The organism is Aeribacillus sp. FSL M8-0235 (genome assembly GCF_038000355.1).
Lineage (GTDB): Bacteria > Bacillota > Bacilli > Bacillales > Aeribacillaceae > Aeribacillus > Aeribacillus composti.
In genome coordinates this window covers 3729440-3787110 of sequence record NZ_JBBOBW010000001.1, presented here as the reverse complement: position 1 = coordinate 3787110, position 57671 = coordinate 3729440, and the positions used below count along the sequence as shown (strand labels likewise).

The window sequence follows — 57671 nt, the reverse complement described above, 5'->3', positions numbered from 1 at the left end:
ACATTTTAGGAGTGGTTCTGAAATGATGAATCGTGTCGTTTTGGTCGGTCGGCTTACAAGAGATCCCGAATTACGATACACGCCCAGCGGTGTAGCCGTTGCAACCTTTACATTGGCAGTTAATCGGAATTTTACAAATCAACAAGGGGAACGCGAAGCAGATTTTATCAACTGTGTCGTTTGGCGTCGTCCTGCGGAAAACGTAGCCAATTATTTAAAGAAAGGCAGCCTTGCAGGTGTTGATGGCCGTCTTCAAACACGCAGCTATGAAGATCAAACGGGAAGACGAGTATTCGTAACAGAGGTTGTGGCGGACAGCGTTCAATTTTTAGAACCGAAGAGTGCTGCAGCCGGGAATAATACGGGATTTTTTGCAGGAAATCAAGGAAATGCAAATCCATATGGCAGTGCACCATTTGATCCAAACCGGAATAATCAGAACCACCAAAACTTTGACGACGATCCATTTGCTAATGATGGACAACCAATTGATATTTCAGATGATGATTTACCATTTTAACCGATTGTACGTCTAGAATAAATGCAAAGAAGGGAGGAGTTGTAATGGCTGGACGCAGAGGCCGCGGTAAACGCCGGAAAGTGTGCTATTTCACAGCAAACGGCATTACGCACATTGATTACAAAGATGTTGATTTGCTTAAAAAATTCATTTCTGAACGCGGAAAAATTTTGCCTCGCCGTGTAACAGGAACGAGTGCAAAATATCAACGGAAATTAACAGTTGCCATTAAACGGGCCCGTCAAATGGCATTGCTTCCTTATGTTGCAGATGATAAATAAGAAATTTCAAAGGCAGCAAGGTGAATCCCTTGTTGCTTTTTTCTTGTCCGTTAAATGAAACCATGATTTGATTGTTTAAAAAGTCTAGATTAAAATAATGGTATGAGTCTTGATTGAGGTGAGTCTGTGAAACGTACGAATGTTTTAACAGAAGGTGCTATATTCGTTGCTATTTATACCGTTTTTCTATTAATTACTTTATATGTTCCGATATTAAGCGTTATATCAATATTTTTCCTTTCGACGCCGTTTATTATTTTCGGTATCCGCCACGGAATCAAGCAGTCTTTTGTTTTATTATTAGCATCAATCGTGATGACATTTTTGGTCGGTTCCATCGTTTCGCTGCCGATTGGGCTCATGTTCAGTGTGACAGGTATCATAATGGCATACTTTTATCGTCAAAAACGGCAGCTGTTTGCGTTAATAGGCGGCACCATTTCATTGCTCATCAATTTCGTTCTTGATTATGCGTTATCAATTGTTTTTTTGGGCGTTGATCTTTTTAGTGATGTTATACAACAAACCAAGTCTTCAGTAAGGGAAACATTAGCCGCATTCCCTTCAATGGATGAAGAAATGAAAAAAACAATGATGGAGCAAATGAACGAGCAGTTTGATTTATTAATGAACTTGCTTCCGAGCATGTTTGTCATTGTGTCATTTATGTTAGCCGCGATTATACATATATTGAACATTGGAATTATAAAAAGATTAAAATTGAATGTTGGAACAATCACCCCTTTCCGCGACTGGAAATTTCCAAAAAGTATTATTTGGTATTATTTAATCGCCACTCTCCTTATGCTTATCAATTTGCCTAAAGAATCTTTCTTAAATATCGCGCTTTACAATATTGTGTTTGTTTTACAGGCTGTGCTTTTAATTCAAGGGTTTTCCTTTATTTTTTATTTTTGTCATGTGAAAAAACTTTCGAAAGCAGTGCCGGTATTAATTGTAATTGGAACATTTATTTTGCCAATTCTTCTTTATCCAGTACGAATATTGGGAATCATTGATTTAGGGTTTAATCTCCGCGAAAAAATACGTTAGGCCTTGGTTCGTTCTTTTTGCAAGGAGCTGAATAAAATGCCGAGTTTTTTTGAAAAACCTTTATTCTTTTACCCGTTATACGCACTCATCGGCGTAATAGCGGCAATGATCGGTTTTCTGTTATTTTATAATTGGGTGATTGGCTGTATTAGCGCAATCGTTGCAGGTTGTCTGTTGTTTTTTTTCTTTTATGCTGTTAAACGATTGAAATTAGAATTGGAACATTCTATTTCTGATTTAACGTTTCGTTTGAAAAAAGCTGGCGATGAAGTTTTTATGAAGATGCCGATTGGCATTATGCTTATCAACGATCAATTTGCCGTGGAATGGGTCAATCCATTTTTAGCTTCATATTTTAAGAACGACAAGCTGGTCGGTCGTCCTCTTGACGAAATTTCTGAAACATTAAAAGTGTTATTTCAAAAAGGGATAGATTCCGATATCGTGACTCTTCAAAACCGTAAATTTCGCGTCATTGTCAAAAAAGAAGAAAGGCTTCTTTATTTTTTTGATGAAACGGACCACACGGAACTAAAAAAGCAGTATGAAAGCGAACGGATTGTTTTAGCTTATATATTTTTAGATAATTATGATGAAATCGCACAAGGGCTCGACGATCAAAAGCGGAGCAATTTAAACAGTCTTGTGACATCCATATTAAATAAATGGGCAGTCGATAACGGTTTTTTTTTAAAAAGAGTTTCCTCTGAACGTTTTATTGCGGTTTTTAATGAAAAAATTTTGGCTGAGCTTGAAAAAACGAAATTTTCTATTTTAGATGAAGTCAGAGAAAAAGCGGTTATTCAAAATGTTTCTCTCACCTTAAGCATCGGGATTGGAGCCGGCATTAAAGATCTGTCTGAATTGGGGCATCTGGCGCAGTCGAGTCTAGATCTTGCTTTAGGCCGCGGAGGAGACCAAGTTGCTATTAAACGGGGAAATGGCAAGGTTAAATTTTACGGCGGACAAACAAATCCGATCGAAAAACGCACACGCGTTAGAGCTCGAGTGATTTCCCATGCATTAAAAGAAATCATTCGTGAAAGTGATAAAGTATTTATTATGGGTCATAAAAATCCTGACATGGATTCAATTGGTTCAGCAATAGGAATATTGAAGGTGGCGCAAATCAATCATAAAGAAGGTTTTATTGTTGTAAACCATGAAGAATTCGGCCAAGGACTTCAAAAGCTTGTGGAGGAAGTAAAGAAGGACGCTGAGTTATGGTCCAGATTCATCACTCCGGATGAAGCCCTGAATATTGCAACAGATCATTCTCTTCTCGTGATTCTAGATACGAATAAACCTTCAATGGTGGCTGAACAAAAATTGCTGAGCGAAATTGACCATGTAGTAGTCATTGACCATCATCGCAGGGGAGAAGAATTTATTCAAGATCCACTGCTTGTTTATATAGAACCTTATGCATCATCTACATCTGAACTTGTTACGGAAATTTTAGTATATCAGCCTGCAGAATTTAAAATGAGTACAATAGAGGCAACTGCATTGTTGGCAGGTATTACGGTAGATACAAAATGCTTCACGCTTCGAACAGGCTCTAGAACATTCGATGCGGCGTCTTATTTGCGATCAAAAGGAGCGGATACAATCCTTGTCCAAAAATTGTTGAAAGAGGATATTCAACAATTTGTTCAACGTGCCAAGTTCATTCAAAACACAGAGATTATGAATAATGGGGTTGCAATAGCAAAAGCAGATCGAGAAGATGAATATTACGATCAAGTGATCATTGCTCAGGCAGCTGACACTCTTTTATCAATGAACGGCGTATTGGCGTCGTTTGTCATTGCGAAGCGTGATGAACATACAGTCGGTATTAGTGCTAGATCATTGGGCGATTTTAATGTTCAATTAATAATGGAAGCACTTGGAGGTGGAGGGCATTTAACAAATGCCGCGACCCAGTTGGAGCATGTTACGATAAATGAAGCAGAAAAACGATTAAAAGAAGCTGTTCAACAATATTTAGAAGGGAGAAATGAAGAATGAAAGTAATTTTTTTACAAGATGTAAAGGGGAAAGGGAAAAAAGGTGAAGTAAAAAATGTAGCTGACGGCTATGCCCAAAATTATCTTTTTAAAAAAGGTTTGGCTGTTGAAGCGACGAGTGCCAATTTAAAACAGCTGGAAGCGCAAAAGAAAAAAGAAGAAAAAGAGGCAGCGGAAGAATTAGCGCAGGCAAAAAAATTAAAAGAACAGCTTGAAAAAATCACGGTTGAATTAAAAGCGAAAGCCGGTGAGGGCGGAAGATTATTTGGTTCTGTAACAAGCAAACAAATTGCTGATCAATTAAAAAAAGCACATAATATTCAAATCGATAAACGGAAGATTGATCTTCCAGATGCGATTCGTTCTTTAGGCTATACAAATGTTCCGATTAAGCTTCATTCGGAAGTGACGGCGACGTTAAAGGTACATGTTACAGAAGAATAATGGCAAGGAGCAATGTGGTATTATGGAAAGAAGTTGATCTTGAAGTAATGCCACATTTCTCTTTATACTTTTTGGAGAAAAAATTTATGTGTCCACGGTAAGGCGGTGATCATCTTGAATGATCTTCTGGTCAGTGATCGAATTCCACCACAAAATATAGAAGCAGAGCAGGCAGTGCTTGGGGCAATTTTTTTAGAACCTGAAGCGCTTATGTTAGCTTCCGAAATATTAGTTCCTGAAGATTTTTATCGATCCAGCCATCAAAAGATTTTTCAATCGATGTTGAGGCTTTCGGAAAAAGGAGAGCCCGTCGATTTAGTAACTGTGACAAAAGACTTGGCGGATGCGAAAATTTTGGAAGAGGTTGGCGGGGTTTCTTATTTAAGCGATTTAGCGGGATCCGTTCCTACAGCAGCAAATATCGAATATTATGCGAAAATTGTTGAAGAAAAATCGATATTGAGAAGACTTATACGAACAGCAACGGCTATAGCTCAAGAAGGCTATAATCGGGAAGACGATGTGGAAACACTTTTAACAGAAGCCGAAAAAAGCATCATGGAAGTGGCGCAGCGGAGAAAAGCCGGATTGTTTCAAAACATTAAAGATATTCTTGTTCGAACATACGATAAAATTGAAATGCTCCACAATCGCAAAGGGGAAATTACAGGAATTCCTACAGGCTTTTCCGAATTGGATCGTATGACGGCCGGCTTTCAGCGAAATGATTTAATTATCGTAGCGGCCCGCCCGTCTGTCGGTAAAACTGCATTTGCCTTAAACATCGCTCAAAATGTTGCGACGAAAACGGACGAAAATGTAGCGATTTTTAGCTTGGAAATGGGTGCGGAACAGCTTGTCATGCGTATGCTTTGCGCAGAAGGAAACATAGATGCCCAAAATTTGCGAACGGGAAATTTAACCCCGGATGATTGGGGAAAGTTGACGATGGCAATGGGGAGTTTATCAAATGCCGGCATTTATATTGATGATACACCTGGCATAAGAGTGAGTGATATTCGCGCCAAATGCAGACGGTTAAAACAGGAAAAGGGCCTTGGTTTAATTATCATAGATTATTTGCAATTAATTCAAGGAAGCGGGCGGAATCGGGAAAACCGCCAGCAGGAAGTTTCGGAAATATCAAGATCTCTTAAGGCTTTGGCACGTGAATTGGAAGTGCCGGTCATCGCATTATCCCAGCTATCACGAAGCGTCGAGCAGCGTCAAGATAAACGCCCGATGATGTCAGATATTCGGGAGTCCGGTAGTATTGAGCAGGATGCAGATATCGTCGCCTTTTTATACAGAGATGATTACTACAATACGGAATCAGAAAACAAAAATATTATTGAAATCATTATAGCCAAGCAGCGGAACGGCCCTGTAGGAACTGTTCAGCTTGCATTTGTAAAAGAATATAATAAATTTGTAAATCTTGAAAGAAGATATGAAGACGATCATATTCCTCCTGCTGTCTCTTGATGAGGCAGTTGTTTTTTGTAAGCATCTTATATAACACGAACAAAATATTTAATAATAAATTGAACGTTCGGATTTTATTGACTCTACTTGCTACAATTGGTAGAATAAACTTGTTTCTTTGTATTGGATTTTTGGTGAACACGGAGGTGCACACATGTCATCAGTTGTTGTTGTTGGTACACAATGGGGGGATGAAGGAAAAGGGAAAATAACCGATTTCCTTTCTCAAAATGCGGAAGTGATCGCCCGTTACCAAGGTGGAAACAATGCTGGCCATACAATCAAATTTAACGGTGAAACATATAAACTGCATTTAATCCCATCCGGTATTTTTTATCAAGATAAAATTTGTGTCATCGGAAACGGAATGGTTGTCGATCCTAAAGCGCTGGTAGAAGAGTTGAACGGTTTGCATAAACGGGGAATTCAAACAAATAATCTGCGAATTTCCAACCGCGCTCACGTCATTTTGCCTTATCATTTAAAATTGGATGAAGTGGAAGAAGAACGAAAAGGAGCCAACAAGATCGGGACGACGAAAAAAGGAATAGGTCCAGCCTATATGGATAAAGCAGCCCGTATTGGCATCCGCATCGCCGATTTATTGGATCGTGAAGTCTTTGAAGAAAAATTGAGAAGAAATTTAGAAGAAAAAAATCGCCTGTTTGAAAAAGTATACGAAGTTGAAGGATTTAAACTGGAAGAGATTTTAAATGAATACTACGAGTACGGCCAACAAATCAAACAATATGTATGCGACACATCTGTTGTGCTGAACGACGCGCTTGATGAAGGACGCCGTGTTTTATTTGAAGGCGCTCAAGGTGTTATGCTTGATATCGATCAAGGTACATATCCTTTTGTTACATCTTCCAATCCAGTAGCAGGCGGTGTGACAATTGGAGCAGGTGTAGGTCCTACGAAAATTAAACATGTTGTCGGCGTATCAAAAGCTTATACAACTCGTGTAGGAGACGGTCCGTTTCCGACAGAGCTCCACGATGAAATTGGCGATCAAATTCGTGAAGTTGGACGGGAATATGGCACAACAACAGGACGTCCGCGTCGAGTGGGCTGGTTTGACAGCGTTGTTGTTCGCCATGCGCGCCGGGTAAGCGGAATAACTGATTTATCTTTAAATTCCATCGATGTATTGACAGGAATCGAAACATTGAAAATATGCATCGCCTACAAATACAAAGGTGAAATTTTAGAAGAATTTCCAGCAAGTTTAAAAGTACTTGCACAGTGCGAACCTGTCTATGAGGAATTGCCGGGTTGGAAGGAAGACATTACGGGGGCAAAAAGCTTGGACGATCTTCCTGACAATGCACGCCATTATGTTGAACGGATTTCCCAGTTAACAGGTATCCCACTTTCCATCTTTTCAGTTGGTCCAGATCGTTCACAAACAAATGTTGTCCGCAGTGTATACAGTCCAATATAATAAACTTGGAGGGATCGGCTGTTCCCTCTTTTTTTTTGTGAAATTAAAAAAAATCGTTGTTTTGTCCCTCTAGAAATGATATTATTATACACGTCTTGAGAAAAATGAGCGTATTGGCTCAGAACTGTTCGCACAATGCATCCAACATCCTCGAAAAAGCTAGAAGAGGAAGGGACATCTGACAAATTTTAAAATGGATTAGAAGAAAAAAAATTTTATGAGCCATTAGCTCAGTCGGTAGAGCAACGAGCAAGGCTTCATCGAATAGGCGACGAGTTGTCCCGACGCATCTAACATCCTCGAAAAAGCCGGAAGAGGAAGGGACATCTGACAAATGAAAAATGGATTAGAAGAAAAAAAATTTTATGAGCCATTAGCTCAGTCGGTAGAGCAACGAGCAAAGCTTCATCGAATAAGCGACGAGTTGTCCCGACGCATCCATCATCCTCGAAAAATCAGGAAGAGGAAGGGACATCTGACAAATTTTAAAATGGATTAGAAGAAAAAAATTTTTATGAGCCATTAGCTCAGTAGGTAGAGCAACGAGCAAGGCTTCATCGAATAAGCGACGAGTTGTCCCGACGCATCCAACATCCTCGAAAAAGCTAGAAGAGGAAGGGACATCTGACAAATTTTAAAATGGATTAGAAGGAAAAAATTTTTTATGAGCCATTAGCTCAGTTGGTAGAGCATCTGACTTTTAATCAGAGGGTCGGAGGTTCGAATCCTCCATGGCTCACCATTACAATCGAGAAATATTATACAAGCTGCCTCACATTCGAGAATCCACATATATGAAAGGCTTGAGAGAGGGAAAAAGAGTTCGCATTCTTGAAAACTTTATACGGCTCGGTAGCTCAGTCGGTAGAGCAAAGGACTGAAAATCCTTGTGTCGGCGGTTCGATTCCGTCCCGAGCCACTTCATACGCACGGTTTATCCGTGCTATTTTTGGCTATAAGTAAGTTAAACCAAAATTGGTAACATTTGTGGTTGTAAATAGAAATTTGATTTCTCATCTCAAGCTGTTACAATAAGATAAAAATTGATATAATAGGTTTGATAGGAATTTACAGGGGTTTACTCTAAGTTCCAAAACCTATTGAATTTAAGACCTCTAGCAATAGCTAGGGGTTTTCTGCTTGTTTTTTCCATTTGTATTGAAAGTTGATGATGAGATGAATGTAATCGTGGTAAAGTAAAGTTAATAGATCAAAAGGGGAGAAAATGATGGAAAATAAAAAAATATTAGTTGTTGATGACGAAAAACCAATTGCAGATATATTAGAGTTTAATCTTAAAAAAGAAGGTTTTGATGTATACTGTGCTTATGATGGAACAAGCGCGATTGAAATGGTGGAAGAAATTAAACCTGACTTGATATTGTTAGATATTATGCTTCCCAGCAAGGATGGAATGGAAGTGTGCCGGGAAGTTCGAAAAAAATATGAAATGCCGATTATTATGTTGACTGCGAAAGATTCAGAAATCGATAAAGTGCTTGGTCTGGAGCTTGGTGCTGATGATTATGTGACAAAACCATTCAGCACAAGAGAGCTCTTGGCAAGGGTAAAGGCAAATTTACGAAGACAGCAAACAAATGCTGCAAGGGAAGCGGCTTCTGAACAGTCGGAAATTCAAATCGGCTCTCTCGTTATTCATCCTGATGCATATGTCGTTTCAAAACGGGGAGAAACGATCGAGCTTACTCATCGTGAGTTTGAATTGCTTCACTATTTAGCGAAGCACATTGGACAGGTCATGACCCGAGAGCATTTGCTGCAAACCGTTTGGGGATATGACTATTTCGGAGACGTCAGAACTGTAGATGTCACGGTTAGAAGACTTAGGGAAAAAATTGAAGACAACCCAAGCCATCCAATATGGATTGTGACAAGAAGAGGGGTAGGTTATTATTTGCGCAATCCTGAACAGGAGCAGTGAACATGTATAGCAGTCGAGTGAGTTTTTTACGTTCGATACATTTTAAAATTGTGCTGATCTATGTGCTTCTGATTATTTTGGCTATGCAAATCATCGGTATTTACTTCGTTAAGGAATTGGAATCTTCTCTTATAGAAAATTTTAAATCTTCCCTTTCGCAGCGGATTGATTTGCTGGCTTACCAGATTGAGCAAGCGATGACGAATGAAGAAGTGGACGAATCATTGAATATGGAAGATGAGATATCTGCTATTTTGCAAGATTTTAAACGGGAGGAAATTCATGAAGTTCGCGTAGTGGACCAAGATGCGCGTGTCATCGGGACATCTGATTACAACAAAGATGTGATCGGGAAAAGAACAACTGAAAATATGATTAAACGGACTTTAATCGTCGGTTCGCCTGAAAGCAATATTTTGCTTGATCCGCAAACGAAGCATCGAATGTACGTATCAGCGACTCCGATCGTCACAGATTATAAACGAGAAACAATTGGCGTTGTTTATGTCGTTGCCTCAATGGAGGAAGTTTTTTCACAATTGCGGACGATTAACAAAATTTTTGCAACAGGCACAGGGATGTCCCTTCTTATTACCGCGGCGCTAGGAATTTTTCTTGCCCGCACTATAACCCGTCCGTTGTCAGATATGAGAAGGCAAGCGTTGGAGCTGGCAAAAGGGAATTTTTCCAGAAAAGTAAAAGTGTATGGAGAAGATGAAATTGGACAGCTTGCATTAACATTCAATCATCTCACGGAAAAATTGGAGGAAGCACAGGAAACAACTGAAGAAGAGCGCAGAAAGCTGGCGTCTATTATTACTCATATGACAGAAGGTGTCATAGCCACAGATCGGCATGGAAAAGTAATTGTCATGAACAATCCGGCCCATGAAATGTTGAATGTTTCACGTGAAACAGCCTTAGGAAAATCAATTGTGGAGCTTTTAGATTTAACGGATGAATGTACTTTTGAAGATTTAGTGAACCAGCAAGAACCGATGCTGTTAGATTTCAGCACAGAGGAAAAACCGTATATATTACGAATCAGCTTTTCTACAATACAAATTGATGAAGATCATATTAACGGATTGATTGCAGTAGTTTACGATGTAACAGAGCAGGAACGAATCAACCAAGAGCGGCGTGAATTTGTCGCAAACGTTTCTCATGAGCTGCGGACGCCGCTTACTACAATGCGCAGTTACTTGGAAGCATTGGCGGAAGGAGCTTGGAAAGACGAAACGATCGCGCCAAAATTTTTACAAGTGACGCAAAATGAAACGGAGCGGATGATTAGGCTTGTTAATGACTTGCTCCAGCTATCAAAACTAGATAGTAAAGATTATCAATTAAATAAAGACATGGTGAATTTCACAGACTTTTTCCACAAAATTATTGATCGTTTTGAAATGTCTAAGCAGCAGCATGTCACATTTGTACGAAACATTCCGAAAAAAAGCCTTTATGTAGAAATTGAACCCGATAAAATTACGCAAGTGCTCGATAATATTATTTCCAATGCATTGAAATATTCTCCTGAAGGCGGAAAAATCTCTTTTCAAGTAAAAGAACAAGTTGACCATATTGAAGTCAGTGTAAAAGATGAAGGCATTGGAATTCCGAAAGAAAGTGTGAAAAAAATTTTTGAACGTTTTTATCGTGTTGATAAGGCTAGATCACGCAAAATGGGCGGAACCGGTCTTGGTCTTGCAATTGCAAAAGAGATGGTGGAAGCACACGGAGGAGAAATTTGGGTGGAAAGTGAAGAAGGAAAAGGCACGACTGTATTTTTCACATTGCCATATGAACAGAACCAAGAGGATGATTGGCTATGAACCGGGAAACGATAAAATCCATTATTTTAACATTTTTAGTGCTGACAAGTTTATTCTTCACCTGGAATATTTGGACATATCAGCCAAACTACGGGGAAATTTCGAACTCCAACTATATTGAAAACAACCCGTTAAGTAATGTAACAAAAAAGCCTTATGAAGTCGTGCAGCCGGATCATATTATGATTCATGAAAAAATAAAACATTACGCAACTTATGACGAAATCGTCATCGAAAGACTTTGGAAGGATATCCGTCAGTGGGAGCTAGAAGAATTCAAAAATATTTCTGGAGAGATTGAAAAGCAATATGGTTTTAATCAATGGATAAACAGGGAAATACATAATTCAACCCCTAACTTTGAAGTTATTTTTAACGACTCGATTCCGATGTCAGCCCTCTTATCAATAACCGACTGGACGGATGAAGAAGATTTCAATATAGAATTTGATCGGATTTACATTCCTCTGACAAACGAGAAAGCGAACCGAAAGCTTTATTTAGTCGACTACGAGCATAAATATGTAGTAGAAGCACAGGTGAAAACCGTTTTAAGCAATTTGTGGACGGAAGTGTATAAAGAAAAAGAAAACTTTGAAAGCTACGTGTTTTGGAACGGATTATTTTTGCCTGAAAAGCCGTTTCCGATTCATCGCCTTCAATATTTTACAAAATCAATGAGCGGTGAGCAGTTTAAAAATGCATTGTTTAATGATCCAAGTTATGTAAAACGGGATGTCAATGCTTCCGAATTTGTGTATACAGACAGCTCCCGTCAGCTTGTCATCAACGAAGATAAAGAAAGGGTTGTTTACGTTAATCCGACAATTGACCAGTCTTTAACGACGGAAAAAGGAAAATTGATCTTGCAGAGCATTGATTTTTTGAACAAACATGGCGGTTGGCTGTCAGGATTAAATGATTATCGCTTCGAAAAAACGGATCAAGAACAGAAAATTTATTTTCGTCTAACGGTTCGAAATTTGCCAGTATTTTCGTTCAGCGATTCGCATTATTCGATCACGACGATCATGCAAAGCTGGGGAAAGAATGATATTGCCTTATATCAGCGTCCGTTATTTTATTTGGATGGTTTTATCCGGGAAGATAAAACGACTTTACCTAAAGCAGCAGATATAATTGAAGCTATTAAGGATAATCCAAGCATTGAAGCCGACAAAATAAAACGTATTTTTCCCGCTTATGACATACAACAGTCGTCACGGCAAAATATCGTAAATTTGGAGCCGATATGGTGCATTGAACTCGAAAACGATAAATATCAAAGGCTGAATGTGAAAAAAGCGGGTAAAGGAGGGGAAGGTATTGGATTGGAGTAAAACGAAAACGGTGTTTATTATTGCCTTCCTGATCCTTGATATTTATTTAGCTTTTCAGTATGTTGAAAAAATCAAAAGCTCCAAATATGATATGATCACGAAAACGACGATTGAAGAGCAGTTTGCAGCGGAAAATATACAATTTGGGAAGCTTCCAAAAGAAGTAATAGAAGGTTCTTATATAACGGCAGAAAGCAAAATATTTAAGGAAGAAGAAATCGAACAACTGAAAAATCAAAAGCCGATGCTGCCTGATGAGGAGTTGACTCGTTCGGTAACAAAGCTTCGGATGAGTTTTGACAAACCGATTCCAATTGTAGGAGAAAGTATCGAAAATAAGATCAAGCAAATTTTAACAACACAAATCATTGCGGGCAGTCAATACAAGTTTTGGCGCTACAGCAAAGAAACAAGGGAAATTATTTGTCTGCAGGAATACAAAGGAAAAATTATTTTTCAAGATGTAAGTGATGGAATCGGTATGATTGTCTTTTATTTAAATGATAAAAATGAAATTGTGTCTTATCAGCAAACATTGCTAGAAGATATAAAAGAATTGGAGAAGCAGGAAATATTGCCTGCGATTAAAGCATTGGAAGCTCTTTATGAAAAAAATGATTTGAAATCTAACAGTAAAGTAACCGATGTAGAATACGGATATTACACACAATACCCGCTGTCGGAACAGCAAATTTTGGCTCCGACATGGCATGTAGTTGTCAATAAAACAGAAGATTATTATGTGAATGCATTGGAAGGTCAGGTCATTAAACCGGAGAAAGAGAATAATAATTTGGAGTGAGTGAAGGAAATGAGCCTTAATTTCAGTGTTCTTGCGAGCGGCAGCACAGGGAATGCCATTTATGTAGAAACAGATGAACATTCCCTGTTAATCGATGCAGGATTAAGTGGTAAACAAATGGAAAATTTGTTTCAAGAAATTCAACGGGACATAAAAAATTTAAGCGGTATATTAGTCACCCATGAGCATAGCGATCACATCAAGGGACTTGGAATTTTAGCGAGAAAATACGAAATTCCGATTTTCGCGAATGAAAAAACGTGGAAAGCAATGGAGAGAGAAATCGGCGAAATTCATTTAGAACAAAAGTTTACTTTTGAAATCGGCGAAACGAAATCGTTTGGAAGTTTAGAGGTTGAATCATTTGGCGTTTCCCATGATGCAGCAGAACCAATGTTTTTTGTGTTTCACCACCGTGGAAAAAAACTAGCGTTAATTACTGATACTGGATATGTAAGCGACAGAATGAAAGGGATCATACGCGGTGCAGATGTTTTTATTTTTGAAAGCAACCATGACGTAGAAATGCTGCGAATGTGCCGGTATCCTTGGAATGTAAAACGAAGAATTTTATCTGATGTTGGACATGTTTCAAATGAAGATGCTGCACTTGCTATGGCTGATGTCATTGGCGACAAGACGAAACGAATTTATTTGGCGCATTTAAGTAAAGAAAATAATATGAAAGAGCTCGCACGAATGTCTGTCCAGCAAGTATTAGAGAAAAAAGGATTCGTTGTCGGAGAACAATTTGAATTATATGATACAGATCCAAAGAAACCGACGCCTCTCGTAGCTGTTTAAATGTTTGAATTTCCCCATCGTTGGGTATGTTAATGTTGTCATATATTTTTCCTGCCAGCTCGCGTTATACTATAATAATGTAGATAAAATCATTCGTCATCGGAAAGGAATGATGAGGCGATGGGATATTATGATGATGATTTTGAACGGTATAATAACAGAAAACAAAGGGGAAACTGGGGCGGATCATTATTGGCTGGGTTAATCGGAGCCGTGTTAGGCGCGTTATTAGTTATTTTCTCCCTTCCAGCATTAGCACAATTTAATATTCTTCCATATGATCTGAACATCAGTCCAGAGCAAACTGAGGAAGGGGAAACAGGAAATGTCCAAGGGCCAGTCAAAACAGTAAATGTAAATGTGAATTCAGCAGTTACAGAAGCAGTCAATAAAGTGAGTGATGCGGTTGTCGGAGTCGTCAATATTCAGCAAGTAAGCTTCTGGGATCAAACACAAGAGGGAGAAGCAGGAACAGGATCAGGGGTCATCTACAAAAAGGAAGGCGATAAAGCCTATATTGTAACAAATCACCATGTTGTAGCCGGAGCGCATCAATTGGAAGTTGTATTAAACGACGAAACACGCATTCCCGCTGAACTTGTCGGCAGTGATCAGCTGATGGATTTAGCAGTATTGGTTGTGGATGCAAAGCATGTTAAGAAGGTTGCTGAATTCGGCAATTCGGACACAGTCAAACCGGGTGAGCCGGTGCTGGCAATCGGAAACCCGCTCGGCTTGCAATTTGCTGGGTCTGTTACACAAGGGATTATTTCCGGAACAGAACGGACCATTCCTGTTGATATTGATGAAAACGGAACAGTGGATTGGCAGGCGGAAGTGCTGCAGACGGATGCCGCAATTAATCCCGGAAACAGCGGCGGAGCACTTGTGAATTTAGACGGGAAAGTAATTGGAATTAATTCCATGAAAATTGCTGAATCCGCGGTGGAAGGAATCGGACTGTCTATCCCAATTAACATTGCAATTCCGATTATTAATGATCTTGAAAAATTCGGCGAAGTGAAGCGTCCATATATGGGAATCGGTCTTCAGTCTCTTGAAGACATCCCAAGCTATTATTGGGAAGAGGCATTAAATTTGCCAAAGGACGTTAAAAACGGCGTGATTGTGATGAGTGTTGAGCCGATGTCGCCAGCTCAACGCGCAGGTTTGAGAGAGAAGGACGTAATTATAGAGCTTGCTGGGAAAAAGGTTGAAAATGTTCTCCAGCTTCGAAAGCAGCTATACAGCCAAAAGGTTGGAAGCACAGTGGAAGTAAAATTCTATCGAAATGGCGAGTTGAAAACAGTGAAGCTGAAGCTCGTTGAACAAAAATCTTTTTAAAGAACAGGAAGGCGGAATCAGCTTTCCTGTTTTCATTATGGGGTAGGAGGATTATAAATGTATTGCTGCGAGGATCATATTCAAAAAATTGAATTTAATCACAGCTTATCCACAACCTGTGAATTGTGCAAAAAAACCGCAGTATATATAGTTGGGAACTGATTTTCGGACACGAAATATAGAGGTATTCATCCACAATTGTGGATAAAATCTGTGGAATATTTGTTATTTTGTGTGGGAAATAGTTATCAACATGTTGATAAAATAAAAAAGGGGAAATATGAAAGTTGAACATTCAAATTATAGCGATTGGGAAGCTGAAGGAAAAATATTTAAAGCAGGGAATCGACGAATATTTAAAGCGTCTTTCATCGTACGCAAAAGTTGACATCATTGAACTTCCTGATGAAAAGGCTCCTGAACAAATAAGCCCGCAGGAAATGGAACTAATCAAAAACAAAGAAGGCGAACGAATTTTAGCCAAAATCCCGTCCGATGCATACGTCATCGCCCTTGCCATTGAAGGCAAGATGAAATCCTCGGAAGAGTTCGCACATAGTATAGATAAACTGGCCACATACGGAAAAAGCAAAATCGCCTTTATCATTGGCGGATCGCTCGGACTGAGCAAAGAGGTAATGAAACGGGCAGACGAAGCCCTCTCCTTTTCCAAAATGACCTTCCCCCACCAGCTCATGCGTCTAATTTTGCTCGAACAAATCTATCGGGCATTTCGGATTATGAGGGGGGAACCGTACCATAAGTGAATAGCGGTTTTTGGAGATAGCTTAGTAGATGGATTTTGGAGAAATGCCACTGTGAAGGACAAAAATAATCTAATAAAATTTGTAAATGTCATTCATAGAGGCGATGAAGTCCAAAAAGAAGCAATTGTATATGCTAAATGTCCGTCATAAAACTATTGAAGAACATAATTAAGAAAGAGAGCATAAGAAAAGTCCTTCATAAGACTCCTGAAGGACATAAACAAGATAGGAAACATAGGAAAAGGGGCTGTCTAATAAGTCGATTTTCCGGCTTATAGACGCCCCTTTAATGTTTTAGAAACGTTGATATATCAATGCTTATGATGTTTCGTTTTCAATGGATTTTGACTTTCTGGACAACCCCAAAATAAGAATAATACAGTCTAACTAAAGGATAGATCTTCTACTTATTACTCATAATAAGTCCATTGACGAACTCCTACTTGATTAAAATTATTGTTTAGAATTCTTCTGATTCTTTTTTTAGATGGTACCATTTGACACCATTCATGAATTGCATTCGTAGTAATCCGATGATCTGGAAAAAGAAGCTTAAATTCCTTCACACTCCGCATTACGGAAGCTGTAACTAATTCTTCGTGTCTACATTCCTTACATACACATTTTCTTCCTTCGATGTAGATAGAAAAAGACTTGCATTGAACACAGGTGATTCCTTTTCGTACCTGTTCATAATCATATGATGGTAACTGTTGATAAGGCGATTCAGTTATATGCAAGGAAATAAGCTTATCCGCTAGCTTCTTGTGTTTTCTATTTAACTTTGAAGGTTTGGTATTTAGTTTGTCCAAATATTGGTCTAGCTGAGTAGGAAAAATAAATGGTTTATCGAGAGGTGCTTGATATAGGGTAAAATTAGGATTGATAAAAACAACCGAAGCATCAATTTGAGGATTAAAACCAAGATTAAGGAGTAGCTGGCGTAATAAATAATTACTTCTATTCAATTGATGAAGAGGATTAATAATTTCGGATTTGGTTATTTTAAACAACATATCTGATTCGTGATAATAATCCCCTTCATAATTTTTGACCTCAAATAAATAATTTTTCTCTGAAGTTATAATTAAAGAATCAATTTGGAAGTTGGTATTATTTATATTTAGTAGTAAGTCATTTAAAATAATGCATTCACATTGAAGTTTCTCTGTTAAGGCATCAAATAAAACTTCCCCTTCATAATCCATTCGAGTGTTCAAAAGCTCCATAATCAACAATTCTTTAGACTTAGTTCGAGCTTTATAAAGCATAGTCTACGTCCTTTCATTTAATGGAATTGGTTATATGTTGTTGAGTTGATTATCAATAATGCGAGAAGACTATGTATGGAAAAAAAACAAGTGCAGAGTATTGCAACGAAAAATAAGATTTGATTGTATATGATTCATTTGAATAGTTTAATCGCTCTAATCGCTCAACTATACCAGCATATCGAATTGCGCTTGGCCCCATATCAACACCTCTGCGCATTTAACCTAAATCCATTGGAACCCCTATTATTGATATATTTTTTTTCTTCAATTTTTAAATTCCCCTTTTAAATTCTACTCTAACTATAAGCATAAAAGTTATTTCTAAATGGTTCAACTTAACAATAAAGTGTATAAATATTTATTATGTCTTTTACTCAAAAACGAAAAATATTTAAGTTTTTGAGTAAAGGACATTTACTTTTTTTGGTTAATCAGTATAATCTAGGTATACATCACATTTATGGGTCTTACAGGAGGGATTAGATGGCTAAAAAAGTTAATTGGTATGTTTCTTGTTCACCTAGAAGTCCAGAAAAAATTCAGCCTGAGTTAAAAGTACTAGCAAATTTTGAGGGAAGTTATTGGAAAGGGGTAAAAGGGTATAAAGCACAAGAGGCATTTGCTAAAGAACTTGCTGCTTTACCACAATTCTTAGGTACTACTTATAAAAAAGAAGCTGCATTTTCTACTCGAGACAGAGTGGCACCAATGAAAACTTATGGTTTCGTATTTGTAGATGAAGAAGGTTATCTTCGTATAACTGAAGCAGGGAAAATGCTTGCAAATAACCGAAGACCCAAAGATGTTTTCTTAAAACAGTTAGTAAAGTGGCAATATCCATCGTTTCAACACAAAGGTAAGGAATATCCCGAGGAGGAATGGAGTATAAATCCTCTTGTATTTGTTCTTAGCTTACTAAAAAAGGTAGGCGGCCTCAGTAAATTAGATATTGCTATGTTCTGTTTAACAGCAACAAATAATAATCAGGTGGATGAAATTGCAGAGGAAATAATGCAGTTCCGTAATGAACGTGAAAAAATAAAAGGACAAAATAAGAAACTTGAGTTTACTGAGAATTACTTTTTTAAAAGATTCGAAAAGATTTATGGAAATGTAGGTAAAATTCGTGAAGGGAAATCTGACTCTTCACATAAGTCAAAAATTGAAACTAAAATGAGAAATGCACGAGATGTGGCAGATGCAACCACAAGATATTTTCGATATACAGGTCTATTTGTTGCAAGAGGGAATCAACTCGTCTTAAATCCAGAAAAATCTGATTTAATTGATGAAATTATCAGTTCATCAAAAGTTGTAAAGAACTATACGAGAGTAGAGGAATTTCATGAATATTATGGAAATCCGAGTTTACCACAGTTTTCATTTGAGACAAAAGAACAACTTTTAGATCTAGCCCATAGAATACGAGATGAAAATACCAGACTAGCTGAGCAATTAGTAGAACATTTTCCAAATGTTAAAGTTGAAATACAAGTCCTTGAAGACATTTATAATTCTCTTAATAAAAAAGTTGATGTAGAAACATTAAAAGATGTTATTTACCATGCTAAGGAATTACAGCTAGAACTCAAAAAGAAAAAGTTACAAGCAGATTTTAATGACCCACGTCAACTTGAAGAAGTCATTGACCTTCTTGAGGTATATCATGAGAAAAAGAATGTGATTGAAGAGAAAATTAAAGCTCGCTTCATTGCAAATAAAAATACTGTATTTGAATGGCTTACGTGGAATGGCTTCATTATTCTTGGAAATGCTTTAGAATATAAAAACAACTTCGTTATTGATGAAGAGTTACAACCAGTTACTCATGCCGCAGGTAACCAGCCTGATATGGAAATTATATATGAAGACTTTATTGTTCTTGGTGAAGTAACAACTTCTAAGGGAGCAACCCAGTTTAAGATGGAATCAGAACCAGTAACAAGGCATTATTTAAACAAGAAAAAAGAATTAGAAAAGCAAGGAGTAGAGAAAGAACTATATTGTTTATTCATTGCGCCAGAAATCAATAAGAATACTTTTGAGGAGTTTATGAAATACAATATTGTTCAAAACACAAGAATTATCCCTCTCTCATTAAAACAGTTTAACATGCTCCTAATGGTACAGAAGAAATTAATTGAAAAAGGAAGAAGGTTATCTTCTTATGATATTAAGAATCTGATGGTCTCATTATATCGAACAACTATAGAGTGTGAAAGAAAATATACTCAAATTAAAGCTGGTTTAGAAGAAACTTTAAATAATTGGGTTGTTGACAAGGAGGTAAGGTTTTAAAATGCAAGATATTCTGGACTTTTATGAAGAAGTTGAAAAAACGATAAATCCTCCAAATTACTTCGAGTGGAACACATATAGAGTTTTTAAAAAACTAGGTTCCTATAAGAATCTAGTCCCAAACTTTAAGCTTGATGATTCAGGTCATCCAATTGGTAATGCCATACCAGGTGTTGAAGATATATTAGTTGAATATGAGCATTTTTCAATTTTAATTGAATGTTCCCTCACGATAGGGGAAAAGCAACTAGATTATGAAGGGGATTCAGTCGTCAGGCACCTACAAGAATATAAAAAAAAAGGAATAGAAGCATATACTCTTTTCTTAGGAAAAAGTATTGATCTTTCTTTTGCAAGACATATAGGTTTTAACAAGGAATCAGAACCTGTAATTCCATTAACAGTAGACCAGTTTAAAAAGCTAGTTACACAGCTGAAAGGTGATGGAGAACACTTTAATCCTAATAAACTAAAAGAAATACTGATAAAATTATTACGAAGTGACTTAGGATATGATCAAGCTGAAGAATGGCTAACTTTCATTGAGTACAATTTAAAATGAAATTGAAAAAGGAACAATGCCAGTTCATTGTTCCTTTAACTAATGAATAAGTTCAAGTTGCTCATATTTTTCTTCTTTATTTTTTCGTACATAATCATAGTTCTTGATTATATAATGCTTTGCTTCATTCTTAAATCTATTTCTAATGTTTACAGAATAGCTTTTATGATATTCATCAACGATATAATCTTTATATAGTTCGGTAGTTAATTCCGTTTTACTAATGATCATTAGTGCACGGCACTTTAAGTTTTTAAACTCTTCAGCAAGCCTACGATGTTCCCTCTCGTCGAAATCACCTGTAAACTCCATATTTCCATAATCACTAAAAATACAATCATATGGAGGATCAAGAAACATGAAGTCATTTGGTTTTGCCATCTTAAAAATTTCAGAAAAATCTTTATTATATATTTCTGTTTTTTGAAGCAGGTTATGGTGTTGTTTAGTAATGATTTTTGTATTAAAGTTTTTGTATCTTCCAAAAGGAACGTTATATTCTCCTTTACTGTTATACCTTATCATCCCACTATAAGCAGTTTTATTTATAAAATAATAAATTACTGCGTCTAGCCATTTTCCTGATGGATAGTTAAATTCGTTCCTTAGCTCATAATATAGTTCTTCATTTTTATTTTCCACTCTGACACCAGCAGGAGCAAGAGCTTTTTTTTCCTCATATTCCTTTTGGTTTTTTTCATATATTTCCTGTAGTTCGTTTAATTGTTTAGTTACCTCATCAAAATTGTGCTTTAATTGAAGATAGAACTTATAAAGCTTAGAATTAATATCATTGATAACTGATTTTTCATGTTCTAAATGGAAGAATACAGCACCACCCCCGACAAAGGGTTCAAAGTAGGTTTCGATATCATTGGGTATATGGTCAATAAAGAAAGGAATTTCTGCTTTTTTTCCACCACGATATTTTAAAATAGGTTTCATCTAATAACCTCCAATTTAATAGTAGCTTGTCTACTACATTATACTAATTTAACATAACTATGATCCACAGGAAAGGAACAAATGTTCTGTTGTATAAAGGGAATTATTTGAAATAAATTAAAAGTAAGCGTCAAATAAAGTCTCAACCGTGATTAAAGATGATTTGTTGACCTGCATCCCGAATAGCCCGAGGTTTTACCTAATAACGCCTCTAGGTAATGGTCTAAATTCGTAATCATTTGATTTCGTTCATAAGAACTCGGATGTTCAGCGATTACTTGATTCCTCGTTTGATAAAAAATTCAAACTTGATCCTTATTCGGGAGTCGGGAAAATAGATTATTCAGCTCTAGGTGTAGAAGTTATCTCTACAGATAACAAAGGATCCTACTCAACATTTTCAGGAACGTCTTTCGCTACTGCATATGCCACTAGTGTTATTGCAGCAATCCTGAATAGAAGCGACTCAAAATATAATGCCAGCACCATCAAAGAAGAACTCTCCAATTATGTTGTGAAGTTAGGTGACAAAGTACAATTTGGAGAAGGTTTTCTAACATTACAAAAAGAAAGGGTAGAGGAAATTCTAAATGAAAAAGATGAAAAAGAAATTAATTAAATTATTAGTTGCTACATTTTTGTTTATTAATATTGCTGGAGTTGCTCCGGTTGCATTTGCGGAAGAAATAACCAATTTCCAAATACAGAAGAAATTTTTGAAAGTACAGAACAAATTGATGTAAGTATTGATGAAACAGTTGAAGTAGTTTCAAGTGATGATGATACAACAGTATATAAAGTATCCGCAGAAGAATTAGAAATTAACAATGACACCTTTGAGATGGTAGTATGTTTTCTACAAGAAAAAAATACAGTGCTTTATCAAAATTTTGAATAAATATACATATATGTGATCTATCCATCAAGGGCTTGACATGGATCCTCTGTAGCCATGATTCTTTAGCCAACAGTTTTGGCAAAACCAAAAAAGGTTATCATGGCTCCTCCTCCATGTAAATCCCCATTGCATATCACTGCATAAGGATTTTGCAATTCTCTGCACTTTTTGCTTGCAAAAAAACGTAAACCAATTATACTTTTTTACCCCGGTCATTTTACCGGATTAGACCTACGACTATTTGGGATTTTACATAATGAAGATCAGTATCAATTAACGAGAATATCATAGAGGAGAAGATTATGTGTTAGTTAAAGAAATATTTAAAAAAGAAATTTTTCGTCCGATTAATGAGGGTGTACGAAGTGCAACAATGGGCCAAGCATGGGTCATTGTCACATCTCAAGAAAAAATAAAAGCGTCACTTAATGTCCATAGCGAAAAAAGATTTTTCCAAAATCCAAGGACGTTTTGCGACCCGAATTAATTTATCTAGCGCAAATACAGATGAAGTCATTAAATGAGAGGGGTTTTCTATGACATATTATTATTACCTTGCCTCAGATATTAAACTACCATCAGGTATATACTCTAAAAGTGGTTTTATTAATTTAAATGGGAGTAAAATAGCTCTTGATCAAACTCTTGACTTAACAGAAAGTGATGAAAAAGTAGATGGATTCGATTATCCCGTGCAAATTGAAATCGTTTATGGTTTGTGTGATCCTGAAACTTTAGAAGCATATGATGATTTTGGATTGCCATTGCTTCATAAATATATTCTCGACGTATGCAGTTACTATAAGACATGTACCATTCAAATTGCTCACATTTTAAATACACACCGACACCCTTTAAAAATTGTAGAACGGAGAAAACTCTTATTGAATCAATTATCGAATCCTAAACAACTCGCTCTACATCATGGTGAATTGCTGACGATCAAGAAGATTCCGGAGTTCTAAGTTGATTAGACCGGTGAATTTACGAACAGTTGCATTTTGTTATTATGGGTAAAATGAATTTTAGTTTACTTATTCCTAGTGTGTAGATCTTCCATCAAAAAACTTGGATGCCTCATTCTGAACAGCCCTTTTTTACTATATTCGTCTTGGTATTATGTCAAGAAAATAGACATGTAAAAAAATTTACGTAAAATTTTTTTTTTATAAAATAGTAAGTTTAGTCGTCCTCATCACTTTTCATCTAGTTAATTATTATATTTTTATATTAAATTTTAAAGATTATCTAACCCTCTTATTCCTTCATAAATGATTTTCTCCTTTTTATCATTACTTTACTCGACATGTCTCAAAAGTTCATATTTTTTTCATATATATTGTGAAAAATTTCACAAACAGATGTTATACTAACTTTGTAAGCAAAATAAATAATTTAGGGGGAGGATGTAATACATATTGTGAAATATATCACAAAATCATTTCGTCGATTTTAAAGTATAGGGGCTGAACAAGATGCATGTATGGGAGCAAGTTTATAATCCATTGGAAAATATATGGCTTTCAGCTATTATAGCTGCCGTTCCTATCATCGTTTTTATTGTTTTGCTGACAGTATTTAAATTAAAAGGATATATAGCAGGGCTTTTCAGCATAATTGCTGCAGGCATTTTTGCCGTCTTTATTTATAAAATGCCTGCAATCTTAGTTTTGATGTCTGCGATATATGGAATTTTAGTCGGTTTATGGCCAGTAGCATCAATCGTATTTGCTGCTATTTTCCTTTATAAAATAACAGAAAAAACCGGAAAATTTGCCATTATAGAAAAAAGTATTTCTTTTATTACAGCGGATCAAAGAATTGCAAGTTCTTATTGGGGCATTCTCATTTGGGGCATTTTTAGAAGGAGCTGCAGGATTTGGAGCACCTGTTGCCATAACAGCAGCAATTTTAGTAGGGCTTGGATTTAGTCCAGCTCTGTTGTAAACAACGGTTCCTTATTTGCTCCACTTCAAGCTGTCACTGCTTCACAAATTGGAATAGCACCCGAAACGATGGTTGCTGTCAATGTAATGGGTGGTACAATGGCTAAAATGATTTCACCTCAATCAATTGCAGTTGCAGCTGCGGCAGTTGGATTTGCAGGAAAAGAAAGTGATTTATTTAAAGTGACAATTAAATATAGCTTATGTTTGCTTGCTGTAATTGGATTAGTTAGCTGGTTCCTATTTTAATCATATAACATTTTAAGGGGGATGTATAACCATGAATAAAGAAAAAGTAAATCGTGTTGTAATCGTTGGAACAGGTGCTGTAGGCTGCAGTTATGCCTATTCACTAATTAATCAGGGGGTCGTTGAGGAATTAGTTTTAATTGATATAAATGAAGCAAAAGCTGAAGGCGAGGTGATGGATCTTAATCATGGAGTGCCGTTTGCACCTTCGCCAATAAAGGTATGGAGCGGTTCTTATCAAGATTGCGCCAATGCGGACTTAGTTGTTATCACTGCGGGATTGGCACAAAAACCAGGTGAAACCCGATTGCAGTTAGTTGAGAAAAATACGCGAATATTTAAACAAATTATAAAAGAGATTATGAAAAGTGGATTTAATGGCATATTTTTAGTGGCAACAAATCCAGTAGATATCTTAACTTATATCACTTGGAAGGAGTCAGGACTGCCAAAGGAACGCGTCATTGGCTCAGGAACAGTCTTAGATTCTGCACGTCTAAGATTTGAATTAGGGAAGTATTTCAATGTGGATACAAGAAATATTCATGCAATTATCATAGGGGAACATGGAGATACCGAGCTTCCGGTTTGGAGCCATGCCAAGATCGGAATAGAGAATCTTGATGATGTTTTAGAGCGAAAGAAAGATTTAAAGAAAGAATGTTTAGAGGAGATCTTCGTAAACGTCCGTGACGCTGCTTATCATATCATTGAGCGAAAAGGGGCGACATACTATGGAATAGGAATGTCCCTTGTCCGAATTACAAAAGCAATTCTTAAAAATGAAAATAGTATCCTGACAGTATCTTCCTATCTAGAAGGTGAATATGGACAAAATGATGTATATATTGGAGTACCAGCCAAGCTTAATCGTAACGGCGTTCACGAAATAATCGAAATTGAACTGAACGAAAAGGAACAAGAACAATTTAATTATTCCGTTTCAGTGCTAAAAGATACGATGAAATCTGTCATTTAATCCACTTGATGGCAAAGCGACATGCTCTATAGTGACCATTGTACCGGGAACGTTTAGGAAACAAGGATTGGGAAAACCAATTTACGATTACTAACTGCTGCGAGGCTTGTTAGGATGAAAAGCTCAACTTACGTTTCTTTCCAATGCTTTTGTGCCAGTCAAGACGATGCCCGATTGGCTCCAATGGTTTGCGAAGATCAATCCGATCTCGCATATTATTACTGCCGTCCGTGATCTGATCAATGATGGAACTATTGGCTCAGATTTCGCCGTCTCTCTCATCGGGGCTGCATCCATCGTAGCAATCTTTGCGCCCATCACCGTCCGTGTATATATGCGCCGGGCATAAATTGGATATTGTGTATTGATCTGTTCGCGATATCCTAGTAAAAAAGCTTTTACCGAAAAATTACGGAACCTTGCTGCTTACAGAACTTTTAACACATCATATAGAATTTCACATGTCTGATATAATTTATTTCAGCCACTGCTGACATCCCTTCATTACCTTCCATTAAACAAGTTGCCCAACTCGGGGTATGGTATTGAAGGGATGCTGGCAAGTGGTTTTTTATATCATATATGGCCGTTTAATGACAGTGATACATTTCAGATACCAGACCAGTCCCGTGTTAACCCGGGATCTGAAGGAAACTACCCGGCGCAACGTTCTGTAAAAAGGGGCTAGGTTCGCCTACACTGTAAAGCTGCAAGTAATGCATAGCCCGGGTGCAGGCGGTGTAGAACAATCTGCGCAGGCTCTCAACGCCGTATACGTGCGATGAAGCGTTATAAATGATGACGGCGTCGAATTCGATGCCCTTCGCCAAATACGCCGGTATAACGACAACACCTTGTTCATATTCGGTAGAGCCGCTCTTCACAAGTTTTATATCTTCAACGCTTTTCAGTGCTTCGTATGCGGCGGTGCTTTCCGCAGCAGATTTACATATAATCGCGATCGTATTATATCCCCGTTTCCGCAAGTCCACGACTTTGGAAGCAATGCAGCGGTGCAGTTCAGCTTGATCGGACACTCTCGTCAACACAGGCTTATCGCCGTCGCGTTCAAAAGCAGTGATCCGTTCGCCATCGGGCACGAGTCCGCGCGTAAATTCAATGATCTGTCTTGTGGATCTGTAACTGCGGGTCAAGGTGATCGAATCCGTTTTATCCGGTCCGTATAGGCTGGTAAGCGTGTGGAAATCGACCGTTTCACTGGCATGAGCGAATATCGCTTGGTTAAAGTCGCCGAGCACAGTCATCCTCGCCGAAGGAAACAAACGCTTCAAAAATTCGAATTGAAACGGAGAATAATCTTGCGCTTCGTCTACAAGCACGTGTTTGATCGAGACGTTCGTCTGAAAGCCTTGAATCAGCTCTTTCAAAAATAAATACGGAGTTGCATCTTCGTAAAACAGTTTGCCTTCGTCTAGCGTTTTTACAGTCAATCGGCAAATATCCTCCCACTCCTCGGGTGTTTCCACTTCCATCCACTGTTTGACCCGCGTTGGATCGGCGAAAAGCTGCTTGTATACTCCCTTCATGTCGATGAAACGAAGCGTTCGGATCCGTTTGCGCAACGGTTTCAGCTTCTTGCGAACGATCAATTGGCCCAGCGCTTCGATCTCGTTCTCATAGTTGTTCAACGTTTCTGCTTTAAAGCCGCGTTTTTTCCGTAAGAGAGTATGAGCTTTATGATAATCCTCGTTGCTAAGCAGCTCGATTTCTTCCTGCACCCATGGCTTAGTCCGTTCAAGCTTCTCCGCTTCATCGATTTGCTTGTTTAGCCAATCTGCCAGCTTTTCAAGTCTGCTGTGAAAACGGAGCGAGGTGTCGCTGCTATAAAACCTTTCTGTGATTTGTTTGGCGGTGATGATCGGTTTTCCTCTAAATAGAATATCTTTGAATAGCATGCCGGATAATTCCAGCGACTTACAGTATGTTTTAATCGTCTCGAAGAAACGGGTTGATGCCTTGAATCGGATGCTCGCAGTTCTAGTCCGGTATAAAGAGTCATCCGCTTCAGTCAACACATATTCCAATTGCTCGTATGGACCCTCGATTTGAAATTCTTTGCTCAGCCGATATTCCAAATATTCCTGGAAGGTGGCCTGCTGCATATTCTCTTCGCCTAGTTCGGGCAGCACATTGGATACGTAGCTGTTAAACATCGAATTAGGTGAAAATAAAATGATTTGATCGGCTCTCAGCTTATCCCGATACTTGTAGAGCAAGTAAGCGATCCGCTGCAGGGCGGCCGATGTCTTGCCGCTGCCGGCGGGTCCTTGCACGATGAGCAGCCGCCCGCAATCATGACGGATGATCTGGTTTTGTTCCCGTTGAATGGTGGCCACGATGTTGTGCATATGTTTGTCTGTCACTCTGCCAAGCACCTGCTGTAAAATGTCGTCTCCAATGGTGAGACTCGTATCGAACATCGACTTGATAACGCCGCCGCGGATGATATATTGCCACTTTTTCTCCAGCATGCCGCGGACTGTGCCTCCGGGAGTAGTATATTCGGCCGGGCCGGGCGCGTAATCGTAGTAGACACTCGAGACCGGCGCCCTCCAGTCGTAGATCAGGATGTTCTCTCCGCTTGTATCCGTGAGCGTGGAGATACCGATATAGATTCGTTCAGCAGTTGAAGACCCTTCCTCAATGAAATCGATTCGACCGAAATAAGGCACCTCCTGCATGCGGCGCAGGGTGGACAACCTCTTGAAGGCTTGTCTGTGGGTGCTTTGGCTCACGGACAGGTTCTGCGCCTGTTGTCTCAAGGCGATGATCGTCTCAAGATAATCGTCGAACGTATCAGTATTCACCTTGACGTCATCCCAAAAATGTTTGCGGAAATCAATCACTTCTTTTCGACGCTGGGAGGTTTCGTTTTCCAGCATGCCGATTTGCTCCACAATGATCGCCATTATGCTGTCCAATCGTTCTTGCTCCTGCCGAAGTTCTGTATTCATATTAAGCACTCCTCGTATACTAAGTTTCAGAAAGTTTTTTTATCGAATTTCCAGTCCGATACGCTCCTTGACAATCGCATATCTTGGGTGGTTGCCTTTGTGGGAGGGGCGCGCCCCTCCCACAAAGGGTTCAGCGTACCGGGGTTGGACTTTTCGCAATGTTCCTGGATAATGGTCTTAGGATCATCGGGGATACTCTTCTCACTCCTGTAGCTTCGACTACTTGTAAAGTCTGTCTCCCCGGCTCCTGTTTGGACGTCTAACCCGCAGGCTGTTCCCGTTGGTTTTCCCCATGCTGGAAGGAGCAGCTTCCAGGGCAGCCCATGGTCCAACGTGAGTTCTCATATGCGAGGGTGACTGGTCAACAGGCGCGATCCGGGGGCATCCCGAAGAGTCCTACCCCTCGATCCTACAACAATAGGAGGTGATCTCATGAAACTCTACGTCGGGATCGACGTGAGCTCACGCGACTTAGCCACCTGCATTATGGATCATGAAGGAAATACGTGCGCACGCTTCAAAGTGGATAATCATCTTCTGGGCGCCACCTTCCTTCGGGATCAAATCCTCCTGTGGGCTAACAAGCGAAAGCCAACCGAAATTCTGATCGGGATGGAAGCCACCTCGGTCTACAGTTGGCATCCAGCTATGTTTTTCCACCAGCAGGAGGCCTTGCAGGCTTGGAACGTCAAGGTGTTTACGATCAATCCAAAGCTCATTCGCAAGTTTAAAGAAGCCTATGTCGACTTGGAGAAAACGGATGACATCGATGCTTGGATCATTGCGGATCGGCTTCGCTTCGGCCGTCTGAAGATGACGGCTGTCCTCAAGGAGCAGTTTCTCGCGCTTCAGCGACTGACACGCATGCGATATCATCTCGTCCACCAGTTAACCCGTGAGAAACAGTATTTTCTCCAGCACTTGTTTTACAAATGCAGTTCCTTTACCCAAGAGGTGGACAGTTCGATCTTCGGACATGCCATTCTCGAACTGCTGCTTGAGTCGTGGAGCCTCGATGACATCTGCCAAATGGATGTCAAGCAGTTGGCCGACTTCCTGCGCCAAAAAGGGCGCAATCGCTTTGCCGATCCGGAATGCATCGCCAAGTCGATTCAAAAGGCGGCCCGTTCGTCGTATCGGTTGTCCAAGTGTGTCGAGGATTCCATCGACTTGCTGTTAGGGCTGTCGATTCAATCAATCCGCAGCCTGCAATCGCAGCTCAAAGAGCTCGATAAAGCCATTACCCGCCATCTTGAAGGCATTCCGAACACACTGCAAACCATCCCAGGCATCGGACCGGTTTATACCGCAGGCATCCTGGCCGAAATCGGGCAAATCGAGCGGTTTCACAACCAGGCCGCCTTGGCAAAATATGCCGGCTTGACATGGTCCAAGCACCAATCGGGCCGTTTTCAAGCCGAGGACACCTCCCTCATTCGTTCCGGCAATCGCTATCTCCGTTACTACCTAGTGGAGGCTGCCAACTCGGTGCAACGGCATGATGCGACGTTTCGTGCGTACTACCGGAAGAAGTATGAGGAAGTGCCCAAACACCAACATAAACGAGCCCTCGTCCTCACCGCTAGAAAACTCGTGCGTGTGATCGATGCGCTGCTACGCAACGGTCAAATCTACACGCCAAGAAAGGGGGAAGATCGATAAGAGGATCGATCTGGTATACCAATATCAACCTTTAGACCCAGTTTATTACATGTACCAATACTGGGTTTCTTCAGTATTGCCTTTTTTCGGATCATCGGACAAGGGAATTTCCAATTTCTATGATTTTTCACCTTGACATATTACCGCAGGACTTTAAAAAATAAAAATGGGGATTGACTGAAGAGGATTTATGTTTTATAATTATAATAGGGATACTATTTTTATAATTTAAACAAAGTGTGTTTCTTTACTAATTTATCATAGTTTCTCAATTTTTTCAATGTATTTAACGCTGTCGTCGATATTATAAACAAGTTGAAATTGTATGTGATGAAGATAAAAAGTTACTGTAAGGCCATTAATTAAAGTATTTCTCATGGAAGAGAACCGATGGTTTTCTTTTAGACCGTCTAATAAAGTTTGCAAAATCGTGTTATAAGTGAATAAGTTTGTTTATATAAACAGTCTAACTAGATTAGTTAGGCTGTTTTTTTTGTTTTGTAAAAATTCTTAAATAACTATGAAAGAAGGAAATTGGAATATGTATAAAGTTGATTACAAAGATTATCCTTTAATCAGAAGTTGGAAACAAAATTTAATGAAAAATCAATTATTGTCTATTTCCGTGTAGCATGCGAATTTTATCGGATAAATCATATAAGCGGATAAATCGACTATATAAAAGGATGTGACATCCTTGAATACAGGTGAAACTGATGGGGAGACATGTTCCAAAGTTGATACTGTAACTAAAACGAAAGCTGGATCTTATCGTGAAAGAGTAGAGGGAAAGAAACAATAATTTTTAGACAAGCCCATTGTGCTTGTCCATTTTAAATGCGAGGGGGAGATTTTATAACCGAGCAACATTCCGGAACATTTTCCTCAACACTTCAGCTTCATGTACGTATTCTCATGTATGTATACATATTGACGGACTGCACCTGTAGAAAATTCAACTCCATACTTGCGTTATTGCCGCTTTGCGGCCTGAACTCATCAGTGTCTCAGAAATTAAACTGTACGCAATCAGGTGATGGAAGATTATACACGGACTTTGATGATGCCTCTGCTGTTCTTGTGTTTCCTAAACGCTGCAGGAACCGCTTGAGACTTACCGAGCGTGTGGAACAACTCATTGAAGAGATTCGTATTTTTCCAAACCGTGAGTCCATCCTGGTAATTGGGCTGTCTTTCGAGAAATCGATGAACAACTTCACATGACTGAATACTAAGAGCGGCGCAAAAGCACTGGAACATATCAGAGTTACTCAAGATAATGACAAATAAGCTACGCTTAGAGCTGTAGTGAGTGAACAAGGGAAAGCGTTTAGGAATGCCTGAGCTCTCGCAGCAGGTTCAGCCGATAAAGGGCTTAAATTTTCTTTTAACGAGAAAGCGAAGAAATAACAGTTAAAAAGAAAAGTAGAAGCCATGACCCAAAAAGTCACGGCTTCTGAACTAGTTATTTGTGTTTAGATCTGTTTGTGGCAGCATCTAAAGTTCCTTCAGGGAAACTAGGAGTTACTTGTGTAGCTGTAGTTTGAAATTGTTGAACTTGTAATAATTTCACAGTAAGATCTAAGACGATTTTTTCGCGCAATGTTTTAAACTGGCCTTCAGGTCCTACTTTAACTGGTGAGAAATCAAGTTCATAGAAGTTTGCGGCTATTAATTCACCGTATGGTTGTTCATTATATTTGACGAGATTTTGGAAGAAATATTTATCCAAACGAGGAACAAGGTCATTTTTCTCATTTAAGAAGAGAGCTTTGCTTTGATCAGAAATTCCTATTATTGGGAAAAGAAGGAAATCTCCGGTTGGAGCAGCGTCTGCAAGTTCTGTAAAACCAGAGAACGGAACGTCTGCAATTCTGTCTTGAAGTGCTCCATTGCAGTCTCTGGAAGCATATTCAATATCTTTGCGAATAAATCCTGATACAAATAATTTCGCTCTAGTTACTCTAAAATAGTCCGTTGTACCAATACGTGTAAATCTAACAGGTACTAGTTTCGCTTGTTCCAAAAATACGTTTTTTGTCACTCTCTTAATTTCAGTTGCTGGCGGATCAAGCGGAATATCTGCCTCTACTACCACTTGAATAGTTTTTTCTGCTAATACAACTGGAGTTTTAAGAGTTACAGTAACATCTGGTGTAAGAACTAAATCGGTATTTTCATTTGATAATGGTACTTGTTCTGTCGATTTTACTGGGCAAGCTGGGATTTGATGATCGTCTTTACTCATGAAAAAATCCACTCCTTAATTTTTTTTGAGTTTTCCAAACTCTGCATTAATACAATATGCAGCATTCATTTTTAAGTTTGGGCTTTTCACATAATCATTTTTCTCATTTTTAAATCAAAGAGTGGATTTCGTATACATTCGATGATCTCTAGATTCCATTGCCAGCATAACTGACCCGAACTTGTTGTACTTGTAATAAATGAACGATTAAATCCAATATAATTTTTTGGTGCAATTGACGATAGTAAGGTACTGATTCATTTTGTTTGGAACCTTCATTTCCGTTGTCTGCGGCAGTGTACTCAATATTTTGTGATATATATCCTTTTATAAATAAATTTCCTTTCAGTGCTGTACATGTTCCATTATCTAATGATGGGGAGAATTGAGTAGGTACGAATTTACAATTTGTTAGTACGACCTCTTTAGAGATTTCTTTAACGCCCAAAATCTCTTCTTCAAATACAACATCTTCTTCTAAAATTATTTCCATTTTGTATTCCCCTGCTACAACTGGAACTCTAATTTGTATAAAGTCATGAGATGTACAAGTTTTGTTATCTGTTTCGCTTGTTTTCGCAGCTTTTGAGTCATGCAGGGGAACTGCAATAGATTGATAATGATTATTTGTATTATTCTTACTATAAGTGTGTACAGTGTCAGTTAAAGAGATCATTTCATGAATTTTAGAGCAAACTAAACGACATTCAGGCTGTTCAGGATAATAAGTTGTCGTATTGAGTAATTTTGTGTTTAATTGAGGAGTTTGTTTATTGTTTAAGTCAAGAAATTCAGCTGAATTTTGAACTATATTGCTAAAGATAGGAGAATGAAGAAAGTCATCTATTTCTACAAAAGTCGAAAATGGTCTTTTTATAGTCATTGAACATGTTTTTCCATATTTGATAGATTCATCTGCATTATCAAAATTAATAGCTTTTTGATCATTCGTTCCATCCGATTCGGATGAAGGATGAACAGGCTCAAAAACAGAATCGGTCGGAGATTTTTTATTTATCTCCTGTTCAGCATGAGAAACCTCATCCGTTTTCACAGCATGTTCATCAACAGCTGGAGGAGATTGTTCAGGAACGGCATTGTCCGATGAATGAACTGGCTCGACTGTATAGTCAATAGGATTGGTTTCACTGATATTCTCTTGATCATTTATTTTATCTGAGCTGGATGAGTCATGGGCAAGTTCAAAAACGGAATCGGTTGGAGGATGATCCTTTGTCTCCTGTTCAAGACCAGCATGGAAATACTCATCCGTATTCACAGCATACTCATCAACAGCTGGAGGAGATTGTTCAGGAACGGCATCGTCCGATGAATGAACTGGCTCGACTGTATGGTTAATAAGATTGATTTCACTGACATCCTTATGATTGTTTATTTCATCCGAACTGGATGGGGCGTGAACTAGCTCAAAACCCGAATTGGTTGCAGGTTGATCATTCGTCTCCTGTTCATCAAGATCAGTTAGAGAAATCTGCTTAATATGAGAAGCCTCATCCGTATTCACAGCATGCTCATTAACAGCTGGAAAAACTTGTTTAAGATTGTTTTCATCCAATAAATGAGCAAGCTCGACTGAATAATCAAAAGAATTGGTTTCAAAGTCATCCTCTTGATCATTTATTTCATCCGAATTGGATGAAGGATGAACAGGCTCAAGAACCGAATCGGCTGAGGGGTGCTCCTTTGTCTCATGGCTAGGGCTAGGTAGAGAAATCTGCTTAATATGGGAATCATCCGTTTTTAAAGTGTGGTCATCAGTTGAGGAAACGTGTTCAGGATCAGTCGTTCCATTCGATGGTTGAGTAGGACCACAGATGCTGCCTGTATGATTTCTTTTAGACATATTATACTTTTTGTATAAATTCATCAGTTTAGAAACATTATTTTTATTTTTGTTTAGTTTGGTCACCTTTTTTATCCCGTAATTTTCATGTGAATCATCTGCTTCTGCTGTATCAATGCGATTTGGCACAATATCTGATTTGTGACTATCATCATCTTCTTCTCTATGCTGAAAATTGGGGCATACAGATTTTTTTTGAACTCTTGAAGATTTAAAAATGTTCATTTGTTTAGAACGTATTTGCTGCATCCTCTCATGGTGAATCCATGGAGTTTTCATGACACCTCACTCCCAAATTAACGAATTTTTACTGTATTTATTTATGCTTTATTTCCCGCATTTGTCCCTGTACAATTCAGGAAATTTCAAAAATAAGCTCTATGTAGCATTTTTCTCAAATCAGATGATTTGCCTGTTTCTCTTCAAAAATTCGATAAATGGGGATACTATGCCCGCTAATCTTTTTATAATATTGATATGGAATATAAAAATAAATGATTGCATAGATGAATGAAATGAAAAGTTTTTAGATATAAGAAGGGGGATCTTGAAGGATTAAAAGAGGACAAAATTAGAGCTTTTTATTTCCGAATAAGATACTTCCATTGTTGAAATTAGCGTAATTAAACACAAAAACACAAGGGGCTGTCTAATAATGAACTGCCCTAACAAGAACATTAAGGTTTTATGCTTCGCCTATTTGATCAAACAAATTTAAAGCGCTAAAGTGAAAAGTGTGGTAAACTTTATTATCATTAAAATGTAATAGGGTGTTTGATTCAATTGGAAATTAAACAATTGAAGTGTTTTCTTGAGGTTACACGTACCGGCAATTTTACCACTGCATCTGAGAATCTGTTCATTACGCAGCCTGCTCTCAGCAGAATTATCAAATCATTGGAGGATGAAATTGGAGCACCGCTTTTCATACGTACTAGAAAAAAGCTGATATTGACGGATGCAGGCCGTATTTTAAAAAAACATGCTTTAAAAATTGAAAATCAGCTGCAGCAATTGGATGCAGAACTTGATAAAATGTTTATGCAAAGAAAACGACAAATTCGCATCGGGCTACCTACGATTACGAATTCCATTTTCTTCTCAAAATTGATTGCATCGTTTCATGAAGAATATCCAGAGGTGATTTTCCTACTAGAAGAGGATGGTTCCAAACCAGTTGAAGAGAAGGTTCTCAATAATTTATTGGATTTTGGGGTCGTTGTTCTTTCTGAGGAAAATGAAAATCTTGACAGTATTATATTTGTGAATGAGAAATTAAAACTAGTTGTCTCTTCGTCTCATCGTCTGGCGGGAAAACAAGAAGTGTCTTTGCAGGAGCTAAAAAAAGAGGACTTTATTATGTTCGACCGGGATTTTGTGCTAAGAAATCTTGTCATCAATTCTTGTAAAGAAGCCGGTTTTCAACCGAAAATTATTTCGGAAACATCACAACTGGAGTTTATTCAAGAATTGGTTGCCTACAATATAGGTATTACTTTGCTGCCTGAAAGTACGTGTATAGAACTAACAGATGATTTTAAAACGATCACCGTCACTAATCCGGAAATCGAATGGAATCTGGCAATGATTTGGAGAAAGGATGCAAGCTTATCACAGATTGCGCAGGAATTTATACGATTTGCAAAAGAAAAGCTGTCGACGGCTAATCCCGGCCAGGATTCTAAATCCGATTGAGTCAACTATAAGAAGGGGGCTGTCCGATAAGTCCCTAAAATGAAGCAAGTGGAGAAAAACAATTCGTTTCTCTCCACTTGCTTTTATATTTTTTCGATTTTTATCTGAAAGTAGCTGGCGGATGCCGGCTACTTTCAGGAAGTTGTGGGCTAATGCCACAATCCCAAACTCAACATGTACCTTGTCGAGGCCCCGCAAAGAAAATCTGCGGAACGACCGATTGCCCTTGATGTGACCGAACACACTTTCTGCCTCGACTTTGCGTCGAGCGTAGATGCCGGCTTTCTCTTCACATTCAAGGGCTGTTTTGGCCTTTGCTTTCATTTCTTCGAAGATGGGATTCCAGTGAACTTGACGATTTCCCTTCGCTTTTGTGCATTTCGCTTTCAATGGGCAATCGGTACAATCTTCACATTCGTATATTTTGAAGCTTTGTTCATAGCCAGATGGATTCTTTTTGTTTTGGTATTTTTTAAACGTTACTCTCCTTCCATTCGGGCAAATAAAACAATCATCCTCTTCACAATAGGTCCAGTTTTTGGCATTTTTAATGTCTTTTTTGTATGTACGTGTTTGTTCTTTTACATAGCTCCCATAAGGAATTAGAAACTCAAAACGGGGCTCTTTCTCATCACCAACTGCATATACATAGTTTTCTTCACTACCATAGCCTGCATCCGCAATGACCGTTTTGGGCATCGGTAATGAACTGGAGGCTAGCTTCTCCATATGTGGGATAAAGCAACGTGTATCGGTCGGTCGTTGATGAATGGTATAAAACAAGATAAACTGATTCTCTGTCCCCATTTGCACGTTGTATCCGGGCTTGAGCTGACCGTTTTTCATATGGTCTTCTTTCATGCGCATGAAGGTTGCGTCTTTGTCTGTTTTCGAGTAGCTGTTACGGTCACCGAACATTTCCTTTTGTTCCTTGTATCTTGCCATTCGGGGCAGGAAATCTTCACGAATTTGTTTCACCGATTTCTTTAATTGACTGCGTTTTTTTCGCTTCTCTTTCCGAATGGATGTATCGGTCTCCTTTTCGATTTCTTCCGTTAGCGTTTCAACTTTTTCTTCTATTTCTTTTGCGATTTCCTCCAGGTTTTGTTCGGTGATCTCTGTATGTTGATCGCTTTCCTTTTGCCCTGTTCCGGCTTCTAATTGGGTTAATTCATGAATGTGCTTTAGTGTTTCTTGGATTTTTTCTTTTAATTTCTCTTCGAATTTCAAAGTGGATTTTTTCCACACAAAAGAATACTTATTGGCATTGGCTTCGATCTTAGTGCCATCCAAAAAGTAGTTTTCCATCGTGATGTAATGTTCTTTTATCAATTTGAGAATCATGACTTCAAAGAGCTCATCCATGAAAGCTTTCATCCGTTCCCCTCGGAACTCATTAATGGTGCGAAAATCTGGTTGTTGCATCGCTGAAAGCCACATGGCAGGAATATTTTCTTTAACGAGTTTTTCGATTCCTCGGCAGGAATAAACCTTTTGAGAATAAGCATACAGAATGATTTTCAGCATCATTTTGGGATGATAGGAACTTCTGCCGCCGCCTTTATAATGAGAAAACAATTGTTTATCTGGTATCGCCTCCACCATTTCGTCCACGACACGTGCCACGTGATGTTCGGGTATAAGAGATTCAATATCATAAATCATTTGAACTTGACGGTTGTCATATGGTTTGAAAGTAGGGGCTAAATTTCTTTTGGCAGGAGTTTTTTCTTCTTTTCCATCTAGAGGAAGTGTCATTTGTGTGTTATAATTTTCACGAGTAATCATATGATTGCTCATAAAAAATCGTCCTTTCTGTAATGTTGTGTCGTAACTTCATTTTACTAGAAAGGACGATTTTTTTGTGCATTTTTTTAAAAGTGAAAAAATGAGGGGCTCCAAAAAGTCAGTTACCCTGACTTTTTGGACAGCCCCTTTTTTTACTTGAAGCAGAAACAAGAAAAAAGTGTCTTTTTTGTGTGGAGCCGTCTCTTGTACTTAAGCAGGGGCTAGGAAGGATTCATATGAATATCATGTTTCATATGTTCGTGGAAGCGGCCGCTATCTTTTCATGAAAAATAGATAGAGGTTCTAGATGTCCGTTGATTTCCTGCATCTACAAACGATTTTCATAGATAGCTTGAAGAAAGACGGATGTTTCCAACGGTTAGAAACCGTCTGGGACTTGCTCTCGTTGTGCGAATGCGAGACAGTGGTCCGACCGTCCATAAACAATACGAGCTCTATATGGTGTAAACATTTTTTTCAATAGACAATCACTGTTCGTTGTAAAAGAGGTAAAAACAATGTATATTTAATTGAGAATGATAATCATTTACTGAGTTCTAGGAGAGGTGGAAATAGATGAAATATGACGAATTATACGATGTGACGATTATTGGCGGCGGACCAGCGGGGTTGTATGCGGCATTTTATAGCGGATTGCGGGAAATGAAAACAAAGCTGATTGAGTATCAGCCGCAATTGGGCGGCAAGCTTCATGTTTACCCGGAGAAAATGATTTGGGATGTTGGAGGACATGCACCGATTACAGGAGAACAATTAATTAAGCAGCTTGTCAAGCAAGGATTAACATTTAATCCTACAGTGGTACTAAATGAAAAGATTGAATCGATGAAACGAAAGGAAGATGGCACTTTTATATTGCAGGCCGCTTCTGGACGGCAGCATTTTTCCAAGACGGTCATTGTCGCAGTGGGAAGCGGTATATTGAAGCCGCAAAAACTGGAGATCGAGGGTGCAGAAAAGTTCGAGGTGGCTAATCTGCATTATACAGTGAAATCGTTAAAGCTCTTCAAAAATAAAACGGTCATCATTTCAGGAGGAGGCAATGCGGCTATTGATTGGGCGAATGAATTAGTGCCGATTGCTAAAAAAGTGTATTTGACGTATCGAGGGGAGATGTTAAAAGGTCATGAATCGCAGGTGACGCAGCTTCTAAACAGCTCGGCTACTTGTTATTTTCATACAACGATTACCAAATTGATTGCCAGCGAGGACCATGAACGGATTGAACGAGTTGAGCTAACAAACCGTGAAACAGGAGAGATCACCTATTTACCGATTGATGAAGTAATTGTGAATCATGGCTATGAGCGCGATTCCTCCTTGCTGGAAAAAAGCGAGCTGAATATTCAAATGATTGACAATCACTACATTGCGGGCAACGCCCATAGCGAATCTTCTGTACCGGGACTTTATGCAGCGGGGGATATTCTAAAATACGATGGGAAATTGCATTTGATTGCGGGGGCCTTTCAGGATGCCGCAAATGCGGTAAATAGAGCTAAACAATTTATTGAACCTAAGGCTGATAAATTTGGCATGGTATCATCCCATAACGAAATCTTTAAAGAACTCAACCGAGAATTGATAAAGCAAATGATGAAATAAAAGTTTATTTGGAATAGAATGTAACACACGACCAAGCTCAATGATACGATCCCTTTATAGTAGACAGGAAAAAGAAAGCCTGTTCATCTGTCTATTATGGAGGGATTTTTCTATATGTGCTTTTTTATTCCTGTCTACTTGACTGGGGGCAGCTCATCACACGGGTGGTTTTTTGTTTAGGTTAAAGAGCGCTTCCATACTATTTTGTTATGAATTGTATATAGGATTGGCATTGTATCTTTGCAAACCAGCTATATTATAATTCTCTTTGTAAAAATTCTAAATGCGGATGAAGCGTACGCTTCAAAAGTATTTTTATTTGCAAGGTGATCATAATGGAAGCAAAAAAAATGAAAGAAACACGTGTTGTTCAAACCGATCAAGTGCTCATTAATGATTTGAACAATTATCATACATTATTTGGCGGAGTTTTAATGAAGAAGATGGATGCATGTGCGACGCTTTCTGCCCGCAGACATACAAGGGTAAAGGAATGTGTTACAGCGTCGACCGACTCCGTTAATTTCCTTGAACCGATCCGGGTAAGTGATTCGGTTTGTATTGAATCGTTTGTTAGCTATACAGGTAAAAGATCCATGGAGATTTTCTGTAAAGTGATTGCAGAAGATCTAGAAACTGGAAAACGAAGAATTGCAGCTACAGCATTTTTCACTTTTGTTCCTCTAGATGAAAATAAAAGGCCGTTGGAAGTACCGCCTATTATTCCAGAAACAGAGGAAGAAAAATATCTCTACGAAACAGGAAAAGAACGTGAAAGCATTCGCAAGTTAAAAAGACAACAAAATAAAGAACTCGTGTCCAGACTTTCACTGAATAAACCGTGGGATTAATACGGAACAAAGGAATGATATAGTGTGATAATAGACTCTAGTTACGATGAGTTGAAAAATGCACAAACCGCTATCGAAAACTTAAAGGCAACAACACCAACTATTTATCGGAAATTTTTAAATATCGTCCATTTGACTCGTCAATTACAATATGGATATCAATATATGGGCTCTTTACTAATGGATGAAGACCCGGATCGATTCCAACCGAAATTTCAGGATGATTATGTATTGTCTATCTATCATCAGGAAATCGAAAAACTAAAAAAAGATAAAAGATTTCCGGAATTAAAACAATTGCTGCAATCATATAAACATATTAGCTATACAAACATTAGCAAGCTGGCTTTAGGGGAAAAACCAGCAGCATTAATTGGTCCAGCCGTGGTCCATTAATTGTTCGAAGGAAACTGAAAAAATTTAATTGGGTGGATCGAACTTTGATTCGATTCACCTTATTTATTTTTAAAGAGTGTTAAAAGGCCGCTTTCTCAGACCATAAATTGCTTGCATTACAAACAGCTGTCCGAAAAAGATATAAACGTTATTTTTATTTGAAAAAGGGGCGCCTCTTAGCTGAAAAATCAGCTTGAGACAGCCCCCACACTACCAACGGTTATTCTAAGGCCTTACTCCTTTTTAGTCCATTCACCGACAAATTCGATTTCGCTATAGGAATAGAAGTCTTTCAATATCTTTTCGCGATCATCTAAGAAAAGCTGATCTGCTACTTCTGATACGAGCTTGCGTATACCGTATTTCAAGCCGGAAAGAGCAGCTGCTGTAATGCCACAGCTGATCAAACCCGAATAGTTGAAAGCGAAAATTCCGTACAGAAGCTTTTTGCCCTTTTCATCGCGGCTTATAAAAGCGAAACCAGGGCTGAGATAAGGATGGGCATCAAGCATTGGATTGGCCAGCTCCTTCGGGGGATGATAGCGGTCTCCCCAACGAGCAATGTGGCTTTCGACAAGTTTCAGCTCCGGACGCAAAGCAGGATCAGTGACGAGTCCGGTGCAGATGATCAGAAAATCGAAGGTGAACTTGCCCTGAGGTGTGGTCACTACTGCACCTTGATCTGCAGCTTCAACATCAAGCCATGGTGCTCCTAAGTGCAGGTGAAAACCGGGCCATGAGGCTGCGCGTCCGAAGGTATCGTTGGTCGGCGGCTGATTATATTTAAAGAAATGAGCGATGATTGCATATTTATCAGCGTCCGATAGAGCTTGGAAATGTTCAATTAGACCGGAAACTTCCATATAGCGGATCGGATTGATACGCTGCAATTTCTTGCGGCGGACAAAGACATGAACTTCGGCCGCACCCTCTGATAAGGCAAAATTGGCATTATCAAAGGCAGATGCGCCGCCGCCCAAAATTCCGATCTTTTTCCCTTGTAGTGCTTTAAAATCAATTGCTTCTGAGGAGTGGGCATAGAGATGATGCGGCAATTTTTCAGCAATGAAAGGAGGAACATGCCATTCGCCGCCGCCTTGAATTCCCGTGGCTAAAATAACCTTTCGTGCGAGCAATATGTCAGATGGTGCACCCGTTCCTTCAATATGAAGCCGATGAATCCCTTCATCAGTCGGCTCTATCAACTTCAACTTTACTTCATTGATGACGGGCAGATTGAGAACTTTCCGAAACCAGCGCAAATAATTCATCCAATCTCCCCGAGGAATTTTGTCTAGCGCTTCCCAGCCTTCCGATCCGAATTGTGCTTCCCACCAAGCGCGGAAGGTTAGGGAAGGAATCCCAAGATCGATGGAGGTCAAATGTTTAGGTGTTCGCAAGGTCACCATACGGGCGTAGGTTTCCCACGGTCCTTCCCAGCCCTCTCGGTTTTCATCAATGACAAGAATGTTGGATATCCGTTCGCGTAGAAGACCGAAAGCCGCACCTAAGCCGCTTTGGCCGCCGCCGACGATCACGACATCGTAGACATGCCCTTCAGGTTTTTTTAGCGTTCGCACCCAGCTTGGACCTCCGAAGGCGAGATAGGAAAGATCGGTTTTCACTTGTTTGTTTAATGCCTCTAAGCTCATCCTTTTTCACTTCTTTCAACTGTAAGATTTGAAAGTCACATATGTCAGCCTTATCCGTAAACAGAAATCCGCATGAGAAGAATTATTATATTGAATCAATCATTATTGTTTTTACAGTACCACTTGCCCATATAGTATCACTTCAACCATTTTTATTGAATGTGTATTGTATCTAAAATCTCCTTTAATCGTTATGTAAAATAACTAAAAATGCTTGTTTAATTTCTTCTAAGGAACGAATACCAAGGCTATCTTCATCTAGTCGTTCCTGTAAAACACTCCTAATGAGCCAATAGCTAACCGATTGCCCCGATTTCTCCAATGGGCATAATTTGTGCAAAAAAGCGCATCTTCTGATGTTCATTCCTCAGTCAATTTGTGTGGATTTTTTCTATTTCAGATGCTTATTGTTGCTTTTTGTATAAATCCGCAGCGGTCAGCTTTTTTAAGACGATAACTATTAAAGCCGAATCTGTTTAAAAAATTTTTTCTATCATTTACAAAAAATGAGTGATTACTCACTTCACAAAATTCGTTTGCACAACTATAATGTATGTGAGTACTCACTCATTTTGTACGAAAGGAAGGGAAAAAATGGCCTCAATGATTATTGTCCGTAAAGCTGCGATTTCATTTGGGAAGGAAAAAGTGCTAAAAAATATTGATTTGGACGTAAATGAGGGAGAGATTTTCGGGCTTCTTGGTCCATCTGGCTCTGGGAAAACGACGTTGGTCAAAATGATCACAGGAATTTTAGAGGGAGATCAAGGAGAAATTTTCATCAAAGATCAAAAGGTCCCTTCACTCGAGCTAATGAAATCAATCGGTTATATGGCGCAATCGGATGCTCTTTATCAGGAGTTGACCGCGAAAGAAAACCTGGAATTTATAGCCGCCATTTACGGGCTAAAACGCCAAGAACGGAAGAAAGCGATTCAGGAAGTTTTGGAAATTGTCGATTTAACTGATCATATGGATAAAGTTGTCAGGGACTTTTCAGGTGGGATGAAAAGGCGGTTGTCTCTAGCTGCTTCACTCATGCATAAACCGGATCTATTAATTTTAGACGAACCGACGGTTGGAATCGATCCAGTGCTTCGCCAATCGATATGGAGTGAATTAAGAAAACTAAAAAACAACGGGATGACCATTTTAGTTACGACACATATCATGGATGAAGCGGAAAAGTGTGATCGTCTGGCCATGCTAAGAAACGGTTATATCATTGCTTGTGATACGCCGGAAAAGCTAAAAGAAAACCAAAAGGTCGATTCACTTGAAGAAGCATTCTTAGCATACGGGAGGAATGAGAAATGAGAGTAGGAGCTGTTGTCATCCGAATTATAAGACAGCTGTTAAGGGATAAACGGTCGATTGCTTTATTGATCTTTGCACCGCTTTTAGTTATCACTCTTGTATGGCTTGTATTAGACGGCGACCCATACGAACCGAAAATAGCAGCAGAAAATATACCGGCGCCGCTTGAGCAAGTATTACAAAATGAATTGGAGAAAGATGTTGTTCAAATGTCCGAAAGTGAAGCGAAGGAGGCTTTTCAAAAAGAGGATTTAGATGCATTTATAACGATAAAAAATCATGTTCCGTATGTTTTGCTGGAAGGAAGCGACCCGACAGCCAATTCAGCGGTTATGAAGGTGATTCAAACCGCCTTCAGCTCCCTGTCAGACCAAAAAAATATTCAGCCTGATGTCGAATATTATTATGGCTCTGACAAAATCAATCTTTTTGATCAGACGGGTTCAGTACTAATCGGTTTTTTTGTCTTTTTCTTTGTTTTTGTGTTAGGCGGCATTTCATTTTTGCGGGAAAGAACACAAGGAACGTTAGAAAAATTGCTGTCGACGCCGATTAAAAGATGGGAGATTGTAACAGGCTATTTGCTAGGATTTGGCTTATTCACGATTATTCAATCGTTCGTTATTGTCACGTATTGCGTATATGTACTTGATATTTGGATGGCAGGGGATTTTTGGCAGCTGTTAGTAGTTACATTTTTATTAGCCATCACTGCGCTGGCGCTTGCTACCCTTTTATCAGCCTTTGCAAATAATGAGCTGCAAATCATGCAGTTTATTCCGATTGTCATCATTCCACAAGCATTTTTTTCGGGAATCTTTAACTTGGAGACATTGGCAGAGTGGTTGCAAGTGTTGAGTAAATTTATGCCGCTTACTTACGGAGCGGACGCCATTCAAGAAATCATGATTAAAGGAAAAGACTTGGTCGATCTTTGGCAGGATTTGCTAATATTGTTCGGCTTTGCGCTGCTTTTCTATGTCTTAAATATATTTGCATTGAAAAAACATCGCAGGTTATAACAATAAAAGAGAGAAATAAGGAGGAAAGTGTATGGACCAGAAAAATTTTATGGACGAGTTCATGAAGGCAGCGAATCAAGATTTAACGCCAAAGCAGGCAAAAATTCTTCAAGCGGCAGTCGAAATTTTCGCCGAAAAAGGGTATGCTGCGACATCCACGAGCGAAATTGCGAAAAGAGCCGGGGTAGCGGAAGGAACGATTTTCCGCCATTACAAAACAAAAAAAGATTTGCTGATATCCATCGTTTCACCGATCATTATAGAATTTGCCGTCCCCTTATTTGCTGAAAGGTTTATCAATGAAGTTTTCCAGGATCAACGACTTGATGATTTTGAAGATCTGTTAAGGAAAATCATCCGCAACCGCTATCAATTTGTCAAAAACAATGTCCCATTGTTAAAAATTTTTTTTCAGGAAATGGCGTTCCATGCAGAAATTCAAGAAAAATTTAGCGCGGTTTTTACTGAAAAAGTTTTGCCTCAGTTTATAAAAGTTGTCAACCATTTTAAACAAAATGGGCAAATAGGTGATTTTCCCACCGAGACTGTCATTCGTTTAACGATTAACGCGATCGTTGGGTTTTTCATTACCCGCTTTTTGGTCATGCCGGATTATCCATGGGATGACGAGAAAGAAATGGAATACACGGTCCAATTTATTCGAAACGGGTTAAAGGGGATTTGACGGCTTAATCAATCATCAAAGATACATGATTTTTTGCAGGATAGTCTGCCCTGAAGGAAGACTATCCTCTTTTAATTAAATTGGAATTAACCAAGCGGTCTTCGAAATTTAGCAATATGGTATATATTAGCAATACCAGCGGCTTGTTGAATCTGATTTCATTTACCCTCGTTTTTTTCTCATCAAACTGCTGATTATCAAATTTGTTAATGCATTATCAATCAACCACCACTACTTGTTGGCTTCCATATATCTTTTTAATGTTAGGACTAATATTTTCTGTTATTAAGTATGTTAAATCTTTAGTAGGACATACAATGTGATTGGAAACAGTGCTTAATTTATCAGATGTTGCCATCCCTAATATTTCAGAAGAGATGGAAGCCATTTTCCGCTTTACTAATGCTTCTGATAAGCTTGGGACGCTGATTCCTATATAAGGATCAATTTTGTAAATTCCCATGATATATAAATCTGCTCTCATATTACTTAAAGATTCGACAGTGTCTATTCCTAAATTAACCATTGATTGTTTGAATAAAGTTCCGCCGATCATAATAACATCAATATGTTGATGATTAGTCAGAGCCATAGCGATTGGCGGGCTGTTTGTAATGACGGTGGCTTTTAATGTTAAAGGTAATTGGTTTACTAGATGTAAATTAGTCGTTCCTCCATCAATTAATAAAACCATGTCTTCTTTTATAAAGGATAAAGCTTTTTTAGCTAATTTAATTTTAACTTCATTAAACATGTGCTGCCTTGTTGAAAAATCAACAACAGGAGGCCCTATCCTCAAAGCTCCGCTATGAACCCTTTTAATAAGTCCGCGGTTATCAAGCTCCTTTAAATCTCTTCGAATTGTATCCTCCGAAACTGACAGGCGTTTACTTAAATCGCTTGCAATAACTTTATGTTCTTCATTTAAAATCTGCAAGATTTTTTGTTGACGTTCTTCCTTTAGCATAGTGACTTTACTCCTTTAAGTCTTTCTTATAGTTTATCATAATTTCAACAATTGATCAAAACGCATTCGCGCAAATAATGGCACAAAAACGCAAAAACATGCTTTACTTTTCATTATATGCGTTTTATAATAAAGGAAAACATGCAAACACATGCAAATGGAGGCACAAACATGCAAAACAATAAAAAAATAACGATTGCACCTTCTATAATGTGTGCTGACTTATGTAATTTAGAAAAAAGTGTAAAAGAAATTGAGAAAGAAGGACTGGATACTTTACATATTGATATTATAGATGGACACTTTAGCCCTAGTATGCCATTGGGAATAGATACTATTAAGCAATTACGAAAAATAACTGATATGAATTTTGATGTCCACATTATGTCCAATAATAATGAATTTTTTATACAAGAGATGATCAAAATTGATGTACAACAAATATCATTTCACTATGAAACGAGCACTCATATTGATCGATACATTAACTTAATAAAAAACAATGGAATTAAAGCAGGTTTAGCACTCAACCCAGCAACTCCCCTGTCTGTCCTGGATTATATTTTGCCGCAGTGCGATACCATTTTGTTAATGTTAATCAATCCAGGCTTTGCAACTGATGAAAATGAAAAGCAAGTTTCTTATGCAATAAAAAAAGTAGAAGATTTGGCGCGATTAATAAAAGAAAAAGAATTGGATACAAATATTGAGGTTGATGGCAGAGTATCTTTAGACACAATACCAAGCTTAGTAAAAGCTGGGGCCGACATACTAGTTGCCGGGAGTACAAGCTTATTTATTCGAGACAAAAGTTTAGCTGAGAATAAAAAAGCGATGGAAAAATGCATCATAGAAGGTTTATTGTGAAAAGAGGGGAAATAATGGTTAATTACTATGATATTGTAAAGGAAATTACAAACGAACTCACCACTACTTTAAACCAAATTGATATGAATGAAGTCAATAAATTGTTAATCGAGATAAAAAAAGCAGATAAAGTATTTTTTGTCGGGGTTGGAAGAGTTCTATTATCTTTGAAAGCTATCGCTAAACGATTAGCTCATCTTGGTATTAAAACTTATATTGTCGGCCAAATCACTGAGCCTGCAATAACTGAAAAAGACTTGTTGATAGTGGGATCGGGAAGCGGAGAAACGGCTTTTCCATTAATCATTGCAAAGAAGGCAAAGCAATTTAAAGCAAAAGTTGCTCATATAGGTGCAAATCCAAATAGCTCAATGAATGAGTATTCAGATTGTTTCGTAAGGATACCAGTAGGTACAAAACTACAGCTGCCAAATGAAGTGAAATCTGTACAACCAATGACAAGCTTATTTGAACAAAGCTTATTGTTATTAGGCGACGCGTTAGCCTTAATGATGATTAGAGAGCAAAATATTGATATGTCTAGTCTTTGGCAATATCACGCGAATTTAGAGTAAAAAGTTAATAGCTTCGCTGGATTGGATATTCTTTGATAAAGAGTTTTAAGTATTGTAAAGGGAGATAATATTATGCTAGCGTTGCATTTTGGTGCAGGGAATATAGGGAAAGGTTTAATTGGTTACTTATTAAACAAAACTGGGTATGAAGTTTGTTTCGTGGATATAAATCAAAAAACGGTTGATAAATTTAACAATTACAATAGTTATCAGGTTGAGATATTAGATGATAATCATACGATAGAGACTATCTCTCCGGTTTCAGCATTAAACAGTGTAACACAAGAAGAAGAAGTGATCAATGCTATTGTGAATGCAGATTTAATTACAACATCTGTCGGCATCAATAACATACCTAAAATTGCTAATATATTAGCTCAAGGCCTTTTGAAAAGAGCAAAAGAAAATAAAAAGAAGATCGACATTATCGCAAATGAAAATGCAATTAACGCTTCTTCCAGTTTGAAACGTGAGATAAAGAGATATGTTTCAAATAAAGAAATGGAAAATATATGTACTTTTGTTGGCTTTCCTAATTCAGCTATTGATCGCCTAGCTTTATCAAAACATAGCGAAGGGGGTGAGAGTGTTCTTGTAGAACCGTTCTATGAATGGATCATTAACAAATCAGAAATCGTTAATGCAGATTCGCCTATTATAAAAAACGCAATCTATGTTGAAGATTTACAGCCTTATATTGAAAGAAAATTATATTTAGTGAATATGGGTCATGCGGCAACTGCTTATATTGGGTTTTTAGCAGGAGAATCTACAATACAGAGCGCTTTGAGAAATGCAAAAATTGAACATCTTGTACGGGAAACGCTAAATGAAGCTTCCCAATATATTTTAAGGAAATTTAATATGGACCCAAAAGATATGAGTGATTTTATTGAAAGAATTATAAAGCGCTTTAAAAACAAAAATATTAGCGACTCGATTTTGCGAGTAGGAAGATCGCCGATTCGCAAACTGGGCTATAATGAACGATTAATTAAACCCACTAGAGAACTTTTTGATTTAGGACTTTCAATAGAATATTTATCAGTTGCCGTTGCTGCTGCATTTTTATTCGATAACCCTGATGATGAAGAGTCTGTAATTTTGCAAAACTACATTTGTGAAAATGGGATCGAACAAGCCATTTTACATTTTACAGAGTTAGAAAATAAAACAATTAGAGAAAAAATTAAAGAAATTTATTATCAACTAAAAATACAGAAATGGTAGTGTAAATAGAATCATGAAGAAAGGTGAAACGGTGTGTTAAGTGAATATTTAAAAGGTAATATAAATTTCTTGAATAGAGTATCTTCATGGGAGGAATCTATAAGAGTTGCTTCCGATCCTTTATTAAAAAAAGGTAATATTACTCCTAAATATATTCAAGATATGATTGATAATGTCAATAAAAATGGTCCATATATAGTAATTGTTCCGGGAATTGCCATGCCGCATGCAAGAAACGAAGGAGGAGTAATCAAAACAGGCATTTCTTTTTTGAAATTACAAAACAACGTGCAGTTCCCAGAGGGAAAAGAAGTGAATATTATTATCGTCTTAGCGGCTGAAGACAATTCAAGTCATTTAGGTTTGCTATCCGACTTATCTTCTATACTAATTGATGAAGATGTTGTAAATAAGTTTAGAAATTCAAGCAATGAAGAAGAAATAATGAATGTTATTAAAATGGTAGAATAAAAAATGTTTTTTTGATTAAATTTAAAATTTAAACATCTTTTTTTTTCAAAAAAGTATAGAAATTTCTTCTATAAATATTGATATGAAGAAAGGGTGTTATACATGGAAAATGTAATTAAAGCCAAAACCCCATCTTTTCGTGCACGCATCCAAGCTGTTGGAGGATTCTTGACCAATATGGTTTTGCCGAATATTGGAGCTTTTATTGCATGGGGGTTATTAACAGCTTTGTTTATACCTTCTGGCTGGTTTCCAAATGAGAATCTTGCTAGTATAGTTGATCCGGCAATCAAGTATTTATTGCCTTTGCTTTTAGCAAGCACAGGAGGGAGAATGGTTGCCGGCCAAAGGGGCGCTGTAATGGGTACCATCGGAGCCATAGGGCTAATAGTTGGATCCGATATACCAATGTTTTTAGGCGCGATGATTATTGGTCCTTTGGGAGGCTGGCTTATAAAGAAATTTGATAAATTGATGGATGGTAAAATACCTGCAGGATTTGAAATGATTGTTAATAACTTTTCAATTGGTATTTTAGGCTTCTTTCTAATGATTTTCTCCTTTTATTTTATAGGACCGGTTATTGAAGCGGCAAATAATGTTGTTTCATCCGCTATTAAATCTCTAGTGGATACAGGGTACTTACCATTATTATCTCTTATTAATGAGCCAGCTAAAGTATTGTTTTTAAATAACGTCATTGATCAAGGAATATATTATCCTTTAGGTATGCAAGAAACGCTTGAAGCAGGAAAATCAATTTACTTTACCGTTGCGTCAAACCCAGGACCTGGTCTTGGATTATTATTAGCTTTTAGCTTTTTCGGCAAAAAGGCTGCTAAGCGGACTGCTCCGGGTGCTATAATAATTCATTTCTTCGGAGGCATTCATGAGTTATACTTCCCATATGTATTAATGAAACCATTAACAATTTTAGCAATGATTGCCGGCGGGATGTCAGGTATTACAACTTTTTATCTTTTCGATGCGGGTCTTGTAGCTGGACCTAGTCCGGGATCCATAATATCTTATTTAGCTTTAACCCCTAAAGGTAATTTCCTAGGAATCATTTCAGGTGTAATCGTAGCTGCGGTAGTATCCTTCATCGTTACTGCAATAATATTAAAGTTTGATAAAAAAACAGATGAAGAAGATTTTACAAGTTCAATCGAAAAGTCAAAAGCAATGAAATCTGAAGGGAAACAAATTTTAAATCCATCTAATGAACTGTCTAATACAAAAATAAGTAAAATTTCATTTGCTTGCGATGCAGGTGCCGGCAGCAGTGCATTAGGTGCAACCACATTTAGAAAAAGACTGCAAAAAGCAAATATTGACGGTATTGAAGTAAAACATTATAGAATAGAGGATGTTCCAGAAGACACTGACATTATCGTCGTTCATAAAGATTTATTAGAAAGAGCAAGATTATCTCATAAAAACAAAAGAATTATCACTATAGAAAATTATATAGAAGATCCTAATTTATTAAAATTAATTGATGAATTAGGGAAAAGGTAAACAAATGGTTTTGTGTAATTGGAGATTCTTTGCTTGCAAACGTTATCAACAATTTTATAGATATTAGTATTAAAAAGAAAAATAATCATTAGGAGATTAGAGATATGAAAACAGTACTCCCTTGAGATTTAACTTTTGTGGACGTGGTGTTTTTGCAAATGGCGCAAATAAGGCAATGCTCACTTTTGCAATCGCGGACGGCTCACCACGTCCACTATTCAAAATTAGATTGAACAAAGGCCCTAACTTATATAAGTTAAATAGCCTAAGATACCATAAATTTAATTTACGGTTTTTCTAATCTGAAATGAATTGAAAGCAATGGAACTCCTGATTTATCTTTTTAAAAATATGTTCAAAGTTTTTTAAGTTTCTATCTCTCTAATAAACGAAGAAGTTGTTTTATGGTAATTTTGCAAAATTAAGCGATACACCAATTATTTCAGATTCGGCTATTGTGATTTTGTGTTGAAGACAACAAGAAAATAATAAACATCCGTCCACTATAAAATTATTAATTTTCACTTTTTCAAACGTGCCTATTTCTAAGTCTTTCTATATAATACTTGAATTTGGAAACAGTTTCAAGTTTTATTTAATAATCATTATAGGTGACACCTTTTTTTCGAGTTTGAGCTGTCTGCTTATTCCTGTGAAAAATCATTCTACATGCGAAAAGCTTTTTGGGAAAGAATTGCACTTTGGAACAAACAAAGATAAAGAAATAATAGGAAATGACAGAAATGATGGAAAATACGCTCTGTTTTTTCTTAACGTTTAACTATGTAGAAAACGATCAAGATCAGAAGTATCATCTTTTACGAATGAATCTAACAAAGCTGTTGAAATCATTATCTTCAATCTATAGCAAAAGCCGGAATGGTATCATAACCACTCCGGCTTTTTGATTGCAAAGTTTTTGGAATTATATCGGTTATATTAAGCTGCGGATTGCTTATTATTTTTAAAAGAATTGATATATGAAATAGCTTTTTCAACATCGAACTGACCTTCCCATTTAGACATAACGACAGCGGCTAATGAATTTCCAATGACATTGACCACTGTTCTAGCCATATCGAGAATACGGTCAATACCTGCGATAAATGCAAGACCTTCAGGCGGGATGCCTACTGCTCCCAGCGTAGCCAACAATACAACAAATGAAACGCCTGGAACGCCTGCAATTCCTTTTGAGGTCAACATTAATACTAGCACCAATGAAATTTGATCAGCGATGGACAAATCAATGCCATACATTTGTGCTATAAACAGTGCTGCTAATGCTTGGTATAGGGTTGAACCATCTAAGTTAAAGGAATAACCTGTTGGAATGACAAATGCTGTAATGGATTTTGGGCATCCAAATTTCTCCATTTTCTCCATTATTCTTGGCATAACTGTTTCTGAGCTTGAGGTTGAATAGGCAAGGATAAGCTCTTCTTTAAGTAAACGGATGATGTGAAAAATGTTTAGACCGACTAATTTTGCAACAAATCCAAGAACGACGACAACGAAGAATAACATTGTTCCATAGCCGACAATTACTAATTTACCCAACGGCACCAATGATTCGATACCGAATTTAGACACAGTCACACCGATAAGGGCAAACACACCAAATGGTGCAAATTTCATCACTTGGTTCGTCACCCAGAACATCGTTTCAGCTGTACCTTGGAAAAAGGCAATGATCGGTTTTCCACGCTCTCCGATGGCTGTGACTCCAAGTCCGAAAAATACAGAGAAGAAAATGATCGCCAGCATATTTCCTTCAACAAATGCCTGGAAAATGTTTGGTGGAACAATGTTGACAAATGTATCAGCTATTCCGTGGCTTTCAACTGCTTCTGCCGTATCGACATAACTATGAATATCTGTTTTCTCTAATGAGCTCATATCGACGCCGGAACCAGGCTGAAAAATGTTAGCTGCTAAAAGTCCGACAATAATGGCGACAGTTGTAATAATTTCAAAATACAAAATTGTTTTTCCGCCAAGCTTTCCGAGCTTTTTTGTATCACCTACACTTGCAATACCGACAATTAAGCTGGAAATAACAATTGGAATGACGATCATTTTAATTAATCGTAAAAATATATCCCCAATTGGCTGCAAAAATTTCGCAACATCTGGGTTACCATAAAAAATAGTACCAACAACAATACCTAGTACAAGACCTATTAAAATTTGCCAAGCCAAGCTTATTCTTTTCATCATAGCACCTCTTTTCTTTTATAATTGCCTCCAAAACGAATGGATGACAAAATTGATTATCATTATCTTTTAAATGATTACTCGTCGAAATAATAAGCTATAATAATTAGTAGAGTTGTTTGCGAGAGCGCTTACGAGTTATCTCATCTAATTTAAAATTGAAACTACAAGATCAGACGATAAATCTACAAAATTCTACAAATTGATTATTTACTTCGTTTTTAAAATTCTAACTTTTATTCAATTTTTTAAGAGGAACCATTATAACAAGGTTGTGGTAATATTGAACTTGCACTCTCTTGAAAAAAAAGAACTTCAATTATTGGTTGCAATGATCATTTTGGTTCCGCTCGCTGGCGAAATTAAATTTTATCCATTTAATGAAGTTTATCGGGTGAGTTTTGGACCTCCAACATTGTTTATTTTTTTATTGTGGCTGAGAAAGGTACCAGCTGTTATATGTGGTGTTCTTGCAGGCTTATCAATTGTGACATTTCGGGTTCTTCTCGATTTGATATCCCTTACATCTGTTGATTGGATGGCTTCCATTCATACAAATTCCCCTTATTTTTTCTATTACTTCACGTATGCGCTTGTTTTTTCTGTTTTAAGAATTCACCGATTTTACAATCGACCATGGGTGATCGGCCTTTTGGGGATTGTGATAGAATTGGCAGCCGGGATTGTCGAGCTACTCGCTGAAAATATTATGATTGGAACGGTTATGACTTTAGATGCCTTTAATAAAATTATGATTATTGCCATATTCCGAAGTTTTTTTGTGATCGGTTTATTTAGTATGATAAAATTGCATGAATCTAAGCTAAGGGAAGCGGAAATTCAAAAACGCAATGAACATATGATCATGCTTGTATCGAACCTTTACGAAGAGTCGGTGCTATTAAAAAAATCCGTTCAAGATGCTGAGGAAATTACGAGGCAATCTTACAACCTGTATCAAAAATTGCAGGAGATCAGGAAAGGGAAGAAAAGGCTGTCGCTGGAGGAGCTTTCACGGCATGCCTTGAGGATTGCCGGCGAGGTTCATGAGATCAAAAAAGATAATCAACGCATTTTGTCTGGACTTTCAAAAGTAATTTCAGAAGAAAGCTCCCTTGATTATTTAGATGTCCGATCACTTTTATCAATCATTGTTCGAACACATGAGAAGTATGCTGAGCTGTTGGGGAAAAACATTGAATTCAGTATTGCATATAATGGGTCACATCCTGAGTATCATGTGTATACGTTTAGTTCCATTGTGAATAACCTTGTCGCTAACGCAGTGGAGGCCATCAAAGGAACTGGCAGCATTGAGATTGCAGTGGAGCGGGAAAATGATTGGCTCCAAATACGCGTTCATGATGATGGTCCCGGAATTCCCGATCAATATAAAGATATTATTTTTAAACCAGGATTCACCTTGAAATTCGACAGCACGGGCAATTCATCAACAGGTATTGGGCTTTCATATGTGAAAGAATTGGCAGAAAAGCTTAACGGGGAAGTAATGATTGAGCATCAGGAAGATAGCAAAGGGGCAACATTTATCGTTCGTCTGCCAATTGGAAATTTAACCCAAAAAAGGTGATTTTATGAGGTTTTTTATAATAGATGACGATGAGTCAATTCGTACTATGCTATGGCATATCATTGAAGACGAGGAACTTGGTGAGGTCGTCGGCGAAGCAGCAGACGGTGCTGATGTTAGCGGTGAATTTTTAAATTTGAAGAAAGTCGATATTTTATTAGTTGACCTGTTAATGCCCGTTCAGGACGGCATTGAAACGATTAAGAAAATCAAGCCGATTTTTAAAGGAAAAATTGTTATGATATCGCAGGTGGAATCAAAGGATATGATCGGCCAAGCTTATGAATACGGAATCGAAAACTATATAACGAAGCCGATTAATAAAATTGAAGTATTGTCAATCTTAAAGAAGGTGATGGGTCATATACGTTTGGAAAAAACAATTCAGGATATCCATCACTCTTTATATAGTGTTATGAACGTTGATCATCTTCTAAAGCAAAATGTAAATCCTTATAAAGAAAATTCTCTTTCTGCCAGTGCACGATTCCTCCTTTCAGAACTAGGCATTGCCGGAGAAAGCGGCAGTAAAGATCTCATTGAAATCATGCAGTTTTTATATGATTACGAACAAGAGAAAACATTTGCCGGCGGATTTCCTTCATTAAAGGAGATATTTAGAAATATTGCGTTGAAGAAGCTTGGAGAAGCAGCCAGTGAAGAGGAGCTGAAAAGGGAAATTAAAGCGTCTGAACAACGTGTGCGGAGGGCGATCTATCATTCCTTGAACAACTTAGCGTCACTTGGGCTCACAGACTTCATCCATCCAAAGTTTGAAAATTACTCATCCAAATTTTTTGATTTCACTGCTGTTCGTCAAAAAATGGAGGAATTAAAAGCCGATCGGCCTGCAGCTGCATCGTCTATACGAATCAATACGAAAAAATTTATCCATGCTTTTTATTTTGAAATCAAGCACTTGATGGAGGAATAAAATCGATTTCAAAGATTCCCTGCATGCGTGCAAACTTATGAAAGTAAAAATGAATCATTCACCTTATTCAAAACAGCGAAACGGTCATAAGTGCCGAAAAAGAGGAAATAACTACAGCTTCATTTTTTATGGGCCATTCTTATTGTAAGAAATGGCCCATTACGTCTTTTAGGGATTGGCTGGCCAGCTCGTCTTCCATCGCTTTTTGAACGCGCGTAAATGTGCTGTCCAGGGCGGATTGAATGTTTTTTCCAACGGGACAATTGGGGTTCGGATTTTCGTGAATGGCGAATAATTCGTCTTTCGGTTCGACCGCTTTAAAAATATCCAAAAGTGTTATGTCTTCAGGGTTTTTTGTTAATTTTGCTCCGGTTCTGCCGGCATGGGGAGTTAATAGTCCCGCTTTCTTGAGCATGCTTGTAATTCGCCGGATCACCACAGGATTCGTGTTGACGCTTTTGGCAATAAATTCTGAAGACATATGCTCAAGGGGATTTGATGCTATTAAGATCATAATATGAATCGCCACTGCTAAACGGCTGTTAATCATAAGTTTCCACCACCATTTGTCACTATTTTAGTGACAAATTTGAAATTTTGTCAAACAGGTTGGCAGGCAATGATTTCCGGATGAAAGCTTCAATCAATAAGTTGACAGAGATTTATATTTGTAACTATAATAGTTACATATAATTTGTAACTGAATTAGTTACATAAAGGGAGAGAAATTGTTTATGAAAATTGCCGTTATTGGTGCAACGGGAAAAGCAGGAAGTTTAATAGTAAAGGAAGCAAAGGAACGAGGACATGATGTTACGGCTATTGTCCGCAATGCTTCTAAAGTGACTGATGTACCAGCTGTTGAAAAGGATATTTTCGATATTACATCAGAGGATATAAAAGATTTTGATGTTGTTGTAAATGCATTTGGCACTGCACCTGGTGAAGAGCATAAACATGTGGAGGCAGGAAAAGTATTAATCAATGCCTTGAAAGGAGCGCCTAATACGCGGCTTATTGTTGTAGGCGGAGCGGGCAGCCTGTTTGTCGATGAAGCGAAAACAACCCGCCTCTTTGACACACCGGATTTTCCGAAAGAATATTTGCCGGTAGCGAAAAGCTCAGCTCAAAATTTGCAAGATCTTGAAAACTCTGAAGGGATTCAATGGACTTATATTAGCCCAGCTGCATTTTTTGATCCGCAAGGTCCGCGCACAGGTGAATATAAAGTTTCAGGCGATGTGCTTGCTGTCAACTCTGAAGGTCAAAGCTACATCAGTTATAGAGACTATGCGATAGCACTTGTAGATGAAATTGAAAACCGTAAGCACATTAATAAACGTTTTTCCGTCGTATCCAAATAAAAGCTTGATTGCCGAGCGGTGCAGATTTTCTTATTTTTTTACGGCTTGAGATTTGGGAGGATTTCGGGGGTTATTCATATAATGAAATATAAGCCTCAGACACCCTGTGGGGAGCTGAGGCTTATATTTTTCTATAAAGTTGAACAAACTACCCGTTTTTCACACGGGCGGTTTTTTTAAAAATAAAGAGGGGGTTCCCAAAAGTCAACTTATACTGACTTTTTGGACAGTTCCTTAATATTAAAGAGCCGCTTTTATTACTTTTTTATAATAAAGTACGGAGAGAAAGCCGAAAATCGAATACAAAGCTGTATATAGCAGCATGACGAGAATCATTGGCGTCCAGAGCTCTGTGCCGAATAAAAACCATCCTGATTGAACGGCAAAGTAGCTGTGGAAAAGTCCGATGATCAAAGGAATCCCAAAATTAAAAGCTTGTTTGGCTTGAACTCCTTTGAGCAAGTCGCCTTGTGTGAAGCCGAGTTTTCTTAAAATGGTATAATTTAGCTTTTCATCTTCGCTCTCATCCATTTGTTTGAAATAAAGAATGCAGCCGGATGTAATCAGAAAAGTTAAACCTAAAAAGCCGACAATAAACATGCTGAGCCCCATAGATCGTTTTTGATTGCTGCTCATGGCGAGCCGTGAATCATGATTGCCGCTAAACGTCATTTTTTGAAAGATTTCATCAGCTTCCTGTATTTTAGCTTCATCTTGAATATCAATTCCTATATGAACAGACGGTTTCATGTCCATGTCCTTTTGTAAACGGTCAAATATCGTTGCGTCGACAATGGCAACAGGCAGGCCGCCGCTTGTGAAAAAATAGGAAATGTAGTATTCCTTTTGTAAACCTAAATATTTTTGCGGTATGACTTCGTGCCGGCCTTTTAATTCGATTTGACCGGAACTTTTCAGCGGCATAA

General features: G+C 38.0%; 51 protein-coding genes, 2 tRNA genes and 3 pseudogenes (1 of these 56 cut by a window edge). 44 read left to right on the top strand and 12 right to left on the bottom strand.

The features are described 5' to 3' along the window. The first annotated feature begins 22 nt into the window (after positions 1–22). The 16 genes from ssb (at position 23) to rlmH (ending at position 16076) form a co-directional block, all read left to right on the top strand. Positions 23–520, top strand: coding sequence for a single-stranded DNA-binding protein (gene ssb / locus NSQ71_RS18340; RefSeq protein ID WP_094244812.1), 498 nt, complete (start codon positions 23–25; stop codon positions 518–520). A gap of 44 nt (positions 521–564) precedes the next feature. Beyond that, the gene (gene rpsR / locus NSQ71_RS18335; protein ID WP_044748995.1) at positions 565–801 is read left to right on the top strand and encodes a 30S ribosomal protein S18; all 237 of its coding nucleotides are present in this window, start codon (positions 565–567) and stop codon (positions 799–801) included. Positions 802–927: 126 nt separating this feature from the next. Continuing rightward, a complete protein-coding gene (locus tag NSQ71_RS18330) occupies positions 928–1854 on the top strand; it encodes a YybS family protein (protein WP_339198164.1) in 927 nt (308 codons plus the stop codon). 36 nt (positions 1855–1890) lie between these two features. Then, positions 1891–3867: a DHH family phosphoesterase gene (locus NSQ71_RS18325; protein ID WP_339198162.1), complete on the top strand. Its 1977-nt coding sequence runs from the start codon at positions 1891–1893 to the stop codon at positions 3865–3867. Further along, positions 3864–4310: a 50S ribosomal protein L9 gene (rplI, locus tag NSQ71_RS18320; protein ID WP_063387764.1), complete on the top strand. Its 447-nt coding sequence runs from the start codon at positions 3864–3866 to the stop codon at positions 4308–4310. Before NSQ71_RS18325 ends, rplI begins: the two co-directional genes overlap by 4 nt. A gap of 114 nt (positions 4311–4424) precedes the next feature. Beyond that, positions 4425–5795, top strand: coding sequence for a replicative DNA helicase (gene dnaB / locus NSQ71_RS18315; RefSeq protein WP_063387765.1), 1371 nt, complete (start codon positions 4425–4427; stop codon positions 5793–5795). A gap of 154 nt (positions 5796–5949) precedes the next feature. After that, positions 5950–7242 carry an adenylosuccinate synthase gene (locus NSQ71_RS18310; RefSeq protein ID WP_063387766.1) on the top strand — a complete coding sequence of 431 codons (1293 nt, stop codon included), beginning with the start codon at positions 5950–5952 and terminating at the stop codon, positions 7240–7242. A gap of 666 nt (positions 7243–7908) precedes the next feature. After that, a tRNA-Lys gene (locus NSQ71_RS18305) sits at positions 7909–7984 on the top strand. Between the two features lie 104 nt (positions 7985–8088). Then, positions 8089–8161 (top strand) — tRNA-Phe (locus tag NSQ71_RS18300). 309 nt (positions 8162–8470) lie between these two features. Next, positions 8471–9184, top strand: a complete 714-nt coding sequence (yycF, locus tag NSQ71_RS18295) for a response regulator YycF (RefSeq protein ID WP_063387767.1) — start codon at positions 8471–8473, stop codon at positions 9182–9184. A 2-nt stretch (positions 9185–9186) separates the two neighbouring features. After that, complete coding sequence (walK, locus tag NSQ71_RS18290; RefSeq protein WP_340734384.1) at positions 9187–11019, top strand: cell wall metabolism sensor histidine kinase WalK; 1833 nt, start codon at positions 9187–9189, stop codon at positions 11017–11019. After that, complete coding sequence (locus tag NSQ71_RS18285; protein ID WP_339193711.1) at positions 11016–12359, top strand: YycH family regulatory protein; 1344 nt, start codon at positions 11016–11018, stop codon at positions 12357–12359. The genes walK and NSQ71_RS18285 overlap by 4 nt, the downstream gene beginning before the upstream one ends. Continuing rightward, on the top strand, positions 12346–13161 hold the full coding sequence (locus NSQ71_RS18280; RefSeq protein WP_094244808.1) for a two-component system regulatory protein YycI: 816 nt from the start codon (positions 12346–12348) through the stop codon (positions 13159–13161). Before NSQ71_RS18285 ends, NSQ71_RS18280 begins: the two co-directional genes overlap by 14 nt. A gap of 9 nt (positions 13162–13170) precedes the next feature. After that, positions 13171–13965 (top strand): MBL fold metallo-hydrolase, encoded by a 795-nt coding sequence (locus NSQ71_RS18275; RefSeq protein ID WP_130158225.1) that lies wholly within the window; start codon positions 13171–13173, stop codon positions 13963–13965. 120 nt (positions 13966–14085) lie between these two features. After that, the gene (locus NSQ71_RS18270) at positions 14086–15309 is read left to right on the top strand and encodes a S1C family serine protease (RefSeq protein WP_340734383.1); all 1224 of its coding nucleotides are present in this window, start codon (positions 14086–14088) and stop codon (positions 15307–15309) included. A gap of 287 nt (positions 15310–15596) precedes the next feature. After that, on the top strand, positions 15597–16076 hold the full coding sequence (gene rlmH, locus NSQ71_RS18265; protein WP_340734382.1) for a 23S rRNA (pseudouridine(1915)-N(3))-methyltransferase RlmH: 480 nt from the start codon (positions 15597–15599) through the stop codon (positions 16074–16076). A gap of 410 nt (positions 16077–16486) precedes the next feature. Here the strand turns inward: rlmH and NSQ71_RS18260 are convergent, their stop codons facing one another. Beyond that, entirely contained in the window at positions 16487–17347 is an 861-nt protein-coding gene (locus tag NSQ71_RS18260; protein ID WP_144598406.1) for a nuclease-related domain-containing protein, read from the bottom strand. A 486-nt stretch (positions 17348–17833) separates the two neighbouring features. Between NSQ71_RS18260 and NSQ71_RS18250 the strand changes: the two genes are divergently transcribed. Both NSQ71_RS18250 and NSQ71_RS18245 read left to right on the top strand, forming a co-directional pair. Then, on the top strand, positions 17834–19648 hold the full coding sequence (locus NSQ71_RS18250; RefSeq protein WP_339198145.1) for an AlwI family type II restriction endonuclease: 1815 nt from the start codon (positions 17834–17836) through the stop codon (positions 19646–19648). A 1-nt stretch (position 19649) separates the two neighbouring features. Beyond that, on the top strand, positions 19650–20210 hold the full coding sequence (locus NSQ71_RS18245) for an AlwI family type II restriction endonuclease (RefSeq protein WP_144598408.1): 561 nt from the start codon (positions 19650–19652) through the stop codon (positions 20208–20210). Between the two features lie 39 nt (positions 20211–20249). Here NSQ71_RS18245 and NSQ71_RS18240 read toward each other — a convergent pair whose 3' ends face one another. Then, positions 20250–21155, bottom strand: coding sequence for a DNA adenine methylase (locus NSQ71_RS18240; protein ID WP_339198141.1), 906 nt, complete (start codon positions 21153–21155; stop codon positions 20250–20252). Positions 21156–21489: 334 nt separating this feature from the next. Here NSQ71_RS18240 and NSQ71_RS18235 point away from each other — a divergent pair, with 334 nt between their 5' ends. The 9 genes and pseudogenes from NSQ71_RS18235 to NSQ71_RS18195 form a co-directional block, all read left to right on the top strand. Next, entirely contained in the window at positions 21490–21774 is a 285-nt protein-coding gene (locus NSQ71_RS18235; RefSeq protein ID WP_339200062.1) for a S8 family serine peptidase, read from the top strand. Continuing rightward, positions 21746–21898, top strand: coding sequence for a hypothetical protein (locus NSQ71_RS18230; RefSeq protein ID WP_340734381.1), 153 nt, complete (start codon positions 21746–21748; stop codon positions 21896–21898). The genes NSQ71_RS18235 and NSQ71_RS18230 overlap by 29 nt, the downstream gene beginning before the upstream one ends. Before the next feature lie 323 nt (positions 21899–22221). Continuing rightward, positions 22222–22344, top strand: coding sequence for a BREX protein BrxB domain-containing protein (locus NSQ71_RS18225; protein ID WP_242009369.1), 123 nt, complete (start codon positions 22222–22224; stop codon positions 22342–22344). 13 nt (positions 22345–22357) lie between these two features. Continuing rightward, complete coding sequence (locus NSQ71_RS18220; protein ID WP_144598567.1) at positions 22358–22540, top strand: hypothetical protein; 183 nt, start codon at positions 22358–22360, stop codon at positions 22538–22540. A 49-nt stretch (positions 22541–22589) separates the two neighbouring features. Further along, positions 22590–23018 (top strand): hypothetical protein, encoded by a 429-nt coding sequence (locus tag NSQ71_RS18215; RefSeq protein ID WP_339193689.1) that lies wholly within the window; start codon positions 22590–22592, stop codon positions 23016–23018. Positions 23019–23528: 510 nt separating this feature from the next. Continuing rightward, positions 23529–23988: pseudogene (locus tag NSQ71_RS18210) on the top strand (L-lactate permease); the annotation flags it as partial. A 59-nt stretch (positions 23989–24047) separates the two neighbouring features. Then, positions 24048–24248, top strand: coding sequence for an L-lactate permease (locus tag NSQ71_RS18205; protein ID WP_235600454.1), 201 nt, complete (start codon positions 24048–24050; stop codon positions 24246–24248). 31 nt (positions 24249–24279) lie between these two features. Continuing rightward, the gene (locus tag NSQ71_RS18200) at positions 24280–25227 is read left to right on the top strand and encodes an L-lactate dehydrogenase (RefSeq protein ID WP_340734379.1); all 948 of its coding nucleotides are present in this window, start codon (positions 24280–24282) and stop codon (positions 25225–25227) included. Between the two features lie 127 nt (positions 25228–25354). After that, positions 25355–25576 (top strand): annotated as a pseudogene (locus NSQ71_RS18195) (ABC transporter permease); the annotation flags it as partial. Positions 25577–25859: 283 nt separating this feature from the next. Here NSQ71_RS18195 and helD read toward each other — a convergent pair. Then, the gene (helD, locus tag NSQ71_RS18190; protein ID WP_340734378.1) at positions 25860–28202 is read right to left on the bottom strand and encodes an RNA polymerase recycling motor HelD; all 2343 of its coding nucleotides are present in this window, start codon (positions 28200–28202) and stop codon (positions 25860–25862) included. 432 nt (positions 28203–28634) lie between these two features. Here helD and NSQ71_RS18185 point away from each other — a divergent pair, with 432 nt between their 5' ends. Beyond that, a complete protein-coding gene (locus NSQ71_RS18185) occupies positions 28635–29864 on the top strand; it encodes an IS110 family transposase (RefSeq protein ID WP_027725928.1) in 1230 nt (409 codons plus the stop codon). Between the two features lie 1056 nt (positions 29865–30920). Then, positions 30921–31043: pseudogene (locus NSQ71_RS18180) on the top strand (IS256 family transposase); the annotation flags it as partial. A 286-nt stretch (positions 31044–31329) separates the two neighbouring features. Here the strand turns inward: NSQ71_RS18180 and NSQ71_RS18175 are convergent. Further along, positions 31330–32112: a CsxC family protein gene (locus NSQ71_RS18175; protein ID WP_117016908.1), complete on the bottom strand. Its 783-nt coding sequence runs from the start codon at positions 32110–32112 to the stop codon at positions 31330–31332. Between the two features lie 148 nt (positions 32113–32260). Continuing rightward, positions 32261–34255 (bottom strand): BC_2427 family protein, encoded by a 1995-nt coding sequence (locus tag NSQ71_RS18170; RefSeq protein ID WP_340734377.1) that lies wholly within the window; start codon positions 34253–34255, stop codon positions 32261–32263. 504 nt (positions 34256–34759) lie between these two features. Between NSQ71_RS18170 and NSQ71_RS18165 the strand changes: the two genes are divergently transcribed. Next, complete coding sequence (locus NSQ71_RS18165; protein ID WP_066251505.1) at positions 34760–35671, top strand: LysR family transcriptional regulator; 912 nt, start codon at positions 34760–34762, stop codon at positions 35669–35671. Here the strand turns inward: NSQ71_RS18165 and NSQ71_RS18160 are convergent. Next, positions 35588–37471: an IS1182 family transposase gene (locus NSQ71_RS18160; protein ID WP_340734376.1), complete on the bottom strand. Its 1884-nt coding sequence runs from the start codon at positions 37469–37471 to the stop codon at positions 35588–35590. The two genes, NSQ71_RS18165 and NSQ71_RS18160, sit on opposite strands and share 84 nt — an antisense overlap. Before the next feature lie 564 nt (positions 37472–38035). Between NSQ71_RS18160 and NSQ71_RS18155 the strand changes: the two genes are divergently transcribed. The 3 genes from NSQ71_RS18155 to NSQ71_RS18145 all read left to right on the top strand — a co-directional run bounded on the left by NSQ71_RS18155 (position 38036) and on the right by NSQ71_RS18145 (position 40332). Further along, on the top strand, positions 38036–39085 hold the full coding sequence (locus tag NSQ71_RS18155; protein WP_340734375.1) for an NAD(P)/FAD-dependent oxidoreductase: 1050 nt from the start codon (positions 38036–38038) through the stop codon (positions 39083–39085). Between the two features lie 335 nt (positions 39086–39420). Further along, on the top strand, positions 39421–39936 hold the full coding sequence (locus NSQ71_RS18150) for an acyl-CoA thioesterase (RefSeq protein ID WP_340734374.1): 516 nt from the start codon (positions 39421–39423) through the stop codon (positions 39934–39936). A gap of 24 nt (positions 39937–39960) precedes the next feature. After that, entirely contained in the window at positions 39961–40332 is a 372-nt protein-coding gene (locus NSQ71_RS18145; protein ID WP_063388277.1) for a hypothetical protein, read from the top strand. Positions 40333–40565: 233 nt separating this feature from the next. Here the strand turns inward: NSQ71_RS18145 and NSQ71_RS18140 are convergent, their stop codons facing one another. Beyond that, positions 40566–41984: an NAD(P)/FAD-dependent oxidoreductase gene (locus tag NSQ71_RS18140; protein WP_339193676.1), complete on the bottom strand. Its 1419-nt coding sequence runs from the start codon at positions 41982–41984 to the stop codon at positions 40566–40568. Between the two features lie 184 nt (positions 41985–42168). Beyond that, the gene (locus NSQ71_RS18135; RefSeq protein ID WP_339229823.1) at positions 42169–42324 is read right to left on the bottom strand and encodes a hypothetical protein; all 156 of its coding nucleotides are present in this window, start codon (positions 42322–42324) and stop codon (positions 42169–42171) included. A gap of 254 nt (positions 42325–42578) precedes the next feature. On the opposite strand from NSQ71_RS18135, the gene NSQ71_RS18130 reads away from it, so the two are divergent. The 3 genes from NSQ71_RS18130 to NSQ71_RS18120 are packed head-to-tail and all read left to right on the top strand — an operon-like array spanning position 42579 to position 45008. Further along, entirely contained in the window at positions 42579–43301 is a 723-nt protein-coding gene (locus NSQ71_RS18130) for an ABC transporter ATP-binding protein (protein WP_340734373.1), read from the top strand. Further along, positions 43298–44323, top strand: coding sequence for an ABC transporter permease (locus tag NSQ71_RS18125; RefSeq protein WP_094244781.1), 1026 nt, complete (start codon positions 43298–43300; stop codon positions 44321–44323). The genes NSQ71_RS18130 and NSQ71_RS18125 overlap by 4 nt, the downstream gene beginning before the upstream one ends. A gap of 31 nt (positions 44324–44354) precedes the next feature. Continuing rightward, positions 44355–45008 (top strand): TetR/AcrR family transcriptional regulator, encoded by a 654-nt coding sequence (locus NSQ71_RS18120; protein WP_066251486.1) that lies wholly within the window; start codon positions 44355–44357, stop codon positions 45006–45008. Between the two features lie 217 nt (positions 45009–45225). Here NSQ71_RS18120 and NSQ71_RS18115 read toward each other — a convergent pair whose 3' ends face one another. Then, a complete protein-coding gene (locus NSQ71_RS18115) occupies positions 45226–45975 on the bottom strand; it encodes a DeoR/GlpR family DNA-binding transcription regulator (protein WP_066251483.1) in 750 nt (249 codons plus the stop codon). 171 nt (positions 45976–46146) lie between these two features. On the opposite strand from NSQ71_RS18115, the gene NSQ71_RS18110 reads away from it, so the two are divergent. The 5 genes from NSQ71_RS18110 (at position 46147) to NSQ71_RS18090 (ending at position 50639) form a co-directional block, all read left to right on the top strand. Then, positions 46147–46842 (top strand): ribulose-phosphate 3-epimerase, encoded by a 696-nt coding sequence (locus tag NSQ71_RS18110; protein ID WP_066251481.1) that lies wholly within the window; start codon positions 46147–46149, stop codon positions 46840–46842. 14 nt (positions 46843–46856) lie between these two features. Continuing rightward, on the top strand, positions 46857–47417 hold the full coding sequence (hxlB, locus tag NSQ71_RS18105; protein WP_066251479.1) for a 6-phospho-3-hexuloisomerase: 561 nt from the start codon (positions 46857–46859) through the stop codon (positions 47415–47417). Positions 47418–47489: 72 nt separating this feature from the next. Beyond that, the gene (locus NSQ71_RS18100) at positions 47490–48647 is read left to right on the top strand and encodes a mannitol-1-phosphate 5-dehydrogenase (RefSeq protein WP_144598301.1); all 1158 of its coding nucleotides are present in this window, start codon (positions 47490–47492) and stop codon (positions 48645–48647) included. 33 nt (positions 48648–48680) lie between these two features. Continuing rightward, positions 48681–49118, top strand: a complete 438-nt coding sequence (locus NSQ71_RS18095; protein ID WP_066251473.1) for a PTS sugar transporter subunit IIA — start codon at positions 48681–48683, stop codon at positions 49116–49118. A gap of 102 nt (positions 49119–49220) precedes the next feature. Then, entirely contained in the window at positions 49221–50639 is a 1419-nt protein-coding gene (locus NSQ71_RS18090) for a PTS mannitol transporter subunit IICB (protein WP_340734371.1), read from the top strand. A 939-nt stretch (positions 50640–51578) separates the two neighbouring features. On the opposite strand, the gene NSQ71_RS18085 is transcribed toward NSQ71_RS18090, so the two are convergent. After that, entirely contained in the window at positions 51579–52856 is a 1278-nt protein-coding gene (locus NSQ71_RS18085) for a cation:dicarboxylate symporter family transporter (RefSeq protein WP_066251467.1), read from the bottom strand. A gap of 283 nt (positions 52857–53139) precedes the next feature. Between NSQ71_RS18085 and NSQ71_RS18080 the strand changes: the two genes are divergently transcribed. After that, entirely contained in the window at positions 53140–54447 is a 1308-nt protein-coding gene (locus NSQ71_RS18080; protein WP_340734370.1) for a sensor histidine kinase, read from the top strand. Positions 54448–54451: 4 nt separating this feature from the next. Beyond that, positions 54452–55381 (top strand): response regulator, encoded by a 930-nt coding sequence (locus NSQ71_RS18075; protein ID WP_339193666.1) that lies wholly within the window; start codon positions 54452–54454, stop codon positions 55379–55381. A 139-nt stretch (positions 55382–55520) separates the two neighbouring features. Here NSQ71_RS18075 and NSQ71_RS18070 read toward each other — a convergent pair whose 3' ends face one another. Next, positions 55521–55931 carry an Rrf2 family transcriptional regulator gene (locus NSQ71_RS18070; protein ID WP_339193665.1) on the bottom strand — a complete coding sequence of 137 codons (411 nt, stop codon included), beginning with the start codon at positions 55929–55931 and terminating at the stop codon, positions 55521–55523. 184 nt (positions 55932–56115) lie between these two features. On the opposite strand from NSQ71_RS18070, the gene NSQ71_RS18065 reads away from it, so the two are divergent. Continuing rightward, positions 56116–56745, top strand: a complete 630-nt coding sequence (locus NSQ71_RS18065; RefSeq protein ID WP_094244775.1) for an NAD(P)-dependent oxidoreductase — start codon at positions 56116–56118, stop codon at positions 56743–56745. Between the two features lie 240 nt (positions 56746–56985). Here NSQ71_RS18065 and NSQ71_RS18060 read toward each other — a convergent pair whose 3' ends face one another. Continuing rightward, positions 56986–57671, bottom strand: partial view of an ABC transporter permease gene (locus tag NSQ71_RS18060; RefSeq protein WP_063389124.1) — the 3' portion only. The gene runs 1237 nt beyond the window's last position; the window shows 686 of its 1923 coding nt (coding positions 1238–1923); its start codon lies off the right edge, out of view — the gene reads right to left on this strand; it ends in the stop codon at positions 56986–56988.

Coding starts and splice junctions, on each gene's coding strand:
- NSQ71_RS18230 (WP_340734381.1), top strand. CDS start 21,746: ATGAAAAAGATGAAAAAGAAATTAATTAAATTATTAGTTGCTACATTT.
- NSQ71_RS18085 (WP_066251467.1), bottom strand. CDS start 52,856: ATGAAAAGAATAAGCTTGGCTTGGCAAATTTTAATAGGTCTTGTACTA.
- NSQ71_RS18170 (WP_340734377.1), bottom strand. CDS start 34,255: ATGAAAACTCCATGGATTCACCATGAGAGGATGCAGCAAATACGTTCT.
- NSQ71_RS18240 (WP_339198141.1), bottom strand. CDS start 21,155: ATGAAACCTATTTTAAAATATCGTGGTGGAAAAAAAGCAGAAATTCCT.
- NSQ71_RS18065 (WP_094244775.1), top strand. CDS start 56,116: ATGAAAATTGCCGTTATTGGTGCAACGGGAAAAGCAGGAAGTTTAATA.
- NSQ71_RS18310 (WP_063387766.1), top strand. CDS start 5,950: ATGTCATCAGTTGTTGTTGTTGGTACACAATGGGGGGATGAAGGAAAA.
- NSQ71_RS18270 (WP_340734383.1), top strand. CDS start 14,086: ATGGGATATTATGATGATGATTTTGAACGGTATAATAACAGAAAACAA.
- NSQ71_RS18125 (WP_094244781.1), top strand. CDS start 43,298: ATGAGAGTAGGAGCTGTTGTCATCCGAATTATAAGACAGCTGTTAAGG.
- NSQ71_RS18275 (WP_130158225.1), top strand. CDS start 13,171: ATGAGCCTTAATTTCAGTGTTCTTGCGAGCGGCAGCACAGGGAATGCC.
- walK (WP_340734384.1), top strand. CDS start 9,187: ATGTATAGCAGTCGAGTGAGTTTTTTACGTTCGATACATTTTAAAATT.
- NSQ71_RS18200 (WP_340734379.1), top strand. CDS start 24,280: ATGAATAAAGAAAAAGTAAATCGTGTTGTAATCGTTGGAACAGGTGCT.
- NSQ71_RS18250 (WP_339198145.1), top strand. CDS start 17,834: ATGGCTAAAAAAGTTAATTGGTATGTTTCTTGTTCACCTAGAAGTCCA.
- NSQ71_RS18245 (WP_144598408.1), top strand. CDS start 19,650: ATGCAAGATATTCTGGACTTTTATGAAGAAGTTGAAAAAACGATAAAT.
- NSQ71_RS18175 (WP_117016908.1), bottom strand. CDS start 32,112: ATGAGTAAAGACGATCATCAAATCCCAGCTTGCCCAGTAAAATCGACA.
- NSQ71_RS18130 (WP_340734373.1), top strand. CDS start 42,579: ATGGCCTCAATGATTATTGTCCGTAAAGCTGCGATTTCATTTGGGAAG.
- NSQ71_RS18160 (WP_340734376.1), bottom strand. CDS start 37,471: ATGAGCAATCATATGATTACTCGTGAAAATTATAACACACAAATGACA.
- NSQ71_RS18325 (WP_339198162.1), top strand. CDS start 1,891: ATGCCGAGTTTTTTTGAAAAACCTTTATTCTTTTACCCGTTATACGCA.
- NSQ71_RS18155 (WP_340734375.1), top strand. CDS start 38,036: ATGAAATATGACGAATTATACGATGTGACGATTATTGGCGGCGGACCA.
- rplI (WP_063387764.1), top strand. CDS start 3,864: ATGAAAGTAATTTTTTTACAAGATGTAAAGGGGAAAGGGAAAAAAGGT.
- NSQ71_RS18285 (WP_339193711.1), top strand. CDS start 11,016: ATGAACCGGGAAACGATAAAATCCATTATTTTAACATTTTTAGTGCTG.
- NSQ71_RS18075 (WP_339193666.1), top strand. CDS start 54,452: ATGAGGTTTTTTATAATAGATGACGATGAGTCAATTCGTACTATGCTA.
- NSQ71_RS18185 (WP_027725928.1), top strand. CDS start 28,635: ATGAAACTCTACGTCGGGATCGACGTGAGCTCACGCGACTTAGCCACC.
- helD (WP_340734378.1), bottom strand. CDS start 28,202: ATGAATACAGAACTTCGGCAGGAGCAAGAACGATTGGACAGCATAATG.
- NSQ71_RS18140 (WP_339193676.1), bottom strand. CDS start 41,984: ATGAGCTTAGAGGCATTAAACAAACAAGTGAAAACCGATCTTTCCTAT.
- NSQ71_RS18115 (WP_066251483.1), bottom strand. CDS start 45,975: ATGCTAAAGGAAGAACGTCAACAAAAAATCTTGCAGATTTTAAATGAA.
- NSQ71_RS18090 (WP_340734371.1), top strand. CDS start 49,221: ATGGAAAATGTAATTAAAGCCAAAACCCCATCTTTTCGTGCACGCATC.
- hxlB (WP_066251479.1), top strand. CDS start 46,857: ATGGTTAATTACTATGATATTGTAAAGGAAATTACAAACGAACTCACC.
- NSQ71_RS18215 (WP_339193689.1), top strand. CDS start 22,590: ATGACATATTATTATTACCTTGCCTCAGATATTAAACTACCATCAGGT.
- NSQ71_RS18120 (WP_066251486.1), top strand. CDS start 44,355: ATGGACCAGAAAAATTTTATGGACGAGTTCATGAAGGCAGCGAATCAA.
- rpsR (WP_044748995.1), top strand. CDS start 565: ATGGCTGGACGCAGAGGCCGCGGTAAACGCCGGAAAGTGTGCTATTTC.
- NSQ71_RS18110 (WP_066251481.1), top strand. CDS start 46,147: ATGCAAAACAATAAAAAAATAACGATTGCACCTTCTATAATGTGTGCT.
- ssb (WP_094244812.1), top strand. CDS start 23: ATGATGAATCGTGTCGTTTTGGTCGGTCGGCTTACAAGAGATCCCGAA.
- NSQ71_RS18070 (WP_339193665.1), bottom strand. CDS start 55,931: ATGATTAACAGCCGTTTAGCAGTGGCGATTCATATTATGATCTTAATA.
- NSQ71_RS18150 (WP_340734374.1), top strand. CDS start 39,421: ATGGAAGCAAAAAAAATGAAAGAAACACGTGTTGTTCAAACCGATCAA.
- NSQ71_RS18260 (WP_144598406.1), bottom strand. CDS start 17,347: ATGCTTTATAAAGCTCGAACTAAGTCTAAAGAATTGTTGATTATGGAG.
- yycF (WP_063387767.1), top strand. CDS start 8,471: ATGGAAAATAAAAAAATATTAGTTGTTGATGACGAAAAACCAATTGCA.
- NSQ71_RS18100 (WP_144598301.1), top strand. CDS start 47,490: ATGCTAGCGTTGCATTTTGGTGCAGGGAATATAGGGAAAGGTTTAATT.